A 54,886-nucleotide genomic window follows, 5' to 3' on the forward strand; every position below is an offset into this window, starting at 1 on the left:
AGGGTGAACCCACCCAGCCGCAGCCGGGCCACCAGATGGACCAGCGCCACCTTGGACGCATCGCGCTGGCGGCTGAACATGCTCTCCCCAAAGAAGGCGCGTCCGATGGCCACGCCATACAGCCCGCCCACCAGCCGGCCTTCGTGGCGCACCTCCACGCTATGGGCATGGCCCATGGCATGCAGCTGGCAGAACAGGCTGCGGATGCGCGGATTGATCCATGTGCTCTCACGCCCCGGCGCGGGTTCGGCGCAGCCATCCATGATGGCGGGGAAATCCTGATCGGTCGCCACGACAAAACGCGACGACAGCACGGTGCGCATGAGCCTGCGCGGGACATGAAAACCGTCAAGCGGCAGGATGCCGCGCATTTCGGGGCAGAACCATTCCAGCGTGTCCGAACGGGCATCGGGCGCCATGGGGAACAGGCCGATGCGGTAAGCGCGCAGCATAAGCTCCGGCGTGATGGGAACCGTGTCTTGACCCGTCATGTTCTTGGGATAACCCTCTCGCATGCTCCTGTGGCCATAACGGACCACGGCATGCCCGCGTTCATCAGGAGAAAATACCCCATATGTCCGATATCCGTCCCCGCCTGCTGCTGACCCAGCGCCAGACCCCGGCGGTCATGCAGCGCATCACGCACAGCTTTACCATATCCGGCACGCCCGAACACAGGCTGACAACGCGCGAACTGCTGGATGCCGCGCGTGCCTTCCAGCCTGATGCCATCATGACATCAACCGGCCTGCCGCTACAGGGCGATGATGTAAAACAGCTGCCCGACTGCGTGAAGGTGGTGGCGACCGTAAGCGTGGGCACCGACCACCTGGATATTCCCGCCCTGCACGCACGCGGCATTATTGTCACCAACACCCCCGATGTGCTGACGGACTGCAATGCGGACATGGCCATCCTGCTCATGCTGGCGGCCGCCCGGCGGGCGGGGGAATATACCACGCTCATGCGCGGGGGCTGGGGGCGGTCACTGGCCATGGACGAACTGCTGGGCACGCGCATGAGCGGCAAGCGGCTGGGCATTGTCGGCATGGGCCGCATCGGTCGCGCGGTGGCCCGTCGCGCGCGTGGCTTCGATATGGAAATACTGTATTCCAACCGCCGCCGCCTGCCAGCCGCGCAGGAAGCGGGTGCGACCTATTTCGGCACGCTGGCCGACATGCTGCCGCATTGCGATATCCTGAGCCTGCACCTGCCAGCATCACCCGAGACGGACGGCATGATCAACGCCGGCCTGCTGGCCCGCCTGCCGCGCGGCGCCATCTTCATCAATGCCGCCCGTGGCGCGCTGGTGGATGAGGATGCGCTGATCGACGCGCTGCGCAGCGGCCAGCTTGCCGCGGCGGGTCTGGACGTGTACCGCAACGAACCGAACCCGGACCCGCGATTCCTGGAACTGCCCAATGTCTTCCTGACCCCGCATGTAGGCAGCGCCACGACCGAGACCCGGACCGACATGGGCATGCTGGCCGTGGACAATGTGGAAGCCGTGCTTGGCGGCAGGCACCCGCCCACCCCCGTCAGGGCCTGAATCCGGACAACAGGGAGAAAACCATGGGACTACCGGGCATATTCGTGATTTTCGCGCTGATCGCCCTCCTGCTGGAAACGGTAGCACCCCGTTTCCATGGAATATGGGAGACATTGCTGGCGTTCTACTGCGTCTTCGCGCTGGTGGCGGGGCTGATCGAGGTCCGCCTCACGCTGAAGGCCCATGCCGCGTCCGGGCAGCGGCAGGGCTGACCCCTGCCACCGGAACGGGAAATGGATCAGCAAAAGTTTTTGGTGAAGCCTTTTTCAAAAAGGTGGCAACCAAAAACTTTTACTTTTTCTTATCAACCATCTGCTGCCAGACAGTCCCTTAACTCTCGCTGGCCTGGCTGGCGGCATGGGCCTTCAGGTCGGCGGCGGTGCGGCGTACTTCCGGCCCGTATTCCCGCTCCAGCCTGCGGATGGTGAAATGCGCCTGCGCCACCGCGCGATAATGCGACAGGAATGCCGCGTTGAGCGACGCCCCACACAGCGCGCCCGCCACCGGCATCATCTGCAGGGCGAATTTGCGCGACAGGCCCAGCCCGTAATGGGTCGCGACCTCACTCACCAGCATCACGACCGGGCGGCCACGCAGCATGGCACGGGCGGAAAAATAGCCCAGTTCGTTATCTTCCCCCTGTCCCTGCCCCTTAGGGCCGCCAAAGGGGAAGGCACGCAGGGCGAAAACCTCCAGGCATGCGGCGCGCGCTTCCTCCTGTGACAGGTCCTCCCCCTGCTCACGCGCGATGCGCGCGATCTCGCGCATGATGGCAAGCGTGGTGAAGCCGACATCCGCAATCAGGCCAGGCAGTCCGGTAAACCCGCCTACGGCCCCCGATACGGTCACGGCCGCCCTGAGTGCGGGCTCCCGCCATGTGGGGGTCCCCGCCGTGACCGAAATATCCCGCGGGCGGTCCATGCCCAGCACCGCGATGTCGAATGCGCGCCTGATGGCGGTTTCGGTCGCGGATTGCAGGCGGGCCTGCAGCGCAGGGGCCAGCCCCAGCGTGCGCATGCCCAGCATGGCCGCCTGCCCCACGGCGCCACCCATCAGGTCCGCCAGGCGTACCAGCACGCCGCGCCCGGCCTCGACGCGTTCCAGCGCCTGCTGGAGTTCATCAATACACGCGCTGTCCAGCGTCAGCGGTGCCAGTTCGTTCGCGGACCCTGCACTCATTACAATGCCTTTCGCCTGATCTTCCGTAAGAATACGGGCCGGTCCCGCCACGCGCCCGCAACGCGCGCAGTCAGGGGCCGGCCGCTACGCCCATGCGGCAGTGCCAACCGTTTCAGCACCATGGCCGCCTTCTGGCAATGCGCATCACCATGGCGGCAGGCATGAAACGCTGGCCTGCCCTAGCTGTTCCAGCCGCCCATGCGGCACAGATGCGCCCAGTGCGCATCCGACACCGGCACCACCGACAGGCGGGACTGCCGCACCAGCGCCAGATCCGCCAGCGCCGGATCGGCCTTGATCGCAGCCAGCGTAACCGGCTGCGGCATGGGGCCTATGGCGCGCACGTCCACACAGACCCACTGCCCGGCCTGCGCCGTAGGGTCGGGATAGGCTGCGCGCACCACCTCGACCACCCCCACGATCTCACGCCCCACGTTGGAGTGGTAGAAGAAGGCCCGGTCCCCCACCTGCATGGCCGCCAGGTTCTTCTTTGCCTGATGGTTGCGCACGCCGGTCCATGGCTCCACGCCGTTTTCCACCTGCTCGGCCCATGAAAAGGCATCCGGCTCGGACTTGATCAGCCAGTACGCCATGACCGGTTTCCTACTCCACCCGCAGGCTATCACGAAAAACTGAACGGAACGGACGGATCACCACGCTCTCGAACAGATCAACCTTGGCGTACGGGTCCTCCACGGCAAAGCCTTCCGCCGCGGCGCGGTCGGCCACGTCCACCACCAGCAGGCTGCCGCAGGGGCGGTTTTCCGCGTCCAGCAGCGGGCCGCCATGCACCACGTGCTGCTTCCACCGCTCCAGATAGGCCAGGTGCCGCTCACGCGTTGCCTTGCGGGTTTCAAGGCTGGCGGGCTTGTCGGTACAAATGATCGCAAACAGCATGTTTTCTCCTCTTGTGGCGGGACCGTACCATGACGGGACAGGACTGGCCGTGTCTTTTTTAACGCGATAGTGTAGAGCAGGAAATCGTCAGCCCCCAGCCACGCATGGGTGATGGCGGAAATTTTCATTGACCCCTTTCATTGCAGGGACAGGTGCCCCCGGCACGGATGGATCAACCTTGAACGCAACGCAGAGCCTTACCGCACGCACCGGTAACCTTTTTCATCGTTATGCCAACCCGGGCCGTTTCCTGCGCATGGGGGCGAAGCTGCAGCCATGGCTGACATGGCCCGCGCTTGTCCTGTCGGTGGCCGGAATCGTGTGGGGGCTGTTCTTCTCCCCCGCCGACTGGCAGCAGGGCGACAGCGTGCGCATCATGTACGTGCATGTGCCCACCGCATGGCTGGCATCGTCGGGCTATATGGGTCTGGCTGTCTGCTCGCTGCTGTCACTGGTGTGGCGCCACCCGCTGGCCGATCTGGCGGCGGTGGAAATCGGGCCGGTGGGCGCTGCCATCACCGCCGTATGCCTGGCCACCGGATCGCTGTGGGGCAAGCCCATGTGGGGCACATGGTGGGTATGGGATGCGCGGCTGACATCGGTGCTGGTGCTGTTCTTCCTGTATCTGGGCCATATCGCGCTGATCCGTGCGTTTGACGAGCCGCAGCGCGGCTACCGCGCCGCCGCCATACTGGGGCTGGCCGGTGCGATCGACCTGCCCATCATCAAGTTCAGCGTACAGTGGTGGAACACGCTGCACCAGCCTGACAGCATCACGGTTACGGGGGCGCCGACCATGTCCACCTCCATGCTGTGGCCGCTGGGGCTGACCACGCTGGGCTTCACGCTCGGGTTTGGCGCCATCGTGCTGGCGCGCCTGCGTGCCTCGGTCATGGAAAGCCGTATCCGCACCATCCTGGCCGCCAGCCGTGGCCGCCAGTCCGCCGCCCAGCCCGCCCCCACCACCGATAGTGCCCCCGCATGACCCACCTGCCCTATATTGCCGCGGCCTATGGCCTGACACTTGGCGTGGCCGCCATCCTGTCCATCAACGCAACCTTCCGCCTGCGCCAGGCACGCAAGCGCCTGGCCGCGATTGAACAGCCCCGGACCCGCCAGCCGTCATGACACGCAAGAGCCGACGCCTGTGGCTGGTCGTGGCGTGCATGATCGGACTTGGTTCCGCCGCCGCCCTCACCCTTAATGCCTTTTCCTCCAATATCGTGTTCTTCATGGCGCCCTCGCAGGTCCACGCCAAGCCGCCACCGGCCGACCGCACCATCCGCCTGGGCGGCATGGTGGTGGCGGGCAGCGTGCACCGTGAAAAGGTGAAGGACACGCCGGTCAACCTGTTTGACGTGACCGACGGCCAGGCCGCCGTGACCGTGCGCTACGAAGGCATCCTGCCCGACCTGTTCCGCGAGGGGCAGAGCGTGGTGGCGGTCGGTACCGTCAACCCCGATGGTACCTTCCGCGCCAGTGAGGTGCTGGCCAAGCATGACGAGACCTACATGCCCAAGGAAGTGGCCGAGGAACTGCGCCGCAGCGGCAAGTGGGACCCGCGCTTTGGCAAGGCGCCGGATGCGGCAAGCTGGAACACCATGACGGCGGCCGACACCCCGAAGAAACCGGCCACCCAGACACCTGACGGAAACTGACATCCGCGATGAACCCGGAACTTGGAAATTTTGCCCTGGCGCTGGCATGCTGCATGGCCGCCGGACAGGCGATCCTGCCCCTGATTGGCGCGAACCGGCGTGATGCGCGCCTGATGGCACTGGCGCCCGCGCTGGCGGTGGGGCAGATGCTGGCCCTGATCACGTCATTCGCCTGCCTGATCCATGCCGCCATCACCAACGATTTTTCGGTGCAGAACGTGGCGGCCAACAGTGCTGTCAGCAAGCCGCTGCTGTACAAGATCACCGGCGTATGGGGCAACCATGAGGGCTCGGTGCTGCTCTGGGCGATGATCCTGTCCATATGTGGTGGCGCGGTGGCCCTGTTCGGGCGCAACCTGCCTTCCGCGCTGCAGGCGCGCGTGATTGCGGTACTGGGCGGGGTTGCGGCGGGGTTCGAACTGTTCTGCCTTACCACCTCCAACCCGTTTGCCCGCGTGTGGCCTGCCCCGCTGGATGGCCAGGGCATGAACCCGCTGCTGCAGGACCCCGGCCTCGCCTTCCATCCGCCCATTCTCTACACCGGCTATGTCGGTTTTGCCGTTCCCTTCGCCTTTGCCATTGCCGCCCTGATCGAAGGAAGGGTCGATGCCGCGTGGGGCCGCTGGGTGCGCCCGTGGGCGGTGGCGGCATGGTGCTTCCTGACCTGTGGCATCGCCATGGGGTCGTGGTGGTCGTATTATGTACTGGGCTGGGGTGGCTACTGGTTCTGGGACCCGGTGGAGAACGCATCCCTGATCCCGTGGCTGACGGGCACGGCGCTGGTGCATTCGGCAATCGTGGTGGAAAAGCGCGAGGCGCTGAAGATCTGGACCGTGCTGCTGGCCATCGGTACGTTCTCGTTCTCGCTTTCGGGCACGTTCCTCGTGCGTTCGGGCATTCTCAATTCCGTGCATGCCTTTGCCAATGACCCGGCGCGTGGCGTGTTCATCCTCGGGCTGCTGGCGCTGGTCATTGGTGGCTCGCTGCTGCTGTTCGCCATCCGTGCGCCGCAACTGACCACGGGCGGGCTGTTTGCCCCCGTCTCGCGTGAAGGGCTGCTGGTGCTCAACAACATCCTGCTGTGCTCCATCTGCGCGGTGGTGCTGACGGGCACGATGTACCCCCCCTTCATGTCGCTTCTGTTCGGCAAGACGATTTCGGTCGGCAAGCCGTTCTTTGATGCAACCACCATCCCGCTGGCCATACCGCTTATGGTATTCATGGGGTTCGGCCCCATGGTGCCGTGGAAGCGCGCGCAGATGTGGCCGGTGCTGCGGCGTCTGTGGTGGGCGGCCTGCGTGGCGCTGGTGGCACTTGTGCTCGCCACGGTCCGGATGCGGGACATCCTGCCGGTGCTGGCCACGGCCACGGCGGTATGGGTGATCTGCTCCAGCCTGGCCGATATTGCCGAACGCCTGCGCCTGTTCCGCCAGCCGCTGGCCTATAGCTGGCAGCGCGCGCGCAGCCTGCCGCGCGCGGTGTTTGGCGCGGCCCTTGCGCATGCGGGCGTGGGCATCGTGGTGCTGGGCATTGCCGGCATGTCACAGGCCGCGCACCGGATTGTGGAGGTGCATGTGGGCCAGAGCGAGATGCTGGCCGGTGACAGCTGGACGCTCACGGACGTGCATCCGGCGGAAGGCCCCAACTACAGTGCGCTGGTCGCCACCATCGAGGTCCGCCACAATGGCCGCCTGATCACCACGCTGCACCCCTCCAAGCGCACCTTCGCCAGCCAGCACCAGACCACGACGGAAGTGGCGATCCATACCAACCTGCTGGCGGATATTTACGGCGTGCTGGGTGACAGGCATGGCGATGACGCCAACCCGACCTATGTGCTGCGCCTGCATTACAACCCGCTGGCGCCGTGGATGTGGCTGGGCGGGCTGATCATGGCCTTTGGTGGCGCGCTTTCACTGTCCGACCGGCGGGTGCGCGTGGGTGCGCCGCGCCGGGCGAAAACGGTTGATGTGGTGGTGGTACAATGAGCGGGCAGCCTCCCTCCCCCACGCGCCGCCGCCTGCTCATGGCCGCCCCGCTGGTTGTGGCGGGCGGTGTGGGCGTGGGCTTCTGGCGCATGCTGTCGGGCATGACAAAAGGCTCGTTCGACCCGCATGACATCCATGCCCCGGCGCTGAACCGCCCCGTGCCCGACTTCGCCCTGCCCGACCAGGCACCGGGCAGCGGTTTTTCCGCGCAGGACCTGCGCGCGCTCAAGGCGCCGGTGCTGGTGAACTATTTTGCATCCTGGTGCATACCCTGCGTGGCCGAAATGCCGGTGCTCAACGCGCTGAAGGAAAAACTGCCCATATGGGGCATTGCGTACAAGGACAGACCGGAACATGCGCTGGGCTTCGTGCAGCGGGCAGGCAACCCCTATGCCCGCATCGCCGCCGACCGGGACGGGCTGGCGGCCATTGACTGGGGCGTATCCGGCGTGCCGGAAACCTTCCTGATCGGCCCCGGCGGCGTGATCCGCTGGCATACCGCCTCCCCCATTACCGAAACCATGATCACCCGCACGATCATGCCGCTGGCGGACAGCCTGAAGTCATGATGAAGAACCCGTTCCCGCGCCGTGGCGGCGTGCTGGCCCTGCTGGCCTGCCTGCTGTTCGCCCCCATCATGGCCATGGCGGTGGATGACCCGTCCGAAATGCTGCCCGATCCGGCACAGGAACAGCGTGCCGAGGCCATTGGCGCCCAGTTGCGCTGCCTTGTCTGCCAGAACGAATCGATCGAGGACAGCAGCGCCGACCTGGCCCGTGACCTGCGCCATGTGGTGCGCGAACATGTGGCCAAGGGGGAAAGCAACCAGCAGATCATGGCGTGGATGGTCAGCCGCTACGGCAATTTCATCCGCCTCAGACCACCGCTGACCATAGGCACGCTGCTGCTGTGGATCATGCCGCTGCTGGCACTGGGCATTGGCATTGGCGTTGCGTGGTGGACCTTCCGCAGGCCACGCGCCCCCACCCCGGCACCGCTGAGTGATGAAGAGCGCCGCCGCCTGTCCGACCTGACCGAAACACGCCGAGAGTGACATGATCTGGATTGGTATCTGCCTGCTTGGCGTGATTGCGCTGCTGCCCGCGCTGCTGTCGTTCCGCCGCACCACGCTGCTGCGCGATGAACGCGAAACCGCCCTTGTCCTGCATCAGGCCCAGCTTGCCGAACTGGAGCGTGACCTTACCGAGGGCATGATCGCGCCATCCGAGCATGACAGCGCACGGCTGGAAATCCAGCGCCGCCTGCTGGGTATTGACCTGCTGCCCGCCGAAAGGGCGGGCCGCTCCTCCTCCACCATGGCCATAATGGCGGCGTTGTTTGGCCTGCCGGTCGCGGCCGTGGCGCTGTACCTGACCGTTGGGCACCCGCAGCTTCCAGCCCAGCCGCTGGCCCCGCGCCTTGCGGCGCTCAGGCAGGAAGACCACCGCAATGACGCGATCATCGACCGGCTGCGTGACCAGCTCAAACTGATTCCACCGAGTGATCCCAGCCTGTTCCAGGGTTACGTATTGCTGGGCCAGGCGGAAGCGGGGCGCGACCATTACGCCGCTGCCGCCCAGGCCTGGCGCGATGCGATTGCCCAGAAATTCGATCCCGAAGTCGCCGCACGCGCGGCGGAAGCGCAGATGATGGCCGATGGCGGCCATATCTCGCCCGAAACCGCCGATCTGTACCGCCGCGCGCTGGACGCCGCCCCGCCTGATGCCCCGTGGCGCATGACGGTGCAGCAGCGCATTGCCCAGTCCGAGCACCAGTAACGGCCCATCAACAACGCGCTACCCATGCGCCCGCACGGGTTTTGGGGCTTGCCAGTTTCCTGTCCTTGGGCGGAAACTGGCTTCATGAGCAAGGACAAGACCCCCGCCCCCGCCCCTGCGGCTGATACAGCGCAGGATGAAGCGGCCAAGGAAGCCGCATTGCTGAAACAGCCCGCCGAACCTGATGAGCGTGGCGGCCCCAAGGGGCCGGAACCGACGCGCTACGGGGACTGGACGGTCAAGGGACGGTGCGTGGATTTCTGATCCGGCATTTTCACAAAAACGCCGATGAAAGATGATAAACGTCCTCGGGTGCCACCTTTTTTCAAAAAGGCGGTGTTTTTCGAAGCTTTTTGAAAAAAGCTTCACCAAGGACTTTCTTGTGATGGCTGGATGTTATCCGGGCAGGCTTTTCAGGCCGCTTCAGCCAATCTCGTTGGGAAGCGGCCCACGGCCAAAGCTGGTCTGGCGCGCCCGGTGCCCCGGCGGCGGAATGTTGCACGAGATGAGATAGATCCCGGCCACGAATACAAGCTGCGAGAGGGAATTGAACCACAGCGCCAGTTCATAGGCCCGCTCCGCCGTGACGGCCTGATAGACCGCATATCCTGCAAACGGGATGGAAATGGGCCGCATGCCCGCCAGCATGAGGCGCAGCGGATTCTGGTACCCCGGCCTGACCAGCCTGCGCAGGCGGTGGATGCCGATATAGAATATGACCTCGAAAAACCAGCCCAGCAGGTTGGTGATCACATTGTCCAGTGTCATCCCTTCCAGCACCAGCAGGGCGGATATGGACGCCGCCGAGAGCACGATCGAGCCGACCTGAAAACTCATGCCCATTTCCATCGCCGTCAGGCGATCGGGCAGGGCATCGGCAAAAGGCTGGAAAATCCGGTCCAGCAGCCAGGAATCGAACTGGTTGACGCGTTCACCAAATGACATGACTGTTCCCGGTCTCCTCACACCCCTCGTGGTCCGTAGTGTTATCCACCATACACGGCGGCGACAACCGCATCGGGGTAGCTGCCTGCCATCCCGGCCAGCGCGGTATTGCTGAGCATGACAATGCTTATCCCGCGTGCCCGGTCCACCACCCACTGGTGCCCGTACACACCCCCCCATGTAAAACTGCCGGGGCTGAGTGGCGTGCGCGCGGCGACGGGATCGGTTATGACCGCACCCCCGTAGCCAAAGCGCCGCCCGCGTGCAAGCGGCCCCATGTCCACATCGCCAATCGCATTGCGACCGAACAGGGCAGCGGAGGCAGGAGCCAGCAGCCCCTCACCCCCCTGCCGGAGCGCTTCAAGAAAGGCGAGGAATTCCCCTGCCGTGCCCACCATGCCCGCACCACCAGAGGGATAGGAGGCCGGATTGAAGACCCGGTCGGGTGCGAAGCGGATTTCCCCGACCCCGCCACCGGGCAGCTGGCGGGGCAGCACGTAGGTCTCCCCCATGAGCAGCGGCATGGGCCGGGCATCGGCATAACACGCGGCCAGATTGTCACGCGCGGGCGGCGCGAATCCGGTCTGCCGCCAGCCCAGCGGGGCACCCACATGCTGCCGGACCACATCCGGCAGGGGCTGGCCGGTTATTTTTTCAATCACACCCCCCATCACATCCAGCCCCAGCGAATAGCTCCATCCCCGGCCCGGTGCGAACACCAGCCGGGTCGTGGCCAGGCGGGCCAGATTGTCGGCCAGTGAAACGCCGGGCTCCGCAATGCCGTCCGATACACCGGCGCGGGTATAGGGATTGTCATCCCGGGGGAAGGAAAAGCCATAGGTCAGCCCGCTGGTATGGGTCAGCAGCTGATGCGGCGTGATGACCGCCGCGCCACCATCGGGCAGGGCCGGGCTGAAATCCGGCAGGTAACGGGTAACCGGGGCATGCAGGTCCAGCAGCCCCTGCTCGGCCAGGGCAAGGGCTGCGGCGGTCACCACCGGCTTGGTCAGCGAAGCCAGGCGGAAGACGGTATCAGCCCGCATGGGCAGGCCCCGTTCCCGGTCCGCCAGCCCCACGGCCTCGGTCACCACGGGCTGGCCGTCCACCGCCACCAGCACCACTGCCCCGACCAGCCGGCCTGTCTGCACGGCGGTCTCCATGACATGGCGGACACGCTCCGTCATGCGCGCGGTATCCGGTTGGGCAACAGACATGTTTCCATCCTTTCTGGCACCATTACGGGCGGCCGAACTGGCCGACACACATAAAGCAGCGTAATCTTGCCGCCATGATAGCACGCCTGTTCCGCAAGACATTCCCCCTCTCCTTCCTGTTATGTGCAGGCTGCCTGCAATCCGGCCAGGCAGTCCCCGCCCGGGCCGCAACGCCCGCGACGGTACAGATCCAGCCCGACATGCCGCTGCGCGCCACGTTACCCAACGGGCTGCGGGTGGTGATCGTGCCGGACCGGCTGGCGCCGGTGGTCAGCACCGAAATCAACTACCTTGCCGGTTCGGCCGCGGCGCCGGCGGGCTTTCCCGGCACGGCACACGCGCTGGAACACATGATGTTCCGGGGCAGCAGCGGGCTGGACCGTGACCAGCTTGCCGCCATCGGCGCGCGACTGGGCGGCAGCTACAATGCCGATACGACGGAAAACGTGACGCAGTTCTTCTACACCGCCCCGGCCGAAAACCTGGATGTGCTGCTGCACATCGAAGCCCTGCGGATGGACGGCCTGACACTGGCGGCGGATGACTGGGCGCATGAACGCGGAGCGATCGAGCAGGAAGTCTCACGCGACATGTCCAGCCCCGGCTATGTCTACCTGTCGCGGCTGCAGTCCATCCTGTTTGCCGGAACGCCCTACGAACATGATGCGCTGGGCACGCGCCCGTCGTTTGACAGGACGGATACCACCCTGCTGCGCCGGTTCTACCGGGACTGGTATGCCCCCAACAACGCCATACTGGTCATTACCGGCGATGTGGACCCCGCCCGCACGCTGGCCCTTGTCAGGTCGGCCTTTGCCGCCATTCCCGCCCGCAGGCTGCCCCCGCGCCCCGAAATCCGCCCCGGCCCGCTCCATGCGCAGACCCTGCATTTCCCGACCGACTACCCGATGGGGCTGATGGCCATAGCCAGCCGCATGCCGGGACAGAACAGCCATGACTTCGCCACGGCACGCATCCTGTCCGATGTGCTGTCCAGCCAGCGTGGTGCCCTGTATGAACTGGTGCCACAGGGCCATGCGCTGCTGGCCAGCTTTGACTTCATTACCAAGGCGGATGCCGGCATCGGCATTGCCATTGCCGCCTTCCCCAAAGGCAGCGCGCCCGGCCCCCTTCAGGCACGGATGCAGGACATCCTGCGTGGCCTGCGTGAAAACGGCGTACCCGCCGATCTGGTCGATGCCGCCAAGCGCAAGGAACTGGCCCAGCTTGGCTTTGCCGCCAACAGCATTGCGGGCCTTGCGGAAAGCTGGTCCGAAGCCCTGGCCATCATGGGCCTGCAATCACCCGATGACGAGGCGGCCGCCTTCGCTTCCGTCACACCGGAAGATGTCAACCGCCTGGCCCGGCAGGTGCTGGACCCGCAGCAGTCCGTTACCGCCATCCTGACCCCGCGCGATGGCGGCCATACGGCGGCCGGCAAGGGATTCGGCGGTTCCGAATCCTTTGCCAGCATACCCGACCATCCTGTCAGCCTGCCCGACTGGGCCAATGCCAGCCTGCGTAGCATCCGCCCCCCGGTGCCCGCCGTACGGCCCACGACCTTCACCCTGCCCAACGGCCTGAAGCTGATCGTGCGCCCCGCCGCCGTCAGCCATACCATCAACCTGTATGGCATCATCCGCCAGAACGAGGACATGGAGGAACCACCCGGCAAGGAAGGCATTGCCGACATTACCGACGAGCTGTTCCATTACGGCAGCACCACCCATGACCGGATCGGATTGCAGAAGGCACTGGACGACATTGCCGCCACCGAAAGCGCCGGGGCCGAATTCAGCCTGAACGTCCTGACCCCGGATTTTGAACGGGGCCTGGCCCTGCTGGCGGAAAACGAACTGCACCCTTCCCTGCCCGAAGCGGCGTTCAGGGTGGTGCGCGCCAATACCGCCGCCTCCCTGTCCGGCCTGCTGCATTCGCCCGACTACCTGTTTGGCCGCGCGCTGCAGGCGGCCGTGTCCCCGCCGGGCGATCCCTCGCTGCGGCAGGCCAGCCCGGCACAGGTCATGAAGCTGACACTGGCGGACTGCCGTGCCTTCTGGGGGGCCGCCTACCGCCCGGACCTGACCACCATCGTCATCACGGGCGACATAACCCCCGATGCCGCCTACCGGGCGATTGCCCGCGCCTTTGGCCCGTGGCAGGCCATTGGCCCCACGCCGCTGGTCGACCTGCCGCCCCGGCCGGACAGCCGCGCACGCGTTACACATGTGCCAGATCCCTCCAGCATGCAGGCGACCGTGTCGCTGCCTGAAAGCCTGGGCATAACGGTTGATAACCCGGAGCATTTCGCCCTCAACCTGGGCAATGAAATCCTCGGGTCGGGTTTCTCGTCGCGCCTGTACCGCGACCTGCGGGTGCGCACCGGCTATGTCTATACCGTGCGCAGCCACCTGACATGGAAGCGCCATCGCAGCGCCTACAGCATTTCCTTCGGGGCGGACCCGGACAAGGTCGCCGCCGCGCGAAACGCCGCCGTGCATGACCTGATCACCATGCAGACCGAACCTGTCAGCGAGGATGAACTGACAATGGCACGCGCCGGCCTGCTGCGCAGCCTGAGCCTGCAATCGGCCAGCCTTGACACGATTGCCGAGAGTTACCTGCATTTCAGCAATCTCGGCCTGCCCCTCAACCAGAACGATATCGCGGCACAGGCCTATTATACGATGGATGCCATCGCCATCCGCGATGCCTTCCGCAAATGGGTCTGCCCGGCCGATCTGGCCACCATCATCAAGGGGCCCGCCACTGCGCCGTAGCAGGATATCTTTTAAATAATAAAAGTTTTTGGGTGCCGCCTTTTTTCAGAAAGGCGGTATTCCTTGCAGCTTTTTGAAAACAGCTTCACCAAAAAATTTTCTTGATCTGCTGGACGGTTCACAAGCACCGCACGCTACTTCCCTGCCCCGTGCAAAAGAGCAGCCCATCACGTCCATCCGACATACAGGATCTGTTGTTCCGGCACGGCATGGTCCATGGGGCGGTGCCAGACCTTGCGCAATCCAATAAAAAAAGGGCGGTGCATTCCTGCACCGCCCCCTTTCACGCAGGGTCCGGCCCGCACAGGCGGACCGGGCCATGACGCGGGATCAGCCCTCGGCGTTACGGCGACGGATCGCGGCACCCAGGATATCACCCAGCGACGCACCGCTGTCGGACGAACCGTAGTCGGAGATCGCCTGCTTGTCTTCCTCGACCTCACGGCCACGGATGGTCAGGGCCAGCTTGCGGGCTGCGCGGTCAACCGAGACAACCTTCGCATCGACGCGCTCACCAACGGCGAAACGCTCCGGACGCTGGTCGGCCTTGTCGCGTGCCAGTTCCGCACGGCGGATGAAGCCGGTCAGCACATCGTCAACCTTCACCTCGATGCCGTTCGACTGAACGGCGGTCACGATGCAGGTCACGACGGCACCCTTCTGCACCTTGCTCAGGGTATCGGCGGCCGGATCTTCATGCAGCTGCTTGATACCGAGCGAGATGCGCTCCTTCTCCACGTCCACGTCCAGAACCTTGGCCTTCACGACCTGGCCCTTTTCGTAATGGCTCATGGCGACTTCGCCCGGCTCGTCCCACGACAGGTCGGACATGTGAACCATGCCATCGATGTCGGCGGACAGACCGATGAACAGGCCGAACTCGGTGATGTTGCGGATCTCGCCTTCCACCACGGAACCAACCTTGTGTTCCTCGGCGAACTGCTCCCACGGGTTGCGCTGCACCTGCTTCAGGCCCAGCGAGATGCGGCGCTTCGCGCTGTCCACATCCAGGACCATCACATCGACTTCCTGCGAAGTGGCGACGATCTTGCCCGGATGGACGTTCTTCTTCGTCCAGGACATTTCGGACACGTGCACCAGACCCTCGACGCCCGGCTCCAGCTCCACGAATGCACCGTAATCGGTGATGTTCGTGACGCGACCGGTGTAGCGGGCACCCGGCGGGTACTTGATCGCCACGTTCTCCCACGGGTCGGCCTCAAGCTGCTTCATGCCCAGCGAGATGCGCTGCGTATCGGGGTTGAAGCGGATGACCTGCACGCGGACCGGCTGACCGATCTGCAGCGCTTCGGACGGGTGGTTGATGCGCTTCCATGCGATGTCGGTCACATGCAGCAGGCCATCGACGCCGCCCAGGTCCACGAACGCACCGTAATCGGTGATGTTCTTGACCACGCCGTCAAGGATCATGCCTTCCTTCAGGCCCTGGATCAGTTCGCTGCGCTGTTCCGCACGGGTTTCTTCCAGCACGGCGCGACGCGAGACGACGATGTTGCCGCGCGCGCGGTCCATCTTCAGGATCTGGAAGGGCTGGGGCACGCCCATCAGCGGGGTGACATCGCGCACGGGGCGGATATCGACCTGTGAGCCGGGCAGGAAGGCCATCGCACCGCCGAGGTCGACCGTGAAGCCCCCCTTGACGCGGCCATAGATGGTGCCGTTGACGCGCTGGTTGCTTTCGAACGCCTTTTCCAGGTTCGACCAGGCTTCCTCGCGGCGGGCCTTCTCACGCGACAGGACAATGGACCCGTCACGATCTTCGTACCGCTCGACGAACAGTTCGATAACATCACCCGGCTTGACATCGGGGGTAACACCCGGCGGGCCGAATTCCTTAAGGGCGACGCGCCCTTCGCTTTTCAGGCCGACATCGACGATCGCGAATTCATCCGTCAGGCGGACGACGCGACCCGTGACAACGGAACCGTCAAAGGCGGAATCCCGACCGAGGGTTTCCTCAAGAAGGGCGGCAAAGTCCTCGCCACCCTTATGGTCGGCGACGGGCTGTGTTGTGGCTGAAGCCATGAGCTACTCGTAAATCCTGTAACCACATGTCACCACGCGGGCGAATGTGGACAATCCTGCGCCCCCGCCTGCCCGCATGCATGCGGCCATGGGAACGGCTTGCCCGGCGAAAACGCCCCGACACGGTCGCGGCACGCCTGACGGCCAATAATGTGACGCCACGCCCCGCGCGCGTGCGCATGGGGCATGTACCGTTGAGCACAGACACCCTATGGATGGCGTATGTCAATAAAAACCATGGTCACGGCGCATGGTTCCCGCACAAAAGCGCTTCAGCGCGTCATGCGTGCAACGATGCGCAGCGCTTCGGCCAGGACTTCATCCGCACTCAGATGGTCGGTGCCGATATGCACGGCGTCCTCGGCCGCCCGCAGGGGGGCGACGGCGCGGCTGGAATCCGCCGCGTCCCTGGCGGCGATTTCGCGCTCCACGCGGGCGATCTGCTCCGCGCGGTCCGGCACGTCGGGGTTGGGCGCCATCTGCTCCCACCGCCGCACGGCGCGGGTGTAGGGGGATGCGGTAATGAACAGCTTGACCGTGGCGTCGGGAAAGATGACCGTGCCAATGTCGCGCCCATCCAGCACGGCGCCATGCGCACCCGCAAAGCGACGCTGCACATCCACCAGCGTGCGGCGTACGGCCGCCTGGCTGGCCACCAGGCTTGCCGCCCGGTCCACTTCCGGCACGCGCAGGTCGGTGCGGCTCAAATCTTCCAGCCCGACCGAGGCAGCAAATTCCTCCGCCGCTGCCGTGGCGGGGTCCAGCCCCGCATCGATCATGCGCCTGCCCGTGGCGCGGTACAGCAGCCCGGTATCCAGATAGGGCAGGTCCAGCGCCTGTGCCAGCCTGCGCGCCAGCGTGCCCTTGCCCGCGGCGGCAGGCCCGTCAACCGCGATGACCAGCCGCCGCGTCATGCCCCAAGTCCCGCGCCGATGCTGTTCATCAGGGTGACAAAGCCGGGGAAGCTGGTGTCGATGAAGGCCGTATCGTCCACCGAGACCGGCCGGGCCGCCGCAAGCCCCATGATGATGGCGCTCATGGCCAGCCGGTGGTCCATATGGGTATGGACCAGCCCGCCACCGGGAATGGCGCCGCCGGTGCCATGCACGATCATGTCATCGCCCACCACCTCGACACGGATGCCGTTGGCTTCCAGCAGGGCGACGGTGGCGGCCAGGCGGTCGCTTTCCTTCACGCGCAGTTCCTCCAGCCCGCGAAAGCGCGACTGGCCGGTGGCGTGTGCCGCCGCAACCGCAAGGATGGGATATTCATCAATCATGGACGGCGCGCGGGTGGCGGGCACGTCCACGCCATGCAGGCTGCCGGCCGTGGCGGTGATGTCGCCCACCGGTTCGCCCCCCTCCACGCGCTCGTTGCTGATCACGAGGTCCGCCCCCATCTCACGCAGGGATGTGAACAGGCCGGTACGCAGCGGGTTCAGCCCCACGCCCGGCACGCTGACCCTGGAGCCGGGCACCAGCAGGGCCGCCACCAGCACGAACGCCGCCGAGGACGGGTCCCCCGGCACCACGATGTCACACGCCACCAGATCCGGCCGCCCCTGCAGCGTGATCACGCGCCCGCCGGCCCCCATCGGCTCCACCCGCACGCTCGCGCCAAAGTGACGGAGCATGTTTTCGGTATGGTCGCGGGTGGCCACGGGTTCTTCCACCCGGGTCTCGCCCACCGCGTTCAGCCCGGCCAGCAGTACGGCGGACTTGACCTGCGCCGAGGCCACCGGCAGCCGGTAGGACAGCGGCGGCGGATTGGCGTTGCCCGCAATGGCCAGCGGCAGGCGACCGCCCCTGCGCGCAAGGAAGGTGGCCCCCGTGGCGGCCAGCGGGTCCATGACGCGCTTCATCGGGCGGCCGCGCAGGCTGGCATCCCCCGTCATGACCGATGTAAAGCCGTGGCTGGCCAGAATGCCCGACAGCAGGCGCGCCGCCGTGCCCGAATTGCCCATGTCCAGCACATCGGCGGGTTCACCCAGACCATCCAGTCCGCAGCCCTGCACCGTCCATGTGCCCGGCCCGTTGCGGGTTATGCTGGCGCCCAGCGCGCGCATGGCATCGGCGGTACGCAGCACGTCCTCGCCTTCCAGCAGGCCGGTGATGTGCGTCGTGCCGCGCGCAAGGGCGGAAAACATCAGCGAACGGTGGCTGATCGACTTGTCACCCGGCACATGGACCGAACCGGACAGGGGCGCACGCGGGGCCGTAACCGTCAGCGCGCGGACGGAAGAAGGGGCATGATCGGTTTTCATAACGCATCCAATTCCGTATTCCGGGTGGCAAAGTCAATCACAGATCGGCATGATCCCCCTGCCGGTGCATGCGGCCGTGTTTGACAGGCGGCGCACAAACTGGCATGGGGCTGCGCCTTTTGCCACTTCCGGATACCGTGGCTCCATTCATCATTCAAAAACAGGATCGACAGGTTCAAGATGGCTCAGTCCAACCTCGGCACCAAACGTGTCTGTGTCTCCTGCAGCGCCCGTTTCTACGATCTGAACAAGAATCCGGCGATCTGCCCAAAATGCGGTGCTGAACAGCCCGTGGAACTGCCCCGCGTGCGCCGCCCGGTGGACGTGCCCCCCGAATCCAAGCCCAAGACCGGTGATGACGCGCTGGACAACGACGTGGACGTCGACCTGGACACGGATGCGGATGAAGATGCCGATGCGGGCCTGCCCGATGACGCGGGGCTGGATGATGATGACGATGATGACATCAGCAGTGCCGACATCGACGTAAAGACCGACAAGGACGACCACGACAACTGATTACCCGCAGGCCCGGCGCACAGGCACCGGGCCTGCATGCCTCATGCGGCGGGGTTGCGGCGTTCGATCTCGACCCCGACCGATTCGGCATCATCGAAGATGTCAAGCTTTTCCACGCTGACCCGTGTCACGCGCACGCGCCTGTCAGCCAGCACGCCGGCCGCGATTCGTTCGGCCAGCGTCTCCACCAGGGCGACATGCCCCCGCGCCACCAGTTCGCGCACCAGCAGCACCACCCGTTCATAGGATACCGTACGCCCCAGGTCGTCCGGCCCCACGTCCAGCGTCGTGCCATCCACCACGCCAAAGGCCACATTGACCCGTATGCGCTGGGTCACCCCCTGCTCATGCGCGAATACGCCGATATGGGCATCAAGCACCATGTTGCGCACGAACAGGCAGCGCAGCGGTTCAGGGTCGTTCCATGGTGGCAGCAGGGACATGGCGGTTCCGGTCGGTTGTAGCGTTCAGCCCCGTGCGGGCGCGGGTGACCACTGCATGTGCTGGCCCCCGTCAAGGGCCAGCATCTGCCCCGTAACGGAGGGCAGGCACAGCAGCGACAGCGCCGCACGGGCAATTTCATCAGGGGTGGCGGCGCGGCCCAGCGGCACGGACGCGCACTGGCGGGCAAACTGCCCCGCACTCTGAGCCGGCGTGGGCAGGACCGGGCCGGGGCCAATGGCGTTGACCCGGATGTTACATGGCGCCAGCGCCAGCGCCATGGTCTGGGTCAGTGTCCACAACGCTGCCTTCGAGACGGTATAGCTGACAAAATGCGGGGTGAGCGACCAGACCCGCTCGTCAAGCATGTTCAGCACCATGCCCGCAGCATGGGCGGGCAGCAGGCGGGCGAATTCCTGCATCAGCACGAATGGCGCGCGGGTATTGGGTTCCATATGGGCATCCCACCCTTCGCGCGTGGCGCTGTCCCATTCATCGCGCCGGAACAGGCTGGCATTGTTTACCAGCACACCCACCGGCCCCAGCGCGCGGGTTGCGTCGGCCAGCAGGGGGCGGACGGAGGCCTCGCAGGCCAGATCGGCCTGGAGCACGCAGCTCCCGCGACCCAGCGCGCGGATTTCGGCCATGGTCTCCCCTGCCGCCTGTACGGAGCGGTTGCAGTGCAGGGCCACGTCAAACCCCGCGCGCGCCAGTTCCAGTGCAATGGCGCGGCCAAGGCGCGCGGCACCGCCGGTTACCAGCGCCACACGCGGCACATCCTGCGGCACCGGCCACGCCATGGGGGTGTTCATGCGGGCCGTCGCGCCATGATGGCGGCGGCAAGCGTGCCATCATCCAGCACGTCCAGCGCGCCGCCCACGGGCACGCCCTGCCCCACCCGGCTGACCTGCACGTCAAAGCGGGCCAGACGTTCATGCAGCCAGTGCATGGTGGTGGCCCCTTCCACCGTCGTTCCCAGCGCAAGGATCACCTCGCGCACGCCACCTGCGGCAATACGGTCCAGAAGCGGCTGGACATTCAGGTCATCCGGTCCCACGCCCGACAGGGCGGACAGCGTGCCGCCCAGCACCTGATACACGCCACGATGCACGCCCGCGCGTTCCAGCGCCCACAGGTCGCCCACATTTTCCACCACGCAGACCAGCCCGTCATCGCGCGCCGGGTCGGTGCAGATGCCACACGGGTCGGTTGTATCCAGATTGCCGCAGCGCGAACAGGTGCGCACGGCGCGTGCCGCCTGTTCCATGGCCTGCGCCAGGGGCAGCATGCGGGCATGGGGCTGGCGCAGCAGCGCCAGGGCCGCGCGCCGGGCCGAACGCGGCCCCAGCCCCGGCAGGCGGCCCAGCAGGGTCACCAGCCGGTCAATCTCGCCCCGGCCGCTCATCGCGGTTCCTTCCGGCAGGTGCTCAGAACGGGAACTTCATGCCGCCGGGCAGGCTCAGGCCGCCGGTCACCTTCTTCATTTCCTCGCTGGCACTGGCATCGAGCTTCTTGCGGGCATCGGCACAGGCGGCCAGGATAAGGTCCTGCAGCATTTCCATTTCAGCCGGGTCAGCCAGCTTGGGGTCGATGGTGATCGACTTCATGTCCCCCTTGCCATTCATGGTCAGGGTCACCATGCCGGCACCAGCACTGCCTTCGATGGTCATGGTTTCCAGCTTGGCCTGCATTTCTTCCATGCGCGCCTGCATCTGGGTGGCCTGCTTCATAAGACCGGCAAGATTTTTCATGTTCCGTGTATCTCCTCAAACAAAATCGTCTGTGTCCAGATCGTCCTCTCCTGCCACATCGGCATCAAGGGGCGCGAATTCGAGATCCGGGACCAAATTCAGGTCTGCCATGTCCTCGGGCGGCAGGCCGTAATCATCAAGCGCGTGGTCGGTCACTTCCCCCAGCCTGGCCGTGGGAAAGACCTGCATCGCCGCCTGTACCAGCGGATGGGCCTCAGCCGCCGCGCGGTGCAGCTGGATGATTTCCGCCCCCTGTTCGGCCAGCGTGGCCTCACCCGGTGCATCGGACAGGCGGACCTGCCATGACCCGTCCCCCGTTCCCTCGCGCAGCAGGGTTTCCAGCCGCCGGGCCAGCCCGGGCAGGCTGTTGCGCTCCACCCGGATCTCGATCAACGGCGGCGCGAAGGAGACAAGATGGGTCGCATGCCGCAGATGGCCATGCAGCATGGCGTCACGGCCCGATACGAAGGCCACGGCCTCACGCCATGTGCGCGGCGGGGTTACCGGTGGCGGGACGGGTGCCGTCTCTTCCACCCGGCCCGGCTGCGGCGTGGGGCGGGGCGTGCCTTCCACCCGCATGCCGCCATTGGCCACCATGCGGATTTCACCCCCGCCCTGCGGCCCCTGCGCGGGCGCCGGGGCGGCAACGGCCTGCTGGCCCGCAGGGGCGGACGATGTGCCCTGACCACCCGCCATGGCCGGAGCGGGACCTGCCTGTATCGGCGTGGCCGGTCCATCCTGCCCCAGCATCCTGCGCACCACGTCCCCCGGCGGGGGCAGGTCGGCCACGTAGCACAGGCGGATCAGCACCATGTCCACCGCCTGCCTGCGGTCTGGCGCGCGCTCGACTTCTTCCACGCCCTTGAGCAGCATCTGCCATGTGCGCCCCAGAACCGGCACCGGCACCCGCTCGGCCAGCGCGGCACCCCGCTGGCGCTCGGCTTCCGGCATTTCGGGATTGTCGCGCAGGGCCGGAATGGCCTTGATGCGCGAGACGGTATGCACAAGTTCCAGCACATCGCCCAGCATGACGCCAAGGTCGCCGCCACGCATGTACACATCACCCGTTATTTCCAGCGCCCGGTCGGCCCGGCCTTCCAGCACGGCGTCCAGCAGGTCAAATACCAGCCCCCGGTCCGCCAGCCCCAGCATGCCCGCCACCAGATCCACCCCGATGGGCGCGGCATCGGCCCCGCCTTCCCCATCCAGCGTACCCTGGGCAATGGCCTGATCCAGCAGCGACAGGCCATCGCGCACCGAGCCATCGGCCGCGCGCGCGATCAGGGCCAGCGCATCGGCGCTGAACCGCACATGCTCGGCCTGCGCCACGCGGTCGAAATGCGCGGCAAGCTCGACCTGCGGCACGCGGCGCAGGGCAAAGGTCTGGCAGCGTGACAGCACGGTCACCAGCACCTTGCGCAGTTCGGTGGTGGCAAAGATGAAGGTGACCTGTGGCGGCGGTTCCTCCAGCGTCTTGAGCAGCGCGTTGAACGCGTTGCGCGAAAGCATGTGGACCTCATCGATGATGAAGACCTTCATGCGCCCCTGCAGGGGCCGGAAGCGGGTCGCCTCGATGATTTCACGTACGTCATCCACGCCCGTGCGGGACGCGGCGTCGATTTCCAGCACGTCGGGGTGCCGGTCCGCCAGGATCGCCACACAGTTGGGGCATACGCCACACGGGTCGGCCGTGGGGCCGCCCCTGCCATCCGGCCCGGTGCAGTTGAGCGCGCGGGCGATGATGCGGGCCGTGGTGGTCTTGCCCACGCCGCGCACGCCCGTCAGCATGAAGGCATGCGCCACGCGCCCCTGTGCAAAGGCGTTGCGCAGGATGCGGACGGTGGTTTCCTGTCCGATCAGGTCATCGAATGTGGTGGGGCGGTATTTGCGGGCCAGCACGCGGTAGGGAGCGGCGGCAGCCGCATCCGGGACGGCCGGTACAGCGGATGGCTGCGGTGCGTCACCAAACAGGCCGGGGCCATCTGCGGGCGGCGCAGGCAGCCCGGCCTCCTCGGAACGATCCTGATCCGATGGAACGGTCATTGATGCATCCGGGCTGGAGAAGTGGCCATCGGGCATACAGCGCAATGGCGGCACAGGAACTTTCGGGTGGAAGACCGGCCATAACCCGGACGAAACTCACTACGGCTGCTTCCTTCCGGACCTGACCAGGTTAGCAAGGTATCCGTCTACAACCGATCTCCCGGCCGCGTTCTAACACATACACCCGCCCCATGCACAAGGGGCGTTGAAAAAAAATAGCAGCCCCGCCCTTATTCCCCCACGGCGGCGCCGGACTGGTGGCGCATGTCGGCCCCGCCATAATAGCGTGCCTGCCCGACCCGGCCGATGCGCGGCCCACCGGCAAGGATGCTTTCGGCCACACCCCAGGGGGCGTGTTCCTCGATTTTGTAGCCCTCACGGGTCAGGGTCTTGACAACGGCGGGGGACAGCGCGCCCCTTTCCACCTGCACCACATCGGGCTGCCACTGTTCATGGATGCGTGGCAGGTCAACCGCCTGCTGCACGTCCAGCCCGTAATCCACCATGCCCGTCAGTACCGACAGCACGATGGTGGGAATGCGCGAGCCACCGGGGCTGCCCAGCACCATGACCGGCTGGCCCGCGCGCGAGACAATGGTCGGCGCCATGGAGGAAAGTGGCGTCTTGCCCGGCGCGATGGCATTGGCCTGACTGCCGATGATGCCGAACATGTTGGGCACACCCGGCTGGCTGGAGAAGTCATCCATCTCGTCATTCATGACAATGCCGGTGCGCCCTGCCACAACCCCCGCGCCAAACCAGCCATTGAGCGTATAGGTCACGGCCACGGCCATCCCGTCACGGTCGGCTATGGAGTAATGGGTGGTCTCCTCCTTCTCGCTTTCCGGCGCGCCGGGATGAAGGCTGGCGGAGGAGACGGCATGGTTGAGCGGCAGGGACTGGCGGATCTGCAGCGCATAGGCCGGGTCGGTCAGGTGGGCCACGGGATTGGTGACGAAGGCCGGGTCACCCAGGTCCTGCCGGTCGGCATAGGCGTGGCGCATGGCCTCGACCTCACGCTGGATGCTGGCGGCCGTATGCAGGCCAAGGGCATGCATGTCGTAGCCCGACAGGATGTTCAGCATCTCGCACAACGCCACACCGCCGCCGCTGGGGGGCGGCGCGGTATCGATATGGTAGCCCCGGTACTCACATGACAGCGGCGCCATCATGCGCGTGTGGTAGCTGGCAAAATCCTGGCGTGACAGGATGCCGCCCCCCTTCCTGCTGCTTTTCACGATTTCCCTGGCAACCGGGCCTTCGTAGAAGGCGCGCGCCCCATCACGGGCAATCCGCTCCAGCGTGCGTGCCAGATCCGGCTGCACCAGCCTCTCGCCCGCCGCAAGGGGCGTGCCATCGGCATGCAGGAAAATCTTGCTGGCATACGGATCTTTGGCAAAGGCGGCGGTGGCGGTATGCAGCAGGTCAACATCGCTGGGCTTGAGGACAAAACCATCACGGGCCAGCGCAATCGCGGGCGCCATGACATCCGCGCGGGACAGTTTGCCCCAGCGGTCATGCACCGCCTCCATCCCCGCCACGGTGCCGGGAACGGCCACGGCCCGCCATCCGGTGGTGGACGCCCCGGCAATGACGTGGCCCGACCCGTCGCGGTACATGTCAGGCGTTGCGGCGGCCGGGGCATGTTCACGGAAATCAAGGAACGTAACATGCCCGTCGGGCATGCGCAGGGTCATGAAGCCGCCGCCACCAATATTGCCGGCAGCAGGGTACACCACGGCCAGCGCATAGCCCACGGCCACGGCCGCATCCACCGCGTTACCGCCGCGCGCAAGGATATCCGCCCCCACATGCGACGCGATATCCTGTGCCGTCACCACCATGCCATTGCGGCCCGGCATGGGGGCCAGGCCCACGGCCTGCCCCGTATGCGTTGTCTCGAACGCCAGCGGATCGGACACCGCGGCACTGGCCACCAGCGGCGCACCGGTGGCGATACAGGCAAGAAGAACCGCGCCATACCGCAGGCTGCCGGGAAAAGGCATGAAGGCCCCGCTCCTGATTGTCTTTAGCATTGCAACAGACGCGCGCGGGCTCATGCCGCCGGATAGGGCGGGCAGGTATAGCCCGCGGGCGAAAGGGTGAAGACCTCGCACCCGTCCTCGGTCACGCCCAGCATGTGCTCGAACTGGGCGGACAGGGAGCGGTCACGGGTCACGGCGGTCCAGCCGTCATCAAGGATCTTCACATCCGGGCGCCCCGCATTGAGCATCGGCTCGATGGTGAAGAACATGCCGGGTCGCAGGACCAGCCCCTCACCCGGACGGCCATAGTGCAGCACGTTGGGCGGCGCGTGGAAGGTACGGCCGATTCCATGGCCGCAGAAATCCTCCACCACCGAAAAGCGGCGCGCTTCGGCATAGGTCTGGATGATATGGCCGATATCACCCAGCGTGGCGCCGGGACGCACCGCGTCGATGGACAGCATGAGCGACTCGTAGGTCGCCTCGATCAGCTTCTGGGCCTTTATGGGAATCCTGCCAACCGTGTACATGCGGCTGGTATCACCGTACCAGCCGTCAAGGATGACGGTCACGTCGATGTTGAGGATGTCGCCATCCTTCAGCGTGCGCTCACCGGGGATGCCATGGCAGACGACATGGTTGATCGAGATGCAGCTTGATGCCGGGTAGCCCCGGTAGCCCAGCGTAGCCGGAACCGAGCCGTTGGCGATCATGAAATCATGGATCAGCCGGTCCAGTTCGCCCGTGCTCACCCCTTCACGCACATGCGGGGTGATCATGTCCAGCGTACGGGCGGCAAGCTGGCCTGCCGCGCGCATGCCGGCAAAATCCTCGGGGGAATGGAGCTGGATTCCACCGCCCCGCATATCGCCTTCCATGGCGTGATCCTTTCCTGTGCTCGACACATGACCACCCGCCCGCAGTCATGAAAGGACAACAGGAGCACGCCCGCCCTCAGGCCGGGCGCGCCGGATGGATGATGCTGTTCCTATACCGCGCCAGTCGCGCGCTGTCAGCTTCGGGCTTTGGCATGCACATGGGTGGTGTGCGCGACATGTCCCATGCTGACCAGATGCACATGCGCCCGGACCGGGGCCGGGTGGATGTGCACGACCGTGCCATGCCCGCGCCGGATATGGATGTAGGATGCCGGAATGGCCGGGGCCTCGGCCACTTCCACCGGGCGCCGGGCAGCGGCCAGGGCCACGCCCCCCGTACCGCCCCGCCGGCCCCATGCCGCATGCGCCGCCTGGGCGCGCGCCAGCACCAGCGGGTGCAGGCCGGCGGGGGCCACGCCTTCGGTCTGGAAACTGGCATCCAGCAGTTCGGCCATGGTGGTGTTGCGGCGGCTGTTGGATTTCGCCCCCATCACCACCCCGATCAGGCGCACGTTGTCGCGCACGGCGGAGGTGACAAGATTATGTCCCGCCTCATCCGTATAACCGGTCTTGAGGCCGTCGGCACCGGGATAGGCCCCCAGCATGGGGTCGTGATTGGGCACGGCATGGCCGTGGAAATAGAATCCGGGCACCGCGAAATAATGGTAATATTCGCCGTAATCGACGATCAGGTGCCGTGCCAGGACGGCCAGGTCGCGCGCCGATGTCATCTGCTCCGGATTCGGCAGGCCGGATGCGTTGCGGAACACGGTGTCGTACATGCCCAGCCTGCCGGCCTCGCGCGTCATCATCGCGGCAAAGCGGGTCTCGTCCCCGCCACCCAGGAATTCACCCAGCGCGCAGGCCGCATCATTGGCAGACTTGGTGACAAGGGCCAGGACCGCCTGTTCGACCGTAAGGGAACTGCCGGGCCGCAGGCCCAGCTTCGATGGCTCCATCGAGGCGGCATGCACGGATACCGGCATCTGCTGTTCCAGCGTGACCTGCCCCGTGCGCACGGCCTTGAAAGTCAGGTAGAGCGTCATGAGTTTGGTAAGGCTGGCGGGATAGCGCCGCAGGTCCGGGTCCTGCTGGGACAGTACGGCACCCGTGCGGGCATCCACCACGATGGAACTGACCTGTCCCGCATACTGGGCGCGCGCGGCATGCATGCCGCCAAGGCCGATGCACAGGCCCACGGTGGCCGTGACCCTGAGGCGGGAGAAGGTGCGGAGGGGAAGGCGGCTCATATGATCGGGAAACCTGCGGATGCAATGACAGTCATATGGCTTGCGGACATGCGGTGTTCGCGCACGCCCCTCCATCCATTTACGGGTTGCGGGTCTGCAACCATTCTAAAAGAAAGGTTTTCTGTTCGTCCAGAGCGTATTTCCACCCCCGGTCATGGCGGAAGGATGGACAGCACGGTACCGGACGCAAAAAAATCCTTGTGTCCATGCCCCCGTACCCCTTTCAACAGATGGTGGAGTTCCAATATGGTACCTGTCATGTCTGCTCATGCCCGTCCCTTCCCGTCCCATCCCGCGTCACGGCCCGCAGGGGCCGCCGCGCGCCCGCTCGGCCATGGCGGCAACACGCCGCCACGCCGCAACGGGGGGGGACAGGACAGCCCGCCCGGCAATGATGATGGCATGATCGACGTGGTCATCCACACCCGCCCGCAGACCCGCAAGCCGGCGATGTACAAGGTGCTGATGCTTAATGACGACTACACGCCCATGGAATTCGTGGTGCATGTGCTGGAACGTTTTTTCCAGAAAAACCGCGAGGAAGCGACGGACATCATGCTCCACGTCCACAAGCGCGGGGTGGGTGTGTGCGGAGTCTTTACGTATGAGGTCGCGGAAACCAAGGTAACACAGGTGATGGATCTGGCCCGCCAGAACCAGCACCCGCTGCAATGCACCATCGAGAAGGACTGACCCAACGGGCAAGCACATCACACGGCCCCCGCCGCGATCCGATCGCATGCCATGGCATTTTGTGCTGGCATTTCACCCGCAACGGGGCAAGGATTGTCCTGACTTACCGGTTATGATCTCCGGGGCCATGCTGGTCCCATCTGGAAAAGGAGCGTCTCGGCATGTTGTCACGTAATCTTGAACAGACGCTTCACCGTGCGCTGACACTGGCGGGGGACCGCCGGCACGAATACGCAACGCTTGAACACCTCCTGCTCGCCCTGATCGATGACCCGGATGCCGTGACGGTATTCCGCGCCTGCGGGGTCGACCTGAACAAGCTGCGCACCGACCTGACCGACTTCCTGGACAAGGGCCTTGCCGGTCTGGCTGTCGACCGCACGGTTGACCCCAAGCCCACGGCCGCCTTCCAGCGCGTGATCCAGCGCGCCGCCATCCATGTCCAGTCCACCGGGCGGGACGAGGTGACGGGGGCCAACGTGCTCGTGGCCCTGTTTGCCGAGCGCGAGAGCCATGCGGTGTATTTCCTGCAGCTGCAGGACATGACGCGGCTGGACGCGGTGAACTTCATCTCCCACGGCATTGCCAAGGCGCCGGACCGCTCGACACGCCGCCCGGTGGCGGGCAGCCCGCCCGAAGGCGGCGAGAGCGAGGAACGCGGCAAGGCCGGGCAGAAGAACCAGGACGCGCTGTCCACCTACTGCACCAACCTTAATGAAAAGGCGCAGGCCGGAAAGGTTGACCCGCTGATCGGCCGCGACTCCGAAATCGAGCGCACGATCCAGATCCTGTGCCGCCGCACCAAGAACAACCCGCTTTATGTGGGCGACCCCGGCGTGGGCAAGACCGCCATTGCCGAGGGTCTGGCCAAGCGCATTGTCGAGGGGGACGTGCCGGAAGTCCTGCTCAATTCCACGATCTATTCGCTGGACATGGGCGCGCTGCTGGCGGGCACCCGCTACCGTGGTGATTTCGAGGAACGGCTGAAGGCGGTTGTGACCGAACTGGACAACAACCCCGGCTCCATCCTGTTCATTGATGAAATCCATACGGTGATCGGCGCGGGTGCGACATCTGGCGGGGCGATGGATGCATCCAACCTGCTCAAGCCCGCCCTGGCTGCCGGCACACTGCGCTGCATGGGTTCGACCACGTACAAGGAATACCGCCAGCACTTCGAGAAGGACCGGGCACTTGTGCGCCGGTTCCAGAAAATCGACGTGGCGGAGCCGTCGGTCGATGACGCGGTCAAGATCCTGCGCGGGCTGAAGGTCAATTACGAAAAGCACCACAAGGTGCGCTACACCGATGACGCGATCCGTGGCGCGGTGGAACTGTCCGCCAAGTACATCCATGACCGCAAGCTGCCCGACAAGGCCATCGACGTGATTGACGAGGTTGGGGCCTCGCGCATGCTGGTGCCCGAAAACCGCCGCCGCAAGACGGTCACGCTGAAGGATGTGGAGGATATCGTCGCCAAGATCGCGCGCATTCCGCCCAAGAGCGTGTCGTCCGATGACAAGGAAACGCTGCGTTCGCTCGAGCGTGACCTCAAGGGCATGGTCTATGGGCAGGACAAGGCGATCGAGGCCCTTACGGCCGCGATCAAGCTGTCACGCGCGGGGCTTCGTGACCCGGAAAAGCCGATTGGCAACTATCTGTTCTCCGGCCCGACGGGTGTGGGCAAGACGGAAGTGGCCAAGCAGCTTGCCAGCACGCTGGGGATCGAGCTGATCCGCTTCGACATGTCGGAATACATGGAGCGGCATTCGATCTCGCGGCTGATCGGCGCGCCGCCGGGCTATGTCGGCTTTGACCAGGGCGGCCTGCTGACCGATGCCATCGACCAACACCCGCATGCGGTCCTGCTGCTGGATGAAATCGAGAAGGCGCACCAGGACCTGTACAACGTGCTGCTGCAGGTGATGGACCACGGAAGGCTGACCGACCATAATGGCAAGACGGTCGATTTCCGCAACGTGGTCCTGATCATGACCACCAACGCGGGCGCCGCCGATCTGAGCAAGGAGGCGATCGGCTTTGGCCGCACGTCCCGCGAAGGCGAGGACGAGGATGCGATCAAGCGCCTGTTCACGCCGGAATTCCGCAACCGGCTGGACGCGATCATTCCCTTTGCCAACCTGTCGCCGCATGTGGTGGACCGGGTGGTGGAGAAGTTCATCTTCCAGCTTGAAGCCCAGCTGGCGGATCGCAACGTGATGATCGAGATCTCGTCCGCCGCGCGTGAATGGCTGGCGGAACGGGGATATGACCGCCTGTATGGCGCGCGCCCGCTGGGCCGTGTCATTCAGGAAAACATCAAGAAGCCGCTGGCCGAAGAACTGCTGTTCGGCAAGCTGACCAAGGGAGGGGTGGCCAAGATCTCGCTCAAGGATGGCAAGCTGGACTTTGAATACATTTCCCAGGCGGAAAACGCCTCCGCCGAAGGGGATGAGGGCGACAGCACCCGTGAAGAGGAAGCCGCGGACTAACCCGCTCCTTTTTCATTCTTTACCGTAATAGGAACAGGGATCAGAAATGGTCCCTGTTTTTATGTCTACCGTCCGAAAGACCCCATGCTGACCGCACTGATCTATATTCCCGCCGCCTTTGCCGAAATCGCTGGCTGTTTCTGTTTCTGGGCATGGATGCGCCTTGGCCGTTCGGCGCTTGTGCTGCTGCCGGGGTGCCTTTCGCTGGTGCTGTTCGCGTGGCTGCTGACCTTCAGCCCGGCCGATAACGCGGGCCGGGCCTATGCCATTTATGGCGGGGTCTATATCGCGGCCAGCCTGATCTGGTCATGGCTGGTGGAGGGGCTGCCGCCCGACCGGTGGGATCTGGGCGGGGCCGCCATCTGCCTTGCGGGGGCGGCCATCATCCTGCTGGCCCCGCGTGGCTGAATGCCTGTAAATCAGGAGAGTTTTTGGTGAAGCTGTTTTCAAAACGCTTCAGAGAACGCCACCTTTTTGAAAAAAGGTGGCACCCAGAAACTTTTACCCTGCTTTTTACTGATAACGGGTGCCGTTAACCACCACATAGCCTTCGACCGGCCAGCTTTTACCGGTGCCATGGTGGGTCCAGTCAATGCCCTGGCTCTGCGGGTTGTCGTAGTAATAGCGGCCCAGCACATCAGTCTGGTCGCCCTTGGCCACCCATGGCCAGGATGGCGCGGTCATGCGGTCCAGATCGGACACGATGCGGATGGACACCCCTTCCCCCACGTCAACATAGAAGTAACCATGCAGTCCGCTGCGGGTGCGCTTGGCGGCTGAAACCGTGATCACCCGGCCACAGACATGTTCCACCCGGTCGGGGTGAGGGGCCTGCGCGCTTTCCTCTGCCCGCAGGTCAGCCAGGAATTTGGTATTGTCGCAGGATTCGGGCACGGGACTGGCTATGGGCCGGGCCTTTTCCTGCCCTTCCCCGCTGTTCTGCGTGCTTTCCTCCCGCGTTTCATGCCTGTGCCGGTGGTGGCGGGCCTGGGCGGCGGGAGCGAACGCGCCCTGCACCGCCAGAATTGCCGCAAGTCCCATCACGCCGCGTAGCGGCCACCGTGTCGCTGCCATCATTGTTTTCCCTTAACACAAGATCACAATCTTTTGCGGCGTGTGGGCAGGTCCGTCAATGAACGGCGCGGCTGCCTGCCTTCGGGGCCTCGGCTTCAAGCTGCCTGCGGGCCTTTTCCATTTCCTGCTCCATGGCGGGATCGGATGCCGGCATTTTCAGGTGCAGCTTTTCCAGCGCGTCAATGATCGCCTCGATCACCACCAGCCGTTCGAACCATTTCTGGTCGGCCGGCACGACAAACCATGGTGCGTCAGGATGCGCGGTGCGGCGGATCGCCTCTTCATAGGCGTGCTGGTAATCATCCCAGTACTGGCGTTCATGGATATCGGCGGGAGAGAACTTCCAGTTCTTGGTGCGATGCTCGATCCGGCGCAGGAACCGTTTGCGCTGTTCTTCCCTGGATAGGTGCAGGAAGAACTTGAGCACCACCGTGCCCTGCCGGGCCAGATAGCGTTCGAAATGGTTGATGTCGTGGTAACGGTCTTCCCAGAAGGTCGGCTTGTGGCGCAGGGTGGGCGGCAGGCATTCATGCTCCAGCAGTTCGGGATGCACGCGGGTGACCAGCACTTCCTCGTAATGACTGCGGTTGAAGATGCCGATCCGCCCGGCTGCCGGCGCCGCCAGATGCTCGCGCCACAGATAGCCGTGCGACAGTTCCACCGGGCCGGGCTGCTTGAATGACGTAACACTGACCCCCTGCGGGTTGATGCCGGACATGACATGCTTGATCACGCCATCCTTGCCGCCCGCGTCAAGCGCCTGCAGCACGACCAGCACCGACCATGTGCCATTGGCATAAAGCAGCGCCTGCAGGCGCGACAGGTAGCGGATACGCTCCTTGAGCAGCCGCTTGCCGGTTTTCTTGTCCAGACCGCAGGCTTCGGCCGCCCGGGTCGGGCAGGCCGCAAGGGAGAAATCATGGCCGTTATGAACGCTGAAACGGCGGGCCAGCTTATTCGAACCGTTTTTTCCGGACATGCTCAGTCCTTCATGCCGCGTGCGACCGCCAGGCCACCGGCGGCCTGACAGGTGGGCATGAGTTCGATCTCGTTGATGTTGACATGGCGGGGCAGCGAAAGCACCCAGGCCACCGTCTCGGCAATATCGGCGGGCAGCAGGGGCTTTGTGCCTTCATATACGGCGGCGGCCTTTGCATCGTCACGCAGGCGCACATTGCTGAACTCACTCCCCCCGCACAGGCCGGGCTCAAGGTTGGTGACACGCACGTTGCACCCCAGCAGGTCACAGCGCAGGTTGCGGGTGAACTGGCGGACAAAGGCCTTGGTCGCCCCGTACACATTGCCACCCGTATAGGGGTAGATCGCCGCCGTACTGCCCAGCGTAATGACATGGCCCCGGTCACGCGCCACCATGCCCGGCAGCAGCACGCGGGTCAGTTCCACCATGCCGGTCACGTTGGTGGAGATCATGGTCTGCCAGTTGGCAATGTCGGCCGCCTGTGCCTTTTCCATGCCCAGCGCCAGACCCGCGTTGTTGATCAGGACATCCACATCACGCCAGTCTTCGGGCAGGCTTGCGGGCAGGGCTGCAATGCCAGCGGCATCATCCATGTCCAGCCGGAAGGGCAGCAGGTCGGGGCCAAGCCGGGCCGCCAGATCGTCAAGCCGTTCCTGCCTGCGTCCGGTTGCGATCACCCGGTAGCCATCATGGACCAGGCGTTCGGCAATCGCCTTGCCAAACCCGGCGGTGGCACCGGTTACCAGTACGATCTGCTTCATCATGCTTCTCCTGCTTTGCGTATCGGGACAGCCTTGCATATTGGCGTGCATCCGTCATGGGGCACGGGCTTTCAGGGCATCGTGCCTGAAATGGTTGCAAATGGGGCCGGTTCCGGTTCTATGGTGGGGCATGGCTTCATTCACGACAACTCCAGGCTGCAGCCTGACCGGTCACCTGCTGGTGGCCACACCCGCCCTGACCGACCCCGCCTTTGCGCGCAGTGTCATCTATCTGTGCGCCCATACCCCCGAGGACGGGGCGATGGGTCTGGTCATCAACCGCCGTCTGTCGCAGCCCGTGCTGGACGACGTGCTTGAACAGCTTGGCATTGCCCCCGTGCCGCCCCGCCGGCGCATAAACCTGTGCGCGGGCGGCCCGATGGATAACGGGCGCGGCTTCGTGCTGCATACATCGGACTGGAGCGGCGATGGCAGCCTGCCGGTGGACCGCGCCACCACGCTGACTGCAAGCCTGGACGTGCTGCGCGACATTGCCGATGGCAACGGCCCCGCCAATGCCCTGCTGGCCATGGGCCACGCAAGCTGGGAGGCTGGCCAGCTTGAGGAGGAAATGCTGCACCACAATGCATGGATTACGGCCCCAGCCACCGAATCCATCGTATTCGGCCCCGACCACAACACCAAATGGCGGCAGGCCCTGGCCAGCGTGCGCATTGACCCCGCATGGTTCAGCGGGGAAGCCGGTCATGCCTGACGGGATACGCCGCCCATGCGGGCAGTCTGAAACGCCCGTATAAGGGGCTGGCACGTGACAGGGACGTTTCGGGCAAAGCGGTTTTCAAGACGCTTCAGGGGAATGCTGCCTTTACTGAAAAAAAGGCAATACCCGGAAACTCCTGTACTTTATCAGATCCCTACCAGCGCAGCGAGGGTACGCAGGCAACCGGGTCCAGTCCGGCGGCCGAGACTTCCGCGCATGCAAGAGCATAATCAGGGTTACGTCCCTCAGCCCAGCTTCCACCCAGCATTTCCTGATGGATACCCCCCAGGACCCAGCACCCGGCAATACCGGCGGTTGCCGCGCCACGCATGTCGGTGGCCAGCGCGTCACCCAGCGCCAGCACCCGTGCCGGTGGCACATCCAGCAGGGACAGGGCCAGTCCGTAAACCTCCGGATACGGCTTGCCAATCCAGCGCACCGTGCAGTCCCGGGATTCATACCAGCTTGCCATGGCCCCGGCACAGATCAGCCGCTGGGTGCCACGGATGACCTGCTGGTCAGGATTGGCGCAGATCATGGGCAGGCGGCGGGACGCACACTGCTCCAGCATGGGCAGGTAGGGACCGATCTCCTCCTCGCCCAGTTCGGCATCCGGGCCGGTATTGAGCACGAAATCCGCCTGTGCGGGATCGGATACGACATCCAGGTCCAGCCCGGCATAGACATCCACATCCTTGTCCGGGCCAAGATGGACCATCCGGCGACCCAGCCGTGCAAACCACGGGTCGGTTCGGGCCGCCAGCATGCGATGCGTGCATTCGCCACTGGTCATGATGCCGTCATACAGTTCCGCGCTGACACCCATGCGGCGCAGGCCCGGTTCCACCGTTGCCGTACGCCGGGGCGCGTTGGACAGCAGCACCACGCGCTTGCCGGCTTCGCGCAGGCGTTGCAGGCATTCCAGTACGCCCGGATAGGGGGCCACGCCATTATGCACGACCCCCCACAGGTCAAGGATATAGCCGTCGTAATCGCCGCTCAGCCCGGCCAGCCCATCATGCCACTTCATGCGCGTGCCGTGCCCCTGGCGTCGGCCAGTGTCTCGAACCCATGCGCGCGCAGGGCACGACGGGTCTCGGCCTTGAGGCGCCTGAGGATGGCCGGACCTTCATACACATAGGCGGTATAGACCTGCACCAGATCCGCACCCGCCCGTACGCGGTCCACGATATCGGCCCCGGTCTCGATCCCGCCACAGGCCACCAGCGCCACGCGGCCATCCGCCACCTTCGCCACACGCGCCAGCATGTCCTGCGCCAGCGCACGCAGCGGTCGGCCGGACAGGCCCCCCGTCTCGTCCGCATGGGGGCTGAGCAGTCCGGCAGGGCGCGAAAGGGTGGTGTTGGACACGATCAGCCCCTGCACGCCCCCGGCAATGGCGGCCTCGACCACGGCGGGCACGTCATCATGCGCGATATCGGGCGAGAGCTTGACCAGAAGCGGCGGCCGCTCGGGGTGGGCGGCATTGATCGCATCCAGGATACCCTTCAGCCGCGTGGCCTCCAGCAGGTCGCGCAGGCCCGGCGTATTGGGCGATGAGAGGTTGATGACGATGTAATCGGCATAATGCTTCACGCGCCCGACCAGCATCGGGTAATCGCGCTCGGGGTCGGCGCCGGTCTTGTTGATGCCCAGATTGGCCCCTACCGGCACCCGCCCCCCCATGGACGCACGCCGTGGGGAGGACACACGGTGCAGCCGCGCCATGCGTACGGCAAAGCGGTCGATGCCCTGGTTGTTGAAGCCCATGCGGTTGATGATGGCGCGGTCTTCCGTCAGGCGGAACAGGCGGGGCCGCGGGTTGCCGGGCTGTGGACGGGGGGTGACGGTCCCGGCTTCCACAAAGCCGAAGCCCGAGCGCGCCAGCGGACGGACAGCCTGCGCATTCTTGTCAAACCCCGCCGCGATGCCGATGGGGTTGGGAAAACGCAGCCCCATGGCCCGCACCGACAGGGCCGGATCATCATTGCCGGGGTCCGACACCCCGCCCAGACCAAGCATGAGCGCATCAAGGCCGATGCGGTGCGCGGTCTCGGGGTCCAGGCGCCGCATCAGCGGCAGAATCAGGCGTGACATAATATTCATGGGAAAAATGTTGCCGCAATTCCGCTCCGGGGGAAAGGGGCAACTAGCCGGGGGCCGGTCTGGTGGCATCCACGGCGGGGACCGGAGCGGTGGGGAAGCGGATCAGGTAATAGGGCGGCACCCGCAGGTCATGCCCCCCGTTCAGGCCGCCCAGGCGGTTCCATTGCCCGAGCGTGCAGTACACCATGTTGCCATCGACAAATATGCCATCGGGTGAAAGCACGCGCGGGTCATGCACCATGGTCTCGAACGAGCCATCGGCATTGCGGCGGAAGATGGCGTCATGCTCGAAATTGGTGGTGTAGATGCGCCCCTGCGCATCACTGGCCAGCCCGTCGGCCACCCCCTTTTCCCCCAGGTCACGGATACCGGCGGCAAGCCGGGCATCATCCTTCGAAAAATCGGACAGCAGGCGGGTGGGAATGCCGTACAGCCGCCTGCCGGTCAGCTGGCTGTAGTACAGCGTCTCCCCGTCGGGTGAAAGCGTGATGCCATCCACCCCGCCCCAGACAAAGGCGGGCGGGTGCCGTGGCGGATCGAATACCAGCGGCCGCCCCTCCACCACCGCCATGAAGCCGCGCTCGGCCTTGATGGAGGGATGGTCGGCCAGCACGCGGCGCTGGCGGCCGGTCGCGATATCCACCACCACAAGGGCGGGCGACATGCCGAACGAGGAATCGGTTACATAGACCGTGCCCTGCGCCCCATGGGTCAGGTCCACGCGCAGGTCGTTCATGTGGCTGTCGGGCAGCAGGGCGGGCGCATGCAGGATGATGCTGGCGAAGATCCGGTTGGTCGCCGGGTCGATACCGATGACCTTGGCCGCCCCCGGCACCAGTGGCTGGCCCGCCAGCTTGCCGTCATCAATGGCCCACAGGCGGCCCTGCGTATCGGTTGTCATGCCGTGGATGGACATGAGCCGCTCCGCGGCCGGACGGTCGGAGGGCATGCTGTGCGCCGCATCGGGATAGGGATACAGCCTGCCATCCTTCAGTTCCGCCAGCGTTGCCCCCCTGTGGTTGACCGCATGGCGCGGAAACCCCACGAACACCCGCCCATGGGTGACGGCGATGCCCGATGGCCCCGGCCCCTCGAACCGGGCCACGACCTCGAACGGGCCGGATGAGGCGATGCCGTGATCGCGATTGGTCGCCTCCGATGCGGGCGGAGCCGCATGCGCCATGCCCCCCATGCCCACCAGCAGGGGCATGATGACACGCAGGCGGGTCCGTCTGTGCCTGGACTTCTTCATCATTTCCCCCATGCTGCCGCCCCATTCATGCAGGCCCCGGCGTGCGGGACAACCGGAGGCGGGCCACAGGGCTGTTCACAATCAGTTCATGGGAAGGGAAGCCGGTGGATGCGCGGGCGAGAGGGTGCGGCGGACCCGGCCCACATCGGCGGCGGTAACCCCGGGCGCGCCATTGCCCCATGCCGCCCGGATGAAGGTCACCGTATCGGCCACCGCCCCGTCATCCATGCGGGCGGCGAATCCGGGCATGACAAAGGCGGACGGCGCCTGCCGGGTGGCGCGCAGGGTATTGCCCTCCAGCACGATGCGGATAAGGGAATCGGGGACCGGGTCCATCACCACCGGGTTGCCCGCCAGCGGCGGGAAGGTGGTGGGATAGCCGTGCCCGTCGGTGCGGTGGCAGGCGGCACAGCTGTCCACATACAGCCGCGCGCCCCGGGCCGAGACATCGCCTGCGTGCAGCGCCTGACTGGCGGCGGGGTCATAGGTCCAGCCACCCGCCACGGTATGGGCGGTGGGGGAAAGGGTCTTGAGATAGCGGGCAATGGCCAGACGGTCCTCATCACTCATGTGCTGGGTGCCATGGCCAATGGCATCGGTCATGCCGCCAAACGCCGCCCCCAGCGGCATGCGCCCGGTGGCAAGGAAGCGCGTGATGTCCTGCTCGCTCCACCGGCCCAGCCCCGTACGGTCCTCGCCACGCAGGCTGACGGGACGCCAGCCATCAACCGCATCGCCACCGGACAGGTAAAGCGGGCCGTCCTGTGCCGTCAGGGCCTTTTCCTGCATGGTGATGGCGCGTGGCGTATGGCAGGCCCCGCAATGGCCCGGCCCCTCGACCAGATAGCTGCCACGGGCCACCAGCGGATCAGGGAACTGGCGCGCGGCCATGGCCTGCCGCAGCGCCTGCGGGTCGGGCGCGAACAGCCAGCGCCAGATGGTCAGCGGCCAGCGCATGGACAGCGGCCAGGTCATGCCATCCTGCACGATCGGGGTGGCCACGGGTTTGACGCCGCGCATGAAGTAGACATACAGCGCATGCATGTCCTCATCCGTCATGCGCGCATAGGAGGGATAGGGCATGGCCGGGTACAGGCTGCTCCCGTCACGGCGGATGCCCTTTTGCAGGGCACGGGCGAATTCGGCCTCGGAATACTGCCCGATGCCCGCCTTCGGGTCGGGCGTGATGTTGGGCGCGTACAGCGTGCCCGTGGGCAGGTGGAACGCAAGCCCGCCCGCGAAGGGCGCGCCGCCGGGCACGGTATGGCAGGCACCGCAATCGGATGCGATGGCCACATATTCGCCCCGCGCCACCACATCATCCTGCGCCCGCGCGCCACTGGCGGGCAGGATCGGGGCCACAAGCCCCGCCACCGCCAGCAGGCAGCGCGCGATGTTCCGCTTCATGCCCCTCACCCCGCCAGCGGTCCGGGCCGGGCAAGATAGGTGGTGCGGATATGGTGCGCCGCCCAGTATGCCAGGGCCGCGACCATGCCGGTCGGGTTGTAGCCCGTCCCCTGCGGGAAGGCATTCGCCCCGATTACAAAGACATTATGCACATCCCATGACTGCAGGTAGCGGTTAAGCGCGCTGGTGCCGGGGTCCGTGCCCATTACCGCGCCGCCACCCAGATGGGTGGTCTGGTACTGCCGCGTATCAAAAGGCTTGCCGAACTCCCGGCTGGTCAGATGCACCCGGCGCGCGCCCATGGCCTTCGCAACGTTACCGATTTTATCGACCACGTAGCGGTTCATGCGGATATCATTGTCTTTCCAGTCAAAGGTCATGCGCAGCAGGGGCTGGCCGTGCGCGTCCTTCCATGTCGGGTCCAGGTCCAGATACACATCACGGTAGGCCATGTTGGTCCCGTGCGCGTCAATGCGCAGGGAATGGCGGTAGGTATCGATCATGCCCGCCTTCCATGCGCTGCCCCAGCGCGGCGTGCCCGGCGGCCCGCCGGAATACGCCGCCGCAATGGCCTTGACCCCCGCCTGGTTGACCCACACGGGCGAACCGCCCACAAAACCCAGCGGCCCGTGGTCGAAATTCTCGCTGTTGAAATCATCAAACGCCACACCACCACCGCCGGTGCCGACATACTGGTTGGTCTCGACCTTCGGGTCGAGCCAGACGGTGCTGGTGGTTACATTCTGGTAGACGAAATTACGCCCCACCACGCCTTCATTCCTGGCCGGGTCATAGGGCTTGCCAATGCCCGAGAGCAGCATGAGCCGCACGTTATGGAACTGGAAGGCGCTCAGGATGACCAGTTCGGCAGGCTGGGTCACGGTGTTGCCTTCGGCATCGGCATAGGTCACGCCGGTGGCACGCCTGCCATCGGAATCCAGTTCCACCTTCAGCACATTGCAGGCCGCCCGCAGTTCAAACAGCGGATGGCGGCGCAGTACCGGCAGGATGTTCACATTGGGCGATGCCTTGGAATACATGTAACAGGCATAACCACTGCAATAACCGCAGAAATTGCACGGCCCCATCTGCGCGCCATACGGATTGACATACTGGCGCGATGCATTGGCGGCAGGCAGGGAATAGGGGTGGAAGCCTGCCTCCGTCGCCGCCTTGCGGAACAGGTGGGCGGTATAGACATCCTTCAACGCGGGCAGCGGGAAATGATCGGAGCGCGAGGGGGAGAACACATTCCCCTTCCCCACCACCTGGCCATTGACCTTGTACGCCTCGCCAGACGTGCCGAATACCTTCTCCGCCCTGTCAAAGAAGGGTTCCAGTTCCTCATACGTCACGCCGTAATCCTGCAGGTTCATACCTTCAGGAATGAATTTGGCGCCATATTTCTCGATCACGCGCGTGCGCAGCCGCAGGTCATCCGGCGGAATACGGAAATGCACGCCTGACCAGTGCAGCCCCGCGCCCCCCACCCCCTCACCGGGCAGGAAGGCGGCCATGCGGCGGTAGGGCAGCGCCACCTGCCGGCTGTTGTTGCGGATGGTGACGGTATGTTTCGAGAGATCCTGGAACAGCTTGTAGCGGAAATTGCCCTCCAGCTCGTCAATCGAGGCGGGATAGGCGCCATCGGATGCCGTGCCGCGGTCCGGCCCCCGCTCCAGCACCACGACCGAACGCCCGGCCTCGGTCATTTCCTTGGCCATGATGCAGCCCGCCCAGCCGCCACCCACAATCACCACATCGACCGGGTCCAGCCTGCGTGCGTCCGTGCTCATGCCCGCTCCCCCGAAATGGAGACGCTGCCCAGCGGGTAATGCACGCCGTACTGGTCCACCCAGTCCATGAAATCGGCCCGCGCGCCGGGAAAACCCAGCATGGCCCATCCGCCCATCCCGGTATTGCCGCCGTGGATGGGGTCGCTGAAGGCGCCTTCCATCACGTTGGCCAGCAACTGCTCGAAAAAGGTGGCGGATGGAACATCCCCGAATACCAGACTGCCCCTTTCCGCCGCGCGCAGCAGGTCATCCTGCAATGCGGCGGACAGGGCGGCAAAGGGCCTGCCGTGCCGGGTGGCGGCATGGGCATTCATGCCCGCGATGCCATGGCGGTACAGTTCACGCGGGGCATAAGGCAGCTGGTAGCCCAGATTATCCGGTCCGGCCATGAAGGGGCCGCTCATGTACCACTGCGCGCCATGGGCATAGGGGGTATCCATCTGGCGGTCGATGAAGCGGGGCACATCCAGCGCCACGGCACCGGGGCCACTGGCATCGGCGGGGATCAGCCGGTCACAGGCCGCGACAAGGAATGCCCATTCGGCCGCATCGAAAAACTGCGGCCTGTAGGGGGGCGCCGCAACCGGCCCGGCCCGCCCGGATGAAGCCAGGACCGTGCCGCAGGCCGCGGCTCCGGCCAGTCCCTGCATGAACCGCCGCCGCGACGACATGAACCGTAAACCGCCAGTACCCAAAAAATCTCTTCCCGCTACACAATATCCGCATGGTCCGTGGCACCTCACAATATCCGTGAGGCCCACCGGAATGCCTAGAGCCTTTTCCCGTCATTTTCATTAATGCAAGAAAATATGATCGGCAAAAAACGACGCTGCCGCATTCCCTCACAAATTAAAGCCTGAAAAGCCAGTCCTGAAAACGGGCCTGCCGCCCGCCCGGGAATGTCCATCGCCGGGTAAGACAGTCTAATGGGGCGTCTGTCGTAACCCATCGCCGGATGCCGCCCTGTCGGGAAAAGACGCCAGCCGGACATCCCCATTCCTTTTTGCTGCAATGTCATTTCATGACGATATCCCGCCGCCATATGGCCTTTTACTGGTCGTGTTCCGCTGTCCGGGCGGCCAGACGGTCCAGCCGGGCCTGCCTGCGCGCGGCCCGCGCCGCCCGCCATGCCGCCACCGCCGAACGGCGGGGCGCTGCCCTGGCGCGTGCCGTCCGGCCATCGGTGCGGGCCTGTCCCGGCTTGCCGCTGCCCTGTCCGGCCCGGCTCCGGCCCGACGGCCCGGTGGTGCCCGCGCCCGTGGCTGACTTCGCGCGCCCTGCCGTCCTGCCGGAACGGGGGGTGCGGGGCACGGGTTTTACATTGTCATCCATGTCGCCTGACCTCAAATACGGATATGAAATAAAATAATGCAGCCTGCCAGCACCCACGGGTGCGCGGAACAGGCGGGAAACGGCAATCCAGCGCCATTTCCATATTCGGGCAGCCCCCCTGTTTCCTGTCAAGGCCATGCGGGCGCGAGACCCTGCCGCCCCTTCCTTCATATCCCCCGGCTACCCGACACTGGCTTGACCCGTTTCGGGACGGGCAATATCCACCCTTCATGCGCGCATCCCTTTTCCTGTTGCAGACCCTTGGCACCAGTTGTCTGGCTTCCGTCACTGATGCGGCGCTGGGCTATCCGCAGGCGCTGGTGCGCCGGATCGGGCATCCGGTCATATGGATTGGCGGGCTGATCGGCCGTCTTGACCGGCGATTCAACACTTCATGCCGCACGCAGCGCCAGCGCAGACTGGCCGGATTTATGGCGGCGGGGCTGATCGCGGCCATCCCCACCGCCATCGCCATGGTGGCCACCCGCCTGATCCGACGGTTCCTGCCGCATTGGCTGGCACTGCCGGTGACCGCCGTACTGGCCAGTACGCTTGTGGCCCAGCGTTCCCTGCATGACCATGTGCGCGCGGTGGAACAGGCGGCACGGGAAAGCCTGCCTGCCGCCCGCAGGGCCGTATCCCACATTGTGGGACGGGACCCCGAACAGCTTGACGAAGCGGGCGTACTGCGTGCCGCGACCGAGACACTGGCCGAAAACTTTTCCGACGGAATCGTGGCCCCCCTGCTCTGGATGGCGGCGGGCGGCCTGCCGGGCGCGGTCTTCTACAAATCCGTCAATACGGCGGACAGCATGATCGGCCACCGTACGCCACGGCATGAAGCCTTTGGCTATGCCGCGGCCCGGCTGGATGATCTGGTCAACCTGCCCGCGTCCCGCCTGTCGGCCCTGTGGATCATCCTGGCAAGCCTGACCCTGCCGGGCATGCGGACCCGGGCCGCACTGCGCATCGTATGGCGCGATGCCCGCGCCCACCGCTCCCCCAACGCGGGTTGGCCGGAGGCCGCGATGGCCGGCGCGCTGGGCATACGCCTGTCCGGCCCGCGCGCCTATAACGGCGTGCAGGTTGCCGAACCGTGGGTGGGCGATGGCACGCCCACCCTGCGCCCGGATGACCTGTCACGCGCGCTGGCCCTGTACCGCCGGGCCTGCCTGATCCAGACCCTGACGGGCCTTTCAGCCTTCGGCCTGCTCGCACGGCACCTGCGCGGACGCTGAAACGGGGTTTACGGGCCGGGCCAGCGCCAGCAGGGCATCGATATCAAGATGCGCTTCCAGATGGTCGGCCAGCGCATCAAGGGCCGTATCAATCCGCACGTCATGGTCATGGCCATGCGATACACCGCCCAGACGCGCCAGCAGCGCCGCCCGCGCGGTACCATCGGCCAGCAGGCCATGCACATAGGTGCCCCAGACCCGCCCCGACGGGCTGACCGCGCCATCGGGCCGACCGTCCAGGTCAATCAGGGGACGGCTGGCATGATCGGGACCATCGGTTCGCCCCATGTGCATCTCGTACCCCCGCAGGCGGACCCGTTCGGGCAGGAGAAGGCCCGTGACGTCCTCCAGCCGCTTGCCGCCTTCCAGCACGGTGGTCACATCCAGCAGGCCCAGCCCCGGCACCGTGGCGGGTGGCCCCTCGATCCCGTCGGGATCGGCAATGCCCTGCCCCAGCATCTGGTAGCCACCGCATATGCCCAGCACATGCCCCCCCCGGCGCACATGGGCCAGGATGTCGACATCCCACCCTTCGGCCCGCAGCACTGCAAGGTCGGCAATCGTGGCCTTGGCACCGGGCAGGATGATCAGGTCGCAGGGCGGCAGCACCTGCCCGCGTGCCACCATGCGAAGCGAGACGCCATCCTCCGCCGCAAGGGGGTCGAGATCATCGAAATTGGCGATCATGGGCAGGCAGGGCACGGCAATGCGTATGCCACCGCCCGCCACCGGGCCACCGGGCGCAAGGTCGGCGGCATCTTCCGCCGGCAGGTCGCGCACGCGATCAAGGAACGGTACAAGACCGATCGGCCGCCAGCCCGTGCGGGCCGCAACCGCCCCCATGCCCGCAGCGAACAGTGACGGGTCGCCGCGCATGCGATTGACGATAAAACCCTTTATGCGCCGGGCATCCTGCGGTGCCACCACGGCCTGCGTGCCCACAAGGCTGGCAATGACCCCGCCGCGATCGATATCGCCCACCAGCACCACATCGATGCCGGCCGCCTGTGCGAAGCCCATGTTGGCGATGTCATCTTCGCGCAGGTTGATCTCGGACGCGGAACCCGCCCCCTCCACCAGCACGATGTCCGCCTGTGCCGCGAGGCTATGAAAACTCTCCAGCACCTCGGGCATCAGGCCGCGCTTGAAGGACTGGAAATCGCGCGCACGCACCTGCCCGCGTACCCTGCCACGCACCACAAGCTGCGAGCCGGTCATGCCCTGCGGCTTGAGCAGGACCGGGTTCATGTCCACCACCGGCGGCACGCCGCAGGCACGGGCCTGAAGCGCCTGCGCGCGCCCGATCTCTCCGCCATCCTGCGTTACGGCCGCGTTGTTGGACATGTTCTGCGGCTTGAACGGCCGCACCCGCAACCCGCGCCGGACCAGCGCGCGGGCCAGCCCGGCCACCAGCACCGACTTGCCAACCGACGATCCGGTGCCCTGCAGCATCAGCGCACGCGGCGGCATCAGAACTCGATCCCGGCCTGCGCCTTGACCCCCTTCCTGAAGTGATGGGCCACCTGCGTCATCTCGGTCACCAGATCGGCGGCCTCGATCATGGCGGGGCGGGCATTGCGCCCGGTCACGACCACATGCTGCATGGCGGGGCGGGCGGCGATATCGGCCAGCACCTCCTCGATAGGCAGGTAGTCATAACGCAGCGCGATGTTGAGTTCATCAAGGATCACCATGCTGACATCCGCGCGCCGCAATGCCGCGCGCGCCTGCTCCCATGCCGCCCGGCAGTTGGCGATGTCGCGCGCGCGGTCCTGGGTGTTCCAGGTAAAGCCTTCGCCCAGCGCATGCCATTCCACCTGGTCGCCAAAGCGTTCCAGCGCCTTGCGCTCGCCTGTATTCCATGCCCCCTTGATGAACTGGATCACCACGATCCGCCCCCCATGCGCCAGCGTGCGCAGGGCCATGCCGAAGGCGGCGGTGGACTTGCCCTTGCCCGCGCCGGTATGCACGGCCAGCAATCCCTTCTCGATGGATTTGCTGCTGACTTCCCTGTCCTGCACTTCCTTGCGCCTGGCCATCTTTTCACGGTGGCGGATTTCTTCGGGGGTAAGGGTCATTTCATCTCCATTGACAGGCCTGCCACCACAAAGACAACACGCGCGGCCTCCCGCGCAATAGCCTGATGCAGCAGACCCGCCTCATCACGGAAGCGCCGGGCCAGCGCATTGTCGGGCACGATCCCCTGCCCCACCTCGTTCGAGACCAGCACCGTCGGCTCCGTCCGGCGCCCCAGGGCGGCCAGCAGTTCCTGCGTTGCCTGCGCCACATCACGCTCCGCCAGCATGAGATTGGTCAGCCACAGGGTCAGGCAGTCCACCAGCACGGGGCTGGCAGCCGCCCCGTCCAGCGCGCGCGGCAGGTCCAGCGGCGCCTCCACCGTGCGCCATCCTTCCCCCCTGCGCGCGCGGTGGGTGGCGATGCGGGTTTCCATTTCCCCGTCATGCGGCTGGCAGGTGGCAAGATAGGTCCATGGCGCGGGCCATCGGGCAAACAGTCCCTCCGCCACGCGGCTTTTGCCCGAACGGGCACCACCCAGCACAAAAATGCAGCCCTGCCTGCCACCAAAGCCGCCCTGATGGGGGTGCGCCTTCATTTTATTCTCCGCCATCTTGCATCACGGCCCATAAGACCACACAACGCTGTGCATGCCATCCCGTCTTTCCCCCCCACAGGACATGGCCGCGCTGCGCGCGCTGTGCATGACCCTTCCCGATGCCGACATGGCGGCGGACCACGCCATTGCCCGGCATGATTCCAGCCTGACCAAGCCGCCGGGCAGCCTTGGCCGGCTGGAGGAACTGGCACGCTGGACCGGCCGGTGGCAGCGCACCGCGTGGCCGCGTGGCGAGCGGGTCGAGATCCTTGTCTTTGCGGGCAACCATGGCGTGACCGCGCAGGGCGTCACCCCATGGCCCGCCGATGTCACGCGCCAGATGGTCGAGAACTTCCGCAACGGGGGGGCGGCCATCAACCAGATCGCGCGCGTGGCCAGCGCCCGGCTGCGCGTGGTTGCGGTGGCGGAACTGCACCCGACGGCGGATTTCACACAGGCCCCTGCCATGGAAATGCCTGCCTTCCTGCACGCCATTGCCACCGGCATGGCGGCGGTGCGGCCCGGCACGGACCTGCTGTGCCTTGGGGAAATGGGAATTGGCAACACAACCGCCGCCGCCGCCGTATGCGCCGGCCTGTTTGGCGGCGGGGGCGCGACATGGGCCGGGCGCGGCACCGGGCTGGATGATGCGGGCGTGCGCCACAAGGCGCAGGTGGTCGATCGCGCGCTGGCCGCCCACGCGCCGCACCTGCATGACCCGCTGGAGGTGATGCGCCATCTGGGTGGCCACGAACTGGCCGCCATGCTGGGCGCCGCCATTGCCGCGCGCCACCACCATATTCCCGTGCTGCTTGATGGCTTCATCTGCACGGCCGCCGTGGCCCCGCTGGGGGTGCTTCAGCCCGGCGGGCTTGAGCATACCCGGCTGGCCCACTGCTCGGCCGAAAGCGGGCATGCCCGTCTTGCCACCGCCCTTGGCCTGTCGCCGCTGCTGGACCTTGGGCTGCGGCTGGGCGAAGGCTCGGGCGCGGGACTGGCCATCCCGCTGGTGCGCGCCGCCACCGCCTGCCTGTGCGGCATGGCCACCTTTGCACAGGCACAGGTCAGCGGACGGGAATGAGCATGCCCGCCCGCCTGCGTGCCGACCTGGTGTGCGGCATCGGCCTGCTCAGCCGCCTGCCCACCGGGTGGCTGGCAGGCGACAGACTGCCCTGTTCCATGGCGCGCAGCATATGGTGCTGGCCGCTGGTGGGCGCGCTGCTGGGGGGGGTTACGGGCCTTGCCTATGCTGGCCTGCTGCAGTGCGGCCTTGCCACCCTGCCCGCCGCGGCATGGAGCATTGGCATGCAGCTCCTGCTGTGTGGCGGGCTGCATGAGGACGGGCTGGCGGACATGGCCGATGGCTGTGGCGGCGGGCGTGGGCGCGCGCGCAAGCTGGAAATCATGCGTGACAGCCGTGTGGGCAGCTATGGCGTGATGGCGCTGGCGGTGGCCATGCTGGTCCGTATCGGGGCGCTGGCCGCCATGCCGGGCATGATGGCGCTTGTGGCCCTGCCCGTGGCGGGCGCGCTGGCCCGTGCCGGCATGGTCGTGCTGCTGTGGCGCCTGCCCCCCGCCCGCGGTGACGGGCTGGCCAGCACCCTGCGCACCCTGCCCCGCCCGGCGCTGGCGGCGTGCCTGTGCCTGACCGGTGCCCTTACGGCCCTGCTGCTGCCCGGCGCGCGGGCGGTCGTGGCGATGGTCGTGGCCGTCGCGGCCACCGGCGTCATGTGCCGCCTTGCACGGTGGCAGCTTGGCGGACAGACCGGCGACGTTCTTGGTGCAACGGCAGTCGTGACGGAATGCGCGGTTCTGACCGCCCTGTCGTGAACAGGGGATTCCCCTGTTCAACAACCCGCACCGACCCCAGCGGCGGGGATGGCGCGAGCAGGCTGCCCGGCCCGCCGTGAACCATGCCCTGCATGAGACGCAGCGGCCCCCCATGAGTAATCACCCCGCAGGGCTGGGCGCCTTCCTGCATGTCCTTCCAGAAATGGCGCACGCGGGCCCGCAGCGCGCCCCCGCTTTCCCCGCCGGGGGGGGTGAATCCACTTACATCGGCGGCCCACGCATCCAGTGCCGTGCGGGAAATGCGATTCCAGGGGCGGCCTTCCCACTCCCCGAAGCTGATTTCACGCAGACGTGAATCCACCCGCAGTTCCAGATTCATGAATTGCGCCACCCGTTCCGCCACCATCCGGCAGCGCCGGGCGGGAGAGGCAAACAGAATCCGGCATCCCACCCCCTGCATGACGGTACGCAGGCCATCGGCCATACGCTCCCACCCATCGGCCAGGGCCACGTCACGCTGGCCGTAACACAGGCCTTCCACCCCCATAACCGCGGGATGGCGGGCCAGCACAATTGCAAAACGGTCAGTCATCCGCTCCTGCCTTCCAACATGTCCCGGCCAGCATCCGCGATGTTCATGCCCGCCGCCATAAGACGGACAAGGGGGCAGCTACCCGATAGGAACATGCCACTTTCTGACCTTCCTGCCGCCACAGGACAAAAACCGAACGTACCGGACCAAATAAAGCCTGTTTACAAAAGGACTCTTGTTCTGCATATCGGCATCAGTATCTTTGTACATCCTTATTTGCCGAATACCCCGGGTCTGCACCAGCCTGTTCTCCAGACCGGAAGGATAAAGAGCATCATGCGGATATGGGCCAGTGCCTGCCTGCTCCTGTGCCTGCCTGCCGGCGCCAGTGCCGCGGGCCTTTTCGGCGTGACCCATCCCACGCTGGCCTGTGGCGATGACGTGATCCTGCGCAGCCTGTCCGACCACACCATTACCGCCCAGCAGTCACCCGCCTGGCGCAGGACCCTGTTCCGACAGGGGGACTGCCATCTGGTCACGCCCGATGTCCGGTGGGAAAAGATCGCCAACCGCAACGGGCTGCCGCTCATGCGCCGCGTGCCCCCCATGCCGGGGCTGCCACCGCTCTATTTCATGACAGGGGATATCACCCCCCTTGCCCCCCCGCTGGCCGGACCGGCCGCGACACCGGCCGAACGGCACGCGCCCGCACCCCTCACACCCCCGCATCCCACGCCAGAACCCACGGCACCGGACGCACCGCTGGCGCACCCGGTCGCCCCGGTTATCGTGCAGCATGCGGAAACGCCGCTGCCCACGGACATCTTCTTCATGACCCGTGGCTTCCAGAAGCTGGGTTCCCTGATCCTGACGCTGATGCTGGCGGGCGGGGCGGCATGGGTAATGGTCCTTATCCTGCGCGCGGGCTGGCGCATGACGCGCCGGCGCGGGGCCATCCGCCAGTGCATGGAACTGGCCGAGCGCCACCGCCCCATGCTGGTCCGCTGGTACCGGCAGGCACAGGCGGGGAACGGCCCGTCCCATACCCCGTGGGAGACGCATGTGGAACGCTTCACGCATGCCACCCTCATCCCCGCCCTTGCCCGTTCCGGCCGCGGCGCGTCATGGCCGGGCATACGCAGGGCGGTACTGGCGCACATCACCACCATGGCGGCCGGTACCCCCGGCCGCCCCCAGGACGGTTCCATCACCCCCGGTTTCTATCATCAGGACATGAACCAGGAAGAATATGCCGCCTTCTGTTCACAATGGATCGAAAAGGCCGGATGGGAGACCCATCCCCCCGTGGCCACCGGCCTTGGCACGGTCATACAGGGGCACAGGAACAACCTGAAAATGCTGGTCCACTGCTGGATGGACCGCCGGCCGGTGCATGATGACGTGATCCTGCAGGGTATTAAGGAAAAGACGGACAGCAAGGCCAATATCGGCGCCATCGTCTCCAACGCGCCCTATACGCAGGAGGCGCTGCTGCTGGGCAAGAAGCACCGCATCTTCCTGCTGCACCATGAAGACATATTCAAATTCGTATCAGGCATTGAAGTACCCGACGTCGCCTGACACACCCGATCCGGCCCCCTGCACCACTGGCGGCCCTATTCGCGCGCCTGTCGTGCCGCGAGGGCATTGAAGCAGAGTGCCGCCCCCTGTGCCTGGGCCGGGCTGTCATCAAGGAAATGCGTGTCGTCCACCCGTTTCTGGCCGGTTATGCGCGCGCTGCAGTAATCAAACAGGGCACGGCTGTCCCGCACCCGCGTGCAGTTGAGCAGGCCGGTAAAACTGACATACCCCGCATGCGCGCCCAGGCCCGTCACATAGGACGCGCACTGCCGCAGTACCGGGGCGGGCAGCCTGCGGGCCATGATGGTGGCATAGGCCGCTTCCTCCCTGCGGGTGCAGGCGTCACTTCCCGCCGCGTCGTGATGGGTGGCGCAGTACTGCACCATGGCGCCATGCAGGTAGCCACTTTCAGCCTTGCTATGGGCCCACAGGGCATCGGCCGCGCGGCGGTAATGGAACAGGCCGGCCCGCCGGTCAGGGGAGATGGCGCCGAACGGCACCGGGCGGGAACCGCAGTACAGGCTCATGTCATACAGTTCCGGTCTGTCCGGCTGACTTTCAAAATCCAGGTACAGCGGATTGAGCGGCAGGGGGCACAGCTGCCCCCCCGCGGGCAGGCGCGGGTTCTGGCCATATTCCACCTGATAGACCAGATGGCCGGCACGGGCGGGCACCAGTGTCACTTCCAGCTGTTCGCCATTGGTCAGGTCTATCGCATTTTCCGACAGGCGCAGTTCCCCCGTATCACCCGCACCGGCCAGCCCCTCCGGGCGCAGCACGAAATACTGGGGCGCGTCATGCGCCAGTTCGCTGCCATCGAAGCGCTCGTTATCGGCGCGGGCCGGCGTAATGAACAGCAGGGCAGCCAGCACGCCCGCCAGCATCATGCCCGACCGGCCTGACCGCCACCGCCCCGCAGATTCCATTTCAAGCATGTTCCATCGACCCAATCGCTTAATAATCATGCATTAATTGCTGATGTTTTGAAAAAAATGTCTGTTTTTTAGTCATAACGCATTTATCAAGGCATCCATGCTTGTCAGCGGTTATTCCGTCTGACAATGTTCGCCGCAGAACAACTGTCTGATGCCACATGATATTTCTTTCCACCCTTTTGCATGTTCCCGGCCAGGACCCGTCTGATACGGCGGACTGGCGGCGCGGGACAGGCCAGGGCGGAACGGAAACCGAAACTGCATCTTTTTTATACACGACCGTCGCCCTCGCCCTGACCGCCCATGCCGGCCGGGCCATGGGGTTACCCTTATTACGCCAGCGTGCGGCCGTCACCACCCCCACTGTTGCAGGCTGAACGGATGCCACATCCCCGACCGCCCGTTATCCGATGCATTCCGCCCCTCCCCCCCGTGCCGATCATGGCGGAGACCCCAGCATGACCAGACCCGACCCCGCGCAGGAAGACGGCACGCCCATCCTGCCAGAGGAAAATGACGGCTATCACAAGGGCCTTGGCGCACGCCAGATCCAGATGATCGCCGTTGGCGGCGCGATCGGGACCGGGCTGTTCCTGGGGGCCGGGTCGCGGCTGCAGGCGGCGGGTCCGTCGCTGGCGCTGGTGTATCTGATCTGCGGGCTGTTCTCGTTCCTGATCATGCGCGCCCTGGGTGAACTGGTGATGTACCGCCCGACCTGTGGCAGCTTTGTTTCCTATGCGCGGGAATTCCTGGGGGAAAAGGCGGCCTTTGTCGCGGGATGGCTGTCATTCCTGAACTGGGCCATGACGGGCATTGTCGATATTACGGCGGTGGCGCTGTACATGCATTTCTGGGGCACGTTCGCCGCCGTGCCGCAATGGGCCTTCGCCCTTATGGCGCTGGGCATTGTCACGACGCTGAACATGGTGGGCGTGAAGTGGTTCGGGGAAATCGAGTTCTGGTTCTCCCTAATCAAGATCGTCGCACTGTGCCTGTTCCTGGTCATTGGCAGCGTGATCCTGGGCGTACGCATGCCGGTGGGCGGCCACCAGACGGGGCTGCACCTGATTGCCGATAATGGCGGCCTCTTTCCCCACGGGCTGATCCCGTGCCTGCTGCTGGTACAGGGCGTGGTGTTCGCCTATTCCGGCATTGAACTGATCGGCACGGCGGCGGGGGAATGCGCCGATGTGCGCACGGTGCTGCCACGCAGCATCAACAGCGTCATCTGGCGCATCGGGCTGTTCTATGTGTTCTCGGTCGTGCTGCTGGTCAATCTGCTGCCCTGGACGGCCTATCACGCGGGCACCAGCCCGTTCGTGACCTTTTTTGAGGCACTGGGCATACCCGGTGTCGATACCATCATGAACATCGTGGTGCTGACCGCGGCCCTGTCCAGCCTCAATTCCGGGCTGTATTCCACCGGGCGCGTACTGCGCGCCATGGCGCTTGGGGGGGCCGCACCCGGCATGCTCGCGCGCATGAACGCGCATTCCGTGCCTGCCAACGGCATCCTGCTTACGGTTGCGGTCTATCTGGTGGGGGTGGTGCTGAACTATGTCGTACCGTCCCAGGTGTTCGAGATCGTGCTGAACATGGCAGCACTTGGCATCATCAGCACATGGGCCTTCATCCTGCTCAGCCAGATCAGGCTGCGGCAGGCGGTACGCAGCGGACGGATCGCGCCCGCCGGTTTTGAAATGCCGGGCGCGCCCTTCACGTCATGGCTCACCCTGGCCTTTCTGGGCTGCGTGGTGGTGCTGATGGCGTGCGATTATCCAAACGGCACCTGCACGCTGGCCAGCATTCCGGTGGTCGGGCTGCTGCTGGTGGCGGGCTGGAAATACCTGGCCCCCGCCCGCGAGGCGTACGCCACGCAGGCGCAGGACGCGCCCCCGCCGGGCGCATGAAAAACGGCGGGGGAACTGCCATTCCCCCGCCGGTTCAGCCGGTCCCGCCAAAGCAAGGAGTACAACAGGAAATGCCCTGACACCGTGCCTGCTGCCACAGCGCATGGCCCCACGACACCCAGCCTCCCGTACCATCAGCCATAAACAGGACCCGGCACGCACTGCCATGCGTGAAGGGATGCCCAAAGCAGGAAATGGCCGCAACCATGTCTCCCACGATACGTGCCCGCGCAGTGCGATGCGCCGGCCGCCGCCCCTGGTGCAATGCAGCCACATTGCAGGCAGGGACGGGCTACCCCTACCATGCAGCATCATACATTCCGGTAACGGAATCAATATTATTCGTTGCGCTATCGGTCCTTGTGCTCTCTGTCGCCCCGGCACGGGCGGAAAACACGGGCAACGGCACCGCCGCCGGTTCGCAGGGACAGCGGGAGACCTACAGCCAGTGGTATACCGGCTCACTCGTCTCGCCTTCCGGTGCGCTGACGAAAGCGGGCGTCTTTGCATGGGAGCCGTATGTCGCCTACAGCCAGCCGGTGGGGTATCTGGGCAGTACGGGGGGCAGCATGCCGGTCCATGACCGGGCGCATGCGGTTTCCAGCTTCACGCTCTATAAATATTCCCTCACCAATTCCGTCAGCCTGCAGATGACACCGGACATAAGCTACGGCTGGCGCCGGGGGCATGGTGGCACGACCAGCGGCCTGAAAATGGGCGACCTGCCGGTGGATGTGATGTGGCGCTACCTTGATGCGGACCCACGGCGCTATATTCCGGCCCTGAGCCTGTTCGTGGGAGTGGCCTTCCCCTCGGGCGACTATACAAGGCTCGGGCGTAATGAGGATGGCGTGGGCACGGGCACCTATACCTTCCGCCTGGCCCTGACGGAACAGTCCACCTATACCCTGCCCGGCCACCATGAACTGCGGCTGCGCATGTGGGGCACATTCCGCCGTGCGCTGACGCAGGCCCATATTGCCGATACCTCCAGCTACGGCACCACCGCCGGGTTCCGGGGGCTGGCCCATCCGGGCATGTATGGGGAAAGCGGTTTTTCACTGGAATATGGCGTGAACCAGAAATGGGTCATCGCCATGGATCTGGCACGCGACTGGGCCAATGGCGCGGTGGTACGCGGGCATGACGCACAGGGCCGCTATCAGACCCTGACGGGCCAGGCTTCGGGTGACTGGCTGGTTGCCCCGGCCGTTGAATATAACTGGTCACCCCGTTTTGGCGTGATTGCGGGGGTGACGGCCATCTTTGCCGGGCACAATACCGGGCAGGTCATCTCACCACAGGTGGCGTTCAACAGTGTTTTCTAAAAACCGTGCCTGCTGCAGGACCATTCAAGAATAAACGTTCTTGGATGCTGCCTTTTCTCAAAAAGACAGCGTTCTTCGAAGCTTTTTGAAAAAAGCTTCACCAAAAACTTCTTCATGATTTACGGCATGTCAAACAGCACCTGCATGCCGGCCGGGTCCATGCCGGTCATGAGCGCCAGTGTAAGCAGGATGCGGGCCTGCCTTGGCCGCATATGCCCGGCTGCCAGAATGCCGCGCTGGCATAAGTCCTGCCGCCGCACCACGCCGCCGCAATAGCCGCTGGTGGCCTGCACCACCACCACGCCACGGGCCACGGCTTCATCCAGCGCCGCATTCTCGGCAGGTGTGCACATGCCCGGCAGCATCCCCGCGGAAATCAGGCCGCGCGCCCCCGCCGCCACAAAGGCACGCATGCCCACGCCATCGGCACCGGCGTGGCTGTAGCAGATATCCACGCGCGGGATTGCGCCGCCCGCGCCGTAACCGGCGGGCCAGCCAATGTGCCGGCGGTAGGCGGACATGCGGCCAAAAAGGACCCGATTGGCCTCGACCATGCCCACCGGCCCGAAATCGGGGGAACGGAAGGTCTCCAGTTGGTAGGTCGAAGCCTTGGTGACTTCCTGCGCCGCATGGATCTCGTTATTCGCCACGACCAGCACGCCCCGGCCCGCCGCCTGCGGGGCGGACGCCACCAGCAGGGCTGCGAACAGGTTGGCCGGGCCATCGGCGCTGATGGCGCTGGCCGGGCGCTGGGCCCCCACCACCACGACGGGGCAGGCCACGTCCAGCACCAGGTCAAGGAAGCAGGCCGCCTCCTCCAGCGACGAGGTCCCGTGCGTGACCACAATTCCATTCAGGTCGGGCTGCGTGGCAAGGGCATGGCTGATGACACCGGCCAGTTCAAACCAGCGCGGCAGGGTCATCTCCACGCTGTCGCAGCTTGAAAATGGAATGCCACGCACGTCAAAGCGCGCCCGCACCGCCGCCGGCAGGGCCGCCAGCAGGTCGCCGCCACCAAGGCTCGTGCCGATTTCCGCATAATCCACCGTATCACGCGGGTCGGCCGCCTGCCGGGCGATGGTGCCGCCAGTGGAAATGATGGCTATGACAGGTCGCTGCATTCCGGGATTCCCCATGATCGGATCGGTGCGGGCCATCAATCCCGCGCGCACCGTTCCGTGTC

Annotated in this window: 55 protein-coding genes and 1 other RNA gene (1 of these 56 only partly in view); 22 read left to right on the forward strand and 34 right to left on the reverse strand. The window is 65.5% G+C overall.

Annotated elements, in window-relative coordinates:
* On the reverse strand, positions 1-491 hold the 5' portion of the coding sequence (gene aat / locus CFR78_RS03520) for a leucyl/phenylalanyl-tRNA--protein transferase (protein ID WP_050800776.1). 172 nt of this gene lie to the left of the window's left edge; the window shows 491 of its 663 coding nt (coding positions 1-491); its start codon is at positions 489-491; its stop codon lies off the left edge, out of view.
* Positions 492-574: 83 nt separating this feature from the next.
* Here aat and CFR78_RS03525 point away from each other — a divergent pair, with 83 nt between their 5' ends.
* Together CFR78_RS03525 and CFR78_RS03530 are read left to right on the forward strand one after the other, a co-directional pair.
* Positions 575-1,549, forward strand: coding sequence for a 2-hydroxyacid dehydrogenase (locus CFR78_RS03525; protein ID WP_007399590.1), 975 nt, complete (start codon positions 575-577; stop codon positions 1,547-1,549).
* 23 nt (positions 1,550-1,572) lie between these two features.
* Entirely contained in the window at positions 1,573-1,761 is a 189-nt protein-coding gene (locus tag CFR78_RS03530; protein ID WP_034933240.1) for a hypothetical protein, read from the forward strand.
* A 118-nt stretch (positions 1,762-1,879) separates the two neighbouring features.
* On the opposite strand, the gene CFR78_RS03535 is transcribed toward CFR78_RS03530, so the two are convergent.
* From CFR78_RS03535 to CFR78_RS03545, 3 genes are all read right to left on the reverse strand, one after another.
* Positions 1,880-2,728 carry an EcsC family protein gene (locus CFR78_RS03535; protein ID WP_007399588.1) on the reverse strand — a complete coding sequence of 283 codons (849 nt, stop codon included), beginning with the start codon at positions 2,726-2,728 and terminating at the stop codon, positions 1,880-1,882.
* Between the two features lie 179 nt (positions 2,729-2,907).
* A complete protein-coding gene (locus CFR78_RS03540; RefSeq protein WP_034933242.1) occupies positions 2,908-3,321 on the reverse strand; it encodes an EVE domain-containing protein in 414 nt (137 codons plus the stop codon).
* A 10-nt stretch (positions 3,322-3,331) separates the two neighbouring features.
* Positions 3,332-3,625 (reverse strand): YciI family protein, encoded by a 294-nt coding sequence (locus CFR78_RS03545; RefSeq protein ID WP_007399585.1) that lies wholly within the window; start codon positions 3,623-3,625, stop codon positions 3,332-3,334.
* 178 nt (positions 3,626-3,803) lie between these two features.
* Between CFR78_RS03545 and CFR78_RS03550 the strand changes: the two genes are divergently transcribed.
* The 8 genes from CFR78_RS03550 to CFR78_RS03585 all read left to right on the forward strand — a co-directional run bounded on the left by CFR78_RS03550 (position 3,804) and on the right by CFR78_RS03585 (position 9,313).
* Complete coding sequence (locus tag CFR78_RS03550; RefSeq protein ID WP_034933245.1) at positions 3,804-4,610, forward strand: heme ABC transporter permease; 807 nt, start codon at positions 3,804-3,806, stop codon at positions 4,608-4,610.
* Positions 4,607-4,753, forward strand: coding sequence for a heme exporter protein CcmD (locus CFR78_RS03555; protein WP_007399583.1), 147 nt, complete (start codon positions 4,607-4,609; stop codon positions 4,751-4,753). Before CFR78_RS03550 ends, CFR78_RS03555 begins: the two co-directional genes overlap by 4 nt.
* Positions 4,750-5,283: a cytochrome c maturation protein CcmE gene (ccmE, locus tag CFR78_RS03560; protein WP_007399582.1), complete on the forward strand. Its 534-nt coding sequence runs from the start codon at positions 4,750-4,752 to the stop codon at positions 5,281-5,283. The genes CFR78_RS03555 and ccmE overlap by 4 nt, the downstream gene beginning before the upstream one ends.
* 8 nt (positions 5,284-5,291) lie before the next feature.
* Complete coding sequence (locus CFR78_RS03565) at positions 5,292-7,271, forward strand: heme lyase CcmF/NrfE family subunit (RefSeq protein WP_007399581.1); 1,980 nt, start codon at positions 5,292-5,294, stop codon at positions 7,269-7,271.
* Positions 7,268-7,840: a DsbE family thiol:disulfide interchange protein gene (locus CFR78_RS03570; RefSeq protein ID WP_034933248.1), complete on the forward strand. Its 573-nt coding sequence runs from the start codon at positions 7,268-7,270 to the stop codon at positions 7,838-7,840. Before CFR78_RS03565 ends, CFR78_RS03570 begins: the two co-directional genes overlap by 4 nt.
* A complete protein-coding gene (locus CFR78_RS03575) occupies positions 7,837-8,325 on the forward strand; it encodes a cytochrome c-type biogenesis protein (protein WP_181417481.1) in 489 nt (162 codons plus the stop codon). The genes CFR78_RS03570 and CFR78_RS03575 overlap by 4 nt, the downstream gene beginning before the upstream one ends.
* Before the next feature lies 1 nt (position 8,326).
* Positions 8,327-9,049, forward strand: coding sequence for a c-type cytochrome biogenesis protein CcmI (ccmI, locus tag CFR78_RS03580; RefSeq protein ID WP_034933253.1), 723 nt, complete (start codon positions 8,327-8,329; stop codon positions 9,047-9,049).
* A gap of 84 nt (positions 9,050-9,133) precedes the next feature.
* Entirely contained in the window at positions 9,134-9,313 is a 180-nt protein-coding gene (locus tag CFR78_RS03585; RefSeq protein WP_034933256.1) for a DUF1674 domain-containing protein, read from the forward strand.
* 159 nt (positions 9,314-9,472) lie between these two features.
* On the opposite strand, the gene CFR78_RS03590 is transcribed toward CFR78_RS03585, so the two are convergent.
* Entirely contained in the window at positions 9,473-9,994 is a 522-nt protein-coding gene (locus CFR78_RS03590; protein WP_007399576.1) for a hypothetical protein, read from the reverse strand.
* A 41-nt stretch (positions 9,995-10,035) separates the two neighbouring features.
* Complete coding sequence (locus tag CFR78_RS03595; RefSeq protein ID WP_007399575.1) at positions 10,036-11,208, reverse strand: serine hydrolase domain-containing protein; 1,173 nt, start codon at positions 11,206-11,208, stop codon at positions 10,036-10,038.
* A 74-nt stretch (positions 11,209-11,282) separates the two neighbouring features.
* Between CFR78_RS03595 and CFR78_RS03600 the strand changes: the two genes are divergently transcribed.
* The gene (locus CFR78_RS03600) at positions 11,283-13,988 is read left to right on the forward strand and encodes a M16 family metallopeptidase (protein ID WP_408884600.1); all 2,706 of its coding nucleotides are present in this window, start codon (positions 11,283-11,285) and stop codon (positions 13,986-13,988) included.
* Positions 13,989-14,318: 330 nt separating this feature from the next.
* Here CFR78_RS03600 and rpsA read toward each other — a convergent pair whose 3' ends face one another.
* The 3 genes from rpsA to aroA form a co-directional block, all read right to left on the reverse strand.
* Positions 14,319-16,034 (reverse strand): 30S ribosomal protein S1, encoded by a 1,716-nt coding sequence (gene rpsA / locus CFR78_RS03605; RefSeq protein WP_007399571.1) that lies wholly within the window; start codon positions 16,032-16,034, stop codon positions 14,319-14,321.
* 272 nt (positions 16,035-16,306) lie between these two features.
* Positions 16,307-16,948 (reverse strand): (d)CMP kinase, encoded by a 642-nt coding sequence (gene cmk / locus CFR78_RS03610; RefSeq protein WP_007399570.1) that lies wholly within the window; start codon positions 16,946-16,948, stop codon positions 16,307-16,309.
* Positions 16,945-18,297 carry a 3-phosphoshikimate 1-carboxyvinyltransferase gene (gene aroA / locus CFR78_RS03615; protein ID WP_034933258.1) on the reverse strand — a complete coding sequence of 451 codons (1,353 nt, stop codon included), beginning with the start codon at positions 18,295-18,297 and terminating at the stop codon, positions 16,945-16,947. The genes cmk and aroA overlap by 4 nt, the downstream gene beginning before the upstream one ends.
* 180 nt (positions 18,298-18,477) lie before the next feature.
* On the opposite strand from aroA, the gene CFR78_RS03620 reads away from it, so the two are divergent.
* Positions 18,478-18,816 (forward strand): TIGR02300 family protein, encoded by a 339-nt coding sequence (locus CFR78_RS03620; RefSeq protein ID WP_007399567.1) that lies wholly within the window; start codon positions 18,478-18,480, stop codon positions 18,814-18,816.
* Between the two features lie 41 nt (positions 18,817-18,857).
* Here the strand turns inward: CFR78_RS03620 and folB are convergent, their stop codons facing one another.
* The 9 genes from folB to CFR78_RS03665 all read right to left on the reverse strand — a co-directional run bounded on the left by folB (position 18,858) and on the right by CFR78_RS03665 (position 27,164).
* Positions 18,858-19,259, reverse strand: coding sequence for a dihydroneopterin aldolase (gene folB, locus CFR78_RS03625; RefSeq protein ID WP_007399566.1), 402 nt, complete (start codon positions 19,257-19,259; stop codon positions 18,858-18,860).
* Between the two features lie 24 nt (positions 19,260-19,283).
* Positions 19,284-20,069, reverse strand: coding sequence for an SDR family oxidoreductase (locus tag CFR78_RS03630; protein WP_034933260.1), 786 nt, complete (start codon positions 20,067-20,069; stop codon positions 19,284-19,286).
* Entirely contained in the window at positions 20,066-20,662 is a 597-nt protein-coding gene (gene recR, locus CFR78_RS03635) for a recombination mediator RecR (protein WP_007399564.1), read from the reverse strand. The genes CFR78_RS03630 and recR overlap by 4 nt, the downstream gene beginning before the upstream one ends.
* A gap of 22 nt (positions 20,663-20,684) precedes the next feature.
* Entirely contained in the window at positions 20,685-21,008 is a 324-nt protein-coding gene (locus CFR78_RS03640; RefSeq protein ID WP_007399563.1) for a YbaB/EbfC family nucleoid-associated protein, read from the reverse strand.
* Between the two features lie 15 nt (positions 21,009-21,023).
* Complete coding sequence (locus tag CFR78_RS03645; protein ID WP_110580995.1) at positions 21,024-23,051, reverse strand: DNA polymerase III subunit gamma/tau; 2,028 nt, start codon at positions 23,049-23,051, stop codon at positions 21,024-21,026.
* 66 nt (positions 23,052-23,117) lie between these two features.
* An RNA gene (ffs, locus tag CFR78_RS03650) (signal recognition particle sRNA small type) lies at positions 23,118-23,212 on the reverse strand.
* Positions 23,213-23,281: 69 nt separating this feature from the next.
* Entirely contained in the window at positions 23,282-25,057 is a 1,776-nt protein-coding gene (gene ggt, locus CFR78_RS03655; RefSeq protein ID WP_034933263.1) for a gamma-glutamyltransferase, read from the reverse strand.
* 50 nt (positions 25,058-25,107) lie between these two features.
* Positions 25,108-25,914, reverse strand: a complete 807-nt coding sequence (map, locus tag CFR78_RS03660) for a type I methionyl aminopeptidase (RefSeq protein WP_007399560.1) — start codon at positions 25,912-25,914, stop codon at positions 25,108-25,110.
* A 134-nt stretch (positions 25,915-26,048) separates the two neighbouring features.
* Positions 26,049-27,164, reverse strand: a complete 1,116-nt coding sequence (locus CFR78_RS03665; RefSeq protein WP_034933264.1) for a D-alanyl-D-alanine carboxypeptidase family protein — start codon at positions 27,162-27,164, stop codon at positions 26,049-26,051.
* A 258-nt stretch (positions 27,165-27,422) separates the two neighbouring features.
* Between CFR78_RS03665 and clpS the strand changes: the two genes are divergently transcribed.
* From clpS to CFR78_RS03680, 3 genes are all read left to right on the forward strand, one after another.
* Positions 27,423-27,857 (forward strand): ATP-dependent Clp protease adapter ClpS, encoded by a 435-nt coding sequence (gene clpS, locus CFR78_RS03670; RefSeq protein ID WP_240471494.1) that lies wholly within the window; start codon positions 27,423-27,425, stop codon positions 27,855-27,857.
* A 161-nt stretch (positions 27,858-28,018) separates the two neighbouring features.
* A complete protein-coding gene (gene clpA, locus CFR78_RS03675; protein WP_110580983.1) occupies positions 28,019-30,349 on the forward strand; it encodes an ATP-dependent Clp protease ATP-binding subunit ClpA in 2,331 nt (776 codons plus the stop codon).
* A gap of 84 nt (positions 30,350-30,433) precedes the next feature.
* The gene (locus CFR78_RS03680) at positions 30,434-30,757 is read left to right on the forward strand and encodes a YnfA family protein (protein WP_034933271.1); all 324 of its coding nucleotides are present in this window, start codon (positions 30,434-30,436) and stop codon (positions 30,755-30,757) included.
* A gap of 105 nt (positions 30,758-30,862) precedes the next feature.
* On the opposite strand, the gene CFR78_RS03685 is transcribed toward CFR78_RS03680, so the two are convergent.
* The 3 genes from CFR78_RS03685 to CFR78_RS03695 are packed head-to-tail and all read right to left on the reverse strand — an operon-like array spanning position 30,863 to position 33,163.
* Positions 30,863-31,423 carry a DUF3465 domain-containing protein gene (locus tag CFR78_RS03685; protein ID WP_172459752.1) on the reverse strand — a complete coding sequence of 187 codons (561 nt, stop codon included), beginning with the start codon at positions 31,421-31,423 and terminating at the stop codon, positions 30,863-30,865.
* 55 nt (positions 31,424-31,478) lie between these two features.
* Positions 31,479-32,402, reverse strand: a complete 924-nt coding sequence (locus tag CFR78_RS03690; protein ID WP_181417482.1) for a polyphosphate kinase 2 family protein — start codon at positions 32,400-32,402, stop codon at positions 31,479-31,481.
* 2 nt (positions 32,403-32,404) lie between these two features.
* Positions 32,405-33,163 (reverse strand): SDR family NAD(P)-dependent oxidoreductase, encoded by a 759-nt coding sequence (locus CFR78_RS03695; protein WP_034933425.1) that lies wholly within the window; start codon positions 33,161-33,163, stop codon positions 32,405-32,407.
* Between the two features lie 130 nt (positions 33,164-33,293).
* Between CFR78_RS03695 and CFR78_RS03700 the strand changes: the two genes are divergently transcribed.
* Positions 33,294-33,878, forward strand: coding sequence for a YqgE/AlgH family protein (locus CFR78_RS03700; RefSeq protein ID WP_034933428.1), 585 nt, complete (start codon positions 33,294-33,296; stop codon positions 33,876-33,878).
* 160 nt (positions 33,879-34,038) lie between these two features.
* Here the strand turns inward: CFR78_RS03700 and CFR78_RS03705 are convergent, their stop codons facing one another.
* The 7 genes from CFR78_RS03705 to CFR78_RS03735 form a co-directional block, all read right to left on the reverse strand.
* Entirely contained in the window at positions 34,039-34,914 is an 876-nt protein-coding gene (locus CFR78_RS03705) for a TIGR01459 family HAD-type hydrolase (protein WP_034933281.1), read from the reverse strand.
* Positions 34,911-35,990, reverse strand: coding sequence for a quinone-dependent dihydroorotate dehydrogenase (locus CFR78_RS03710; protein WP_034933283.1), 1,080 nt, complete (start codon positions 35,988-35,990; stop codon positions 34,911-34,913). The genes CFR78_RS03705 and CFR78_RS03710 overlap by 4 nt, the downstream gene beginning before the upstream one ends.
* Positions 35,991-36,033: 43 nt before the next feature.
* Positions 36,034-37,242 carry an SMP-30/gluconolactonase/LRE family protein gene (locus CFR78_RS03715; protein WP_110580996.1) on the reverse strand — a complete coding sequence of 403 codons (1,209 nt, stop codon included), beginning with the start codon at positions 37,240-37,242 and terminating at the stop codon, positions 36,034-36,036.
* An 81-nt stretch (positions 37,243-37,323) separates the two neighbouring features.
* Positions 37,324-38,649, reverse strand: coding sequence for a cytochrome c (locus CFR78_RS03720; RefSeq protein ID WP_034933290.1), 1,326 nt, complete (start codon positions 38,647-38,649; stop codon positions 37,324-37,326).
* A 5-nt stretch (positions 38,650-38,654) separates the two neighbouring features.
* Positions 38,655-40,442, reverse strand: coding sequence for a GMC family oxidoreductase (locus CFR78_RS03725; RefSeq protein ID WP_034933292.1), 1,788 nt, complete (start codon positions 40,440-40,442; stop codon positions 38,655-38,657).
* Positions 40,439-41,113 carry a gluconate 2-dehydrogenase subunit 3 family protein gene (locus CFR78_RS03730; protein WP_225063373.1) on the reverse strand — a complete coding sequence of 225 codons (675 nt, stop codon included), beginning with the start codon at positions 41,111-41,113 and terminating at the stop codon, positions 40,439-40,441. Before CFR78_RS03730 ends, CFR78_RS03725 begins: the two co-directional genes overlap by 4 nt.
* A gap of 379 nt (positions 41,114-41,492) precedes the next feature.
* Positions 41,493-41,774 carry a hypothetical protein gene (locus CFR78_RS03735; RefSeq protein ID WP_034933297.1) on the reverse strand — a complete coding sequence of 94 codons (282 nt, stop codon included), beginning with the start codon at positions 41,772-41,774 and terminating at the stop codon, positions 41,493-41,495.
* A gap of 230 nt (positions 41,775-42,004) precedes the next feature.
* Between CFR78_RS03735 and cbiB the strand changes: the two genes are divergently transcribed.
* Positions 42,005-43,012 (forward strand): adenosylcobinamide-phosphate synthase CbiB, encoded by a 1,008-nt coding sequence (gene cbiB / locus CFR78_RS03740; RefSeq protein ID WP_034933300.1) that lies wholly within the window; start codon positions 42,005-42,007, stop codon positions 43,010-43,012.
* Here cbiB and CFR78_RS03745 read toward each other — a convergent pair.
* The 3 genes from CFR78_RS03745 to cobU are packed head-to-tail and all read right to left on the reverse strand — an operon-like array spanning position 42,971 to position 45,626.
* On the reverse strand, positions 42,971-44,482 hold the full coding sequence (locus CFR78_RS03745) for a cobyric acid synthase (RefSeq protein ID WP_034933301.1): 1,512 nt from the start codon (positions 44,480-44,482) through the stop codon (positions 42,971-42,973). The two genes, cbiB and CFR78_RS03745, sit on opposite strands and share 42 nt — an antisense overlap.
* A complete protein-coding gene (gene cobO, locus CFR78_RS03750; protein ID WP_007399539.1) occupies positions 44,482-45,090 on the reverse strand; it encodes a cob(I)yrinic acid a,c-diamide adenosyltransferase in 609 nt (202 codons plus the stop codon). The genes CFR78_RS03745 and cobO overlap by 1 nt, the downstream gene beginning before the upstream one ends.
* Positions 45,087-45,626: a bifunctional adenosylcobinamide kinase/adenosylcobinamide-phosphate guanylyltransferase gene (cobU, locus tag CFR78_RS03755; RefSeq protein ID WP_225063374.1), complete on the reverse strand. Its 540-nt coding sequence runs from the start codon at positions 45,624-45,626 to the stop codon at positions 45,087-45,089. The genes cobO and cobU overlap by 4 nt, the downstream gene beginning before the upstream one ends.
* A 52-nt stretch (positions 45,627-45,678) precedes the next feature.
* On the opposite strand from cobU, the gene cobT reads away from it, so the two are divergent.
* Both cobT and cobS read left to right on the forward strand, forming a co-directional pair.
* Positions 45,679-46,707, forward strand: a complete 1,029-nt coding sequence (gene cobT / locus CFR78_RS03760) for a nicotinate-nucleotide--dimethylbenzimidazole phosphoribosyltransferase (RefSeq protein ID WP_034933310.1) — start codon at positions 45,679-45,681, stop codon at positions 46,705-46,707.
* A 2-nt stretch (positions 46,708-46,709) separates the two neighbouring features.
* Entirely contained in the window at positions 46,710-47,456 is a 747-nt protein-coding gene (gene cobS / locus CFR78_RS03765; protein WP_225063375.1) for an adenosylcobinamide-GDP ribazoletransferase, read from the forward strand.
* On the opposite strand, the gene CFR78_RS03770 is transcribed toward cobS, so the two are convergent.
* Complete coding sequence (locus CFR78_RS03770) at positions 47,353-48,009, reverse strand: histidine phosphatase family protein (RefSeq protein WP_084149819.1); 657 nt, start codon at positions 48,007-48,009, stop codon at positions 47,353-47,355. The two genes, cobS and CFR78_RS03770, sit on opposite strands and share 104 nt — an antisense overlap.
* A 276-nt stretch (positions 48,010-48,285) precedes the next feature.
* Here CFR78_RS03770 and CFR78_RS03775 point away from each other — a divergent pair, with 276 nt between their 5' ends.
* Positions 48,286-49,530, forward strand: a complete 1,245-nt coding sequence (locus CFR78_RS03775) for a hypothetical protein (RefSeq protein WP_034933327.1) — start codon at positions 48,286-48,288, stop codon at positions 49,528-49,530.
* 35 nt (positions 49,531-49,565) lie between these two features.
* Here the strand turns inward: CFR78_RS03775 and CFR78_RS03780 are convergent, their stop codons facing one another.
* On the reverse strand, positions 49,566-50,465 hold the full coding sequence (locus CFR78_RS03780; RefSeq protein ID WP_099963177.1) for a hypothetical protein: 900 nt from the start codon (positions 50,463-50,465) through the stop codon (positions 49,566-49,568).
* Between the two features lie 458 nt (positions 50,466-50,923).
* Here CFR78_RS03780 and CFR78_RS03785 point away from each other — a divergent pair, with 458 nt between their 5' ends.
* A complete protein-coding gene (locus CFR78_RS03785; RefSeq protein WP_034933433.1) occupies positions 50,924-52,375 on the forward strand; it encodes an amino acid permease in 1,452 nt (483 codons plus the stop codon).
* Between the two features lie 194 nt (positions 52,376-52,569).
* Positions 52,570-53,703 carry a hypothetical protein gene (locus tag CFR78_RS03790; RefSeq protein ID WP_034933330.1) on the forward strand — a complete coding sequence of 378 codons (1,134 nt, stop codon included), beginning with the start codon at positions 52,570-52,572 and terminating at the stop codon, positions 53,701-53,703.
* Positions 53,704-53,822: 119 nt separating this feature from the next.
* Here CFR78_RS03790 and CFR78_RS03795 read toward each other — a convergent pair whose 3' ends face one another.
* A complete protein-coding gene (locus tag CFR78_RS03795; RefSeq protein WP_034933436.1) occupies positions 53,823-54,824 on the reverse strand; it encodes an asparaginase in 1,002 nt (333 codons plus the stop codon).
* Between the last annotated feature and the right edge of the window lie 62 nt (positions 54,825-54,886).

This window comes from Komagataeibacter rhaeticus, assembly GCF_003207855.1.
Lineage (GTDB): Bacteria > Pseudomonadota > Alphaproteobacteria > Acetobacterales > Acetobacteraceae > Komagataeibacter > Komagataeibacter rhaeticus.

What these genes read in the sequence shown, in the direction of transcription:
- rpsA (WP_007399571.1), bottom strand. Translation starts at nt 16,034, where the DNA reads ATGGCTTCAGCCACAACACAGCCCGTCGCCGACCATAAGGGTGGCGAG.
- CFR78_RS03735 (WP_034933297.1), bottom strand. Translation starts at nt 41,774, where the DNA reads ATGGATGACAATGTAAAACCCGTGCCCCGCACCCCCCGTTCCGGCAGG.
- CFR78_RS03685 (WP_172459752.1), bottom strand. Translation starts at nt 31,423, where the DNA reads ATGGCAGCGACACGGTGGCCGCTACGCGGCGTGATGGGACTTGCGGCA.
- CFR78_RS03665 (WP_034933264.1), bottom strand. Translation starts at nt 27,164, where the DNA reads ATGAGCCGCCTTCCCCTCCGCACCTTCTCCCGCCTCAGGGTCACGGCC.
- CFR78_RS03745 (WP_034933301.1), bottom strand. Translation starts at nt 44,482, where the DNA reads ATGCCGCCGCGTGCGCTGATGCTGCAGGGCACCGGATCGTCGGTTGGC.
- ggt (WP_034933263.1), bottom strand. Translation starts at nt 25,057, where the DNA reads ATGCCTTTTCCCGGCAGCCTGCGGTATGGCGCGGTTCTTCTTGCCTGT.
- CFR78_RS03795 (WP_034933436.1), bottom strand. Translation starts at nt 54,824, where the DNA reads ATGCAGCGACCTGTCATAGCCATCATTTCCACTGGCGGCACCATCGCC.
- recR (WP_007399564.1), bottom strand. Translation starts at nt 20,662, where the DNA reads ATGAGCGGCCGGGGCGAGATTGACCGGCTGGTGACCCTGCTGGGCCGC.
- CFR78_RS03600 (WP_408884600.1), top strand. Translation starts at nt 11,283, where the DNA reads ATGATAGCACGCCTGTTCCGCAAGACATTCCCCCTCTCCTTCCTGTTA.
- CFR78_RS03710 (WP_034933283.1), bottom strand. Translation starts at nt 35,990, where the DNA reads ATGAATATTATGTCACGCCTGATTCTGCCGCTGATGCGGCGCCTGGAC.
- CFR78_RS03575 (WP_181417481.1), top strand. Translation starts at nt 7,837, where the DNA reads ATGATGAAGAACCCGTTCCCGCGCCGTGGCGGCGTGCTGGCCCTGCTG.
- CFR78_RS03620 (WP_007399567.1), top strand. Translation starts at nt 18,478, where the DNA reads ATGGCTCAGTCCAACCTCGGCACCAAACGTGTCTGTGTCTCCTGCAGC.
- CFR78_RS03725 (WP_034933292.1), bottom strand. Translation starts at nt 40,442, where the DNA reads ATGAGCACGGACGCACGCAGGCTGGACCCGGTCGATGTGGTGATTGTG.
- cobT (WP_034933310.1), top strand. Translation starts at nt 45,679, where the DNA reads ATGCCATCCCGTCTTTCCCCCCCACAGGACATGGCCGCGCTGCGCGCG.
- CFR78_RS03590 (WP_007399576.1), bottom strand. Translation starts at nt 9,994, where the DNA reads ATGTCATTTGGTGAACGCGTCAACCAGTTCGATTCCTGGCTGCTGGAC.
- CFR78_RS03730 (WP_225063373.1), bottom strand. Translation starts at nt 41,113, where the DNA reads ATGTCGTCGCGGCGGCGGTTCATGCAGGGACTGGCCGGAGCCGCGGCC.
- cobO (WP_007399539.1), bottom strand. Translation starts at nt 45,090, where the DNA reads ATGACCCTTACCCCCGAAGAAATCCGCCACCGTGAAAAGATGGCCAGG.
- CFR78_RS03720 (WP_034933290.1), bottom strand. Translation starts at nt 38,649, where the DNA reads ATGAAGCGGAACATCGCGCGCTGCCTGCTGGCGGTGGCGGGGCTTGTG.
- CFR78_RS03535 (WP_007399588.1), bottom strand. Translation starts at nt 2,728, where the DNA reads ATGAGTGCAGGGTCCGCGAACGAACTGGCACCGCTGACGCTGGACAGC.
- CFR78_RS03695 (WP_034933425.1), bottom strand. Translation starts at nt 33,163, where the DNA reads ATGAAGCAGATCGTACTGGTAACCGGTGCCACCGCCGGGTTTGGCAAG.
- ccmE (WP_007399582.1), top strand. Translation starts at nt 4,750, where the DNA reads ATGACACGCAAGAGCCGACGCCTGTGGCTGGTCGTGGCGTGCATGATC.
- CFR78_RS03555 (WP_007399583.1), top strand. Translation starts at nt 4,607, where the DNA reads ATGACCCACCTGCCCTATATTGCCGCGGCCTATGGCCTGACACTTGGC.
- CFR78_RS03640 (WP_007399563.1), bottom strand. Translation starts at nt 21,008, where the DNA reads ATGAAAAATCTTGCCGGTCTTATGAAGCAGGCCACCCAGATGCAGGCG.
- clpS (WP_240471494.1), top strand. Translation starts at nt 27,423, where the DNA reads ATGTCTGCTCATGCCCGTCCCTTCCCGTCCCATCCCGCGTCACGGCCC.
- CFR78_RS03680 (WP_034933271.1), top strand. Translation starts at nt 30,434, where the DNA reads ATGCTGACCGCACTGATCTATATTCCCGCCGCCTTTGCCGAAATCGCT.
- folB (WP_007399566.1), bottom strand. Translation starts at nt 19,259, where the DNA reads ATGTCCCTGCTGCCACCATGGAACGACCCTGAACCGCTGCGCTGCCTG.
- CFR78_RS03775 (WP_034933327.1), top strand. Translation starts at nt 48,286, where the DNA reads ATGCGGATATGGGCCAGTGCCTGCCTGCTCCTGTGCCTGCCTGCCGGC.
- CFR78_RS03525 (WP_007399590.1), top strand. Translation starts at nt 575, where the DNA reads ATGTCCGATATCCGTCCCCGCCTGCTGCTGACCCAGCGCCAGACCCCG.
- CFR78_RS03690 (WP_181417482.1), bottom strand. Translation starts at nt 32,402, where the DNA reads ATGTCCGGAAAAAACGGTTCGAATAAGCTGGCCCGCCGTTTCAGCGTT.
- CFR78_RS03565 (WP_007399581.1), top strand. Translation starts at nt 5,292, where the DNA reads ATGAACCCGGAACTTGGAAATTTTGCCCTGGCGCTGGCATGCTGCATG.
- CFR78_RS03705 (WP_034933281.1), bottom strand. Translation starts at nt 34,914, where the DNA reads ATGAAGTGGCATGATGGGCTGGCCGGGCTGAGCGGCGATTACGACGGC.
- map (WP_007399560.1), bottom strand. Translation starts at nt 25,914, where the DNA reads ATGGAAGGCGATATGCGGGGCGGTGGAATCCAGCTCCATTCCCCCGAG.
- ccmI (WP_034933253.1), top strand. Translation starts at nt 8,327, where the DNA reads ATGATCTGGATTGGTATCTGCCTGCTTGGCGTGATTGCGCTGCTGCCC.
- cobU (WP_225063374.1), bottom strand. Translation starts at nt 45,626, where the DNA reads ATGAAGGCGCACCCCCATCAGGGCGGCTTTGGTGGCAGGCAGGGCTGC.
- CFR78_RS03630 (WP_034933260.1), bottom strand. Translation starts at nt 20,069, where the DNA reads ATGAACACCCCCATGGCGTGGCCGGTGCCGCAGGATGTGCCGCGTGTG.
- CFR78_RS03785 (WP_034933433.1), top strand. Translation starts at nt 50,924, where the DNA reads ATGACCAGACCCGACCCCGCGCAGGAAGACGGCACGCCCATCCTGCCA.
- cmk (WP_007399570.1), bottom strand. Translation starts at nt 16,948, where the DNA reads ATGACGCGGCGGCTGGTCATCGCGGTTGACGGGCCTGCCGCCGCGGGC.
- CFR78_RS03780 (WP_099963177.1), bottom strand. Translation starts at nt 50,465, where the DNA reads ATGCTTGAAATGGAATCTGCGGGGCGGTGGCGGTCAGGCCGGTCGGGC.
- CFR78_RS03540 (WP_034933242.1), bottom strand. Translation starts at nt 3,321, where the DNA reads ATGGCGTACTGGCTGATCAAGTCCGAGCCGGATGCCTTTTCATGGGCC.
- CFR78_RS03645 (WP_110580995.1), bottom strand. Translation starts at nt 23,051, where the DNA reads ATGACCGTTCCATCGGATCAGGATCGTTCCGAGGAGGCCGGGCTGCCT.
- CFR78_RS03790 (WP_034933330.1), top strand. Translation starts at nt 52,570, where the DNA reads ATGGCCGCAACCATGTCTCCCACGATACGTGCCCGCGCAGTGCGATGC.
- CFR78_RS03700 (WP_034933428.1), top strand. Translation starts at nt 33,294, where the DNA reads ATGGCTTCATTCACGACAACTCCAGGCTGCAGCCTGACCGGTCACCTG.
- CFR78_RS03770 (WP_084149819.1), bottom strand. Translation starts at nt 48,009, where the DNA reads ATGACTGACCGTTTTGCAATTGTGCTGGCCCGCCATCCCGCGGTTATG.
- CFR78_RS03595 (WP_007399575.1), bottom strand. Translation starts at nt 11,208, where the DNA reads ATGTCTGTTGCCCAACCGGATACCGCGCGCATGACGGAGCGTGTCCGC.
- clpA (WP_110580983.1), top strand. Translation starts at nt 28,019, where the DNA reads ATGTTGTCACGTAATCTTGAACAGACGCTTCACCGTGCGCTGACACTG.
- aroA (WP_034933258.1), bottom strand. Translation starts at nt 18,297, where the DNA reads ATGAAAACCGATCATGCCCCTTCTTCCGTCCGCGCGCTGACGGTTACG.
- CFR78_RS03715 (WP_110580996.1), bottom strand. Translation starts at nt 37,242, where the DNA reads ATGAAGAAGTCCAGGCACAGACGGACCCGCCTGCGTGTCATCATGCCC.
- cbiB (WP_034933300.1), top strand. Translation starts at nt 42,005, where the DNA reads ATGCGCGCATCCCTTTTCCTGTTGCAGACCCTTGGCACCAGTTGTCTG.
- CFR78_RS03570 (WP_034933248.1), top strand. Translation starts at nt 7,268, where the DNA reads ATGAGCGGGCAGCCTCCCTCCCCCACGCGCCGCCGCCTGCTCATGGCC.
- cobS (WP_225063375.1), top strand. Translation starts at nt 46,710, where the DNA reads ATGCCCGCCCGCCTGCGTGCCGACCTGGTGTGCGGCATCGGCCTGCTC.
- CFR78_RS03545 (WP_007399585.1), bottom strand. Translation starts at nt 3,625, where the DNA reads ATGCTGTTTGCGATCATTTGTACCGACAAGCCCGCCAGCCTTGAAACC.
- CFR78_RS03585 (WP_034933256.1), top strand. Translation starts at nt 9,134, where the DNA reads ATGAGCAAGGACAAGACCCCCGCCCCCGCCCCTGCGGCTGATACAGCG.
- CFR78_RS03530 (WP_034933240.1), top strand. Translation starts at nt 1,573, where the DNA reads ATGGGACTACCGGGCATATTCGTGATTTTCGCGCTGATCGCCCTCCTG.